The following is a 55670-nucleotide window of genomic DNA, read 5'->3' as shown; positions in this document are numbered from 1 at the left end:
ATCAGGTGTGCGCGCGATGACACCGATGTTGGCGTGGTCACCCTTGTCGCCGGAACGCGCGAGCGCGAGCTTGATCAAGGGCACGTGGACCGGATCGGCAATCTCCACATCCGGATCGATCTGTGGCTCCGGCGGAGGCGGGACGAACCCGCCTTGGCTGGGCACGGAAACGGCAAAGCGCTCAGTCCCGACGACGACTTCGATGGGCACCTGCGCCTTGGGCACCAGCGTCGAAAACAGCTTCGGGATCATATGCGGCTCGGGCCGTCCGCTGCCGAAATAGCCGGTAAATCCCGGCGCCATGCCGGTTGCCGCTTGCGCGATCTCGCGGGCGAACAGCTTGAGCGCCTTGGGATTTGCATGCTGGACCGCGATCTTGACGACGACCTCGCGCGTCGCCGCGGCTCCGGGGCGTGCATGCGGGCCGTAGCTCTCCTCGGCGCCAATGCAATGGATATCGACACCGCTGAAATCGCCGAGCCGCGCAGCGAGCAGCTGCCGACGGACTTTCTCGACAATCGCCGTCGCCGACGCCCGCCCCTTTCTTGCGGCATCGATGCCGCCGATCATGAACAGCGCCGCGCAGCGCATGCCGGCCGGGTAAGTCGCGCTGACTTTGTAACGATCCGTGGGCGCCTGTCCGCGCGCACCACGCACTCGCACGCGGTTTTCACCGACCTGCTCGAGACGTACCTGCGTGAAATCGACGGCGACATCCGGCAGCAGATACGCGCGTGGATCGCCGATCTCGTAGAGCATTTGTTCGAGCACCGTGTGTACGGAAACGAGTCCGCCAGTGCCGTGCGGCTTGGTGATCTCGAACGTACCGTCTGCGAAGACCTCGGCAATCGGAAATCCCATGTCGGCGTAGCCGTCCGCGACCTGCTCCCAGTCGGTGAAATTGCCGCCGGTGCACTGCGCGCCGCATTCGATGATATGGCCGGCGACCGAACCGGCAGCGAGCTTGTCGTATTCGTTCTCTTTCCAGCCAAACGCGTGAATCATCGGCCCGAGCGCGACGGCCGAATCGACACAGCGGCCGGTGATCACCACCTCGGCACCGGCATCGAGCGCACGCGCGATCGGAAACGCCCCCAGGTAAGCATTCATCGACACCAGCGTCGGCGGCATCCGCGCACCGGTATCGATCTCCACACAATCGGAAAATTCTTTCTTGCGCGGCAGCAAATCGTCGCCCAGCACGACACCGACACGCAGGTCGATACCGGCCTTGGCCGCAGCATCTTCGAGCGCCTTCTTGCAAGCCAGCGGATTGACGCCGCCAGCATTGGCGACGACCTTGATGCCGTTTGCCTTGATCTGCGGCAACAGCGGTGCCATCACATGTTCGACGAAATCCGTCGCATAACCCTCGTTGGGATCTTTCATGCGCTTGGCGGCGAGAATCGACATCGTGATCTCGGCCAGATAGTCGAAGACCAGATAGTCGATATTGCCGCGCTCGACCAGTTGCGCGGCGGCGGTGTTGGTATCGCCCCAGAATGCGGAGGCGCAACCGATGCGTATCGTCGTCATCGTGAGTTCCCGTAATCAGGATGACCGGGCAGTCATGGAAACGCGCCCTTAGCGCTTGAGAATGGCGCAGCAGAAAGGCTGATTCAAGGGAAAGATGTATTACCCAAACAGCCTCAACACGGCCCACAGCAGGACAGCGGCGAAGAGGCCGGCGAGGGCATCGTCGAGCATGATGCCCAACCCGCCACGGACGGCGCGATCGAGGATGCGGATCGGCCAGGGTTTGAGAATGTCAAGCAGGCGAAACAGCGCGAACGCACCGATCAGTGCAACCGCCCAGACCGCTGCCGTCAGCGCCGGGAAAAACAGCAGCGGCGCCGCGGCGATCAGATATCCCACGATTTCGTCGAAAACGATACCGCCGTAATCGTGCACACCGAGCAGGCGCGCACTTTCTCCGCAGATCCAGCAGCCCAGCATGAACAGCCCGACGACCGTTGCGGCATAGGCCGGTGGCGGCAGCCACGACAGCGGCAAAAACAGCAGCACACCGACCAGCGTCCCGACCGTCCCTGGTGCAAACGGGGCTAGACCTGCACCGAACCCGAACGCGAGCAAATGTTCGGGAGTCGTCAGAATCAGTTGGGTCGGGGGACGCGGAACGATGGGGGTGCTCATTCGAAATGCCGGAAACCGGGATGGTTGAATACGATGGTAGCGCCAGAAGCATCGACATAGCGCAGGCCGCGCACCGCCGTGATCCGGCCCACGACGTGGAGCGGAACGTCGAGCCGGGCGCGCGCGTGATCCAGACGATCCGGAGGGATACACAGACACAGCTCGTAGTCGTCCCCGCCCGCGAGCTGGTAGCGCATGCGCGCATCGCGCAGCGGATAGCGCCTGCGCAGGGCAACGGAAGCAGGCAAGGCATCGACATCGATCTCAGCGCCGACCCCACTGGCCTCGAGAATGTGCGGCAAATCGCCGGAGAGCCCGTCCGACAGATCGATCGCGGCATGTGCGAGCGTGCGCAACGCAAGTCCCGCACCGACGCGAGGTTCCGGGCGGTTCAGGCGCATCAGCAGCTCGGCATCGCGCGTTCCCTGATCCAGCAGCGCTAAAGCCGCGGCGGCATCGCCAAGGGTTCCGGTGACGCACACGCAATCGCCCACCTGTGCGCCGCTGCGCCGCAATGCCATCCCCGCCGGCGATTCGCCCAGCGCCGTGATCGTGATGCTCAGGCTGCCACGGGTGGTATCGCCGCCGACGAGTGCGACGCTGTGACGGTCGGCGAGCGCGCGCAGCCCTGCACTGAACTCGGCGAGCCAGCCCGGGTCGGCCTGCGGCAGGCTGAGCGCCAGCGTAAACCAGCGCGGCTGCGCGCCCATCGCCGCCAGATCGGAGAGATTCACCGCCAGCGCTTTCCAACCGATGTCGTAGGCAGACGTACCGACCGGGAAATGCCGCCCCTCGATCAGGGTGTCACAGGTGACGGCGAGCTGCTGATCTGGCGTGGGCGTCAACAGCGCGGCATCGTCGCCGATGCCGACGACGACGCCACTGCTGGCCGCCGTCAGGCCGGCAAAATAGCGGCGGATCAGCGCAAATTCATCCATGCGCGGATCATCGCCCTGGACCGTCGGAATGGCCGACTAGATCTCATGCGCGCGCAGCTGGCGGGCCAGCTTGTCGAGTACGCCATTGACGAATTTGTAGCCCTCCTCTGCACCGAAGATCTTCGCCAGATTCACCGCCTCGTTGACGACAACCTTCCACGGCACTTCCGGTTTGTGGCGCAGCTCGTAGGCGCCGAGCAGGAGGATGGCGTGTTCGACCGGGTCGAGCTGCTCCAGCGGACGATCCAGATGCGGCACCAGATCGACGGTCAGCGCCGAGGCGTGTGTGACGACACCGGTGAGCAGCTCTTCGAAATACAGTGGATCGGCGCGGCCGAGCCCCTCTTCCTGCTCGCGGAACTGCCGCAGCAAGGCAGCCGGTGTGCTCTCATTGATCAGCCACTGGTACAAGGCCTGCACGGTCAGGCGGCGGGCCAGACCCCGGCGGCTGAGCGCCTGCATCTCGCTCACGATAGCCTCCGGGACAGGCAGATCATCTCCAGCATCGCCGCCGCGGCCTCGTAACCCTTGTTGTCCCGCCCCTGCCCGGCACGTGCCCACGCCTGCTCGACGGTGTTGACGGTGAGCACGCCAAACCCCACCGGCTTGCGAGTCTTGATCTGTACCTGCATCAAACCGCGTGCGCACTCGCCGGCGACATAGTCGAAATGCGGGGTTTCGCCGCGGATCACCGCGGCCAACGCCACCACGCCGTCATACCGGCCTTTCTTGAGCAGGTGCAGGGCCGCAAGGGGTATCTCGTAAGCACCCGGGGCACGAAACTCGGCGACGTCTTCATCGGATACACCCCAGTCGCGCAGACAAGCCCTCGCGCCGGCGCGCAGCGCATCGACGATGCCAACGTTCCAGCGTGTCGCCAGTACGGCGATTCTCACACCGGCAAGTTCGGTCCGATCCGGAATCTGCGGCGCGGCATAGCCCGTCTTGGCATCGGCCGGCACCGCAGCGGGATTCGCAGTCTTGGACTTCTTCATCAATCGCAGGGAACGTAATCGACGACCTCCAGCCCAAAGCCGGAGATACCTTGCATACGCTTGGGTGCGGACAGTACCCGCATCTTGCGCACGCCCAGATCGGAGAGGATTTGCGCACCGATGCCATAGGTGCGCAGCACTTGCCGGGCGTCGTGGGGGTGTTCTTCGAGCGCTTCCTTGTTCAGCGAGACGATCTGCTGCAGCAACTCGCGGGAGCTCTCCGGTTTGCGCAGCAACACGACGACGCCGGCACCCTCTTCGGAAACGCGCTGCAGGGCACGCCGCAACGGCCAGGCAAAATCCGCATGACACACGCCGAGCACGTCCTGCAAGGTATTGCGGATATGCACGCGCACCAACGTCGGCTGCTGGGGATCGATCGTCCCCTTGACCATCGCCAGATGGATGGTGTTGTCGATGCTGTCCTGGTAAGTGACCAGGCGAAACTCGCCGAACTCGGTATTAACGTGCGTCTCGGCCACGCGTTCCACGGTGTGTTCGTTGGCGAGCCGGTAGCGGATCAGATCGGCGATCGTACCGAGCTTGAGCCCATGCTGTCGGGCGAATTTCTCGAGATCCGGGCGTCGCGCCATCGTTCCGTCCTCGTTGAGGATTTCGACGATGACCGCCGCCGGTGTGAGCCCGGCGAGGCGGGCAAGGTCGCAGCCGGCCTCCGTATGCCCAGCGCGGGTGAGCACGCCACCGGGCTGCGCCATCAGCGGAAAGATGTGTCCCGGCTGGACCAGATCCTCCGGGCGGGCATCCGGCCTGACAGCCACGCGCACCGTATGCGCGCGGTCGTGCGCGGAGATGCCGGTGGTGACACCGCTTGCGGCTTCGATCGATACCGTGAATGCCGTGCGGTGACTCTCCTCGTTGTGCGACACCATTTGCGGCAGCCGCAGCTGGCGGCAGCGCTCGGCTGTCAGTGTCAGGCAGATCAGCCCGCGGCCATAACGGGCCATGAAGTTGATATCTTCCGGCCGCACCAGCTCGGCAGCCATGACCAGATCGCCCTCGTTCTCGCGATCTTCGTCATCCATCAGGATCACCATCTTGCCGGCCTTGATGTCGGCGATGATGTCTTCGATCGAATCGAGCCGCGCTGGCGATTCGGGCGCCGGGTCGCTGTTTTCGGGTTTCATGGCAGGATCTCCCGCTGCGCCAGCAGGCGCTCCAGGTAACGCGCCACCAAATCGACTTCGAGATTCACGCGATCTCCGGGTTGCAACACAGCGAGCGTCGTATGGCTCAAGGTGTGGGGAATGATGTTAACGCCAAAGCGATGGCCGTCTACTTCGTTGACCGTCAGGCTGACACCGTCGATACAGATCGACCCCTTGCGTGCAATGTAACGCGCAAGCATGGCCGGGGCCTCAAAGGTGAACCGCCAGGAGCGCGCATCCTGATGCCGCTCAAGGACGATGCCCACACCATCGACATGCCCGCTGACGAGATGCCCGCCCAGCGGCTTGCCTGCGGTCAGCGCACGTTCGAGATTCACGCTGTGGCCGGGACACCAACTCCCCGCAGTGGTCTGCTGCAAGGTCTCCACGGACAAATCGGCGCTGAAGTGATCGGCGCTGCATTCAATCGCCGTCAGGCAGATACCGTTGACGGCGATGCTGTCGCCCGGCTGCGTGCCGGCGAAATAACCCACCGCCTCGAACCGCATGCGCCGATCTCCCCCGACATCGGCGCTCGCCGCAATGCGCCCCACCGCTTCGATGATGCCCGTGAACATTCCAATGATTCCTCAAATGCACGTGCGCGGCTGCAAGATTAGCCGCACATCGTCACCGATCTGACGCACATCGACCCAGCGCCAGACCAGTGCCTGCGTGAGTCGTTCGATGCCCGGCAAATGGGCAAGCGGGCGCGCCTGATCGCCCAACAGCTTGGGTGCTACATAGGCGATGATCTCATCGACCAGACCCTGCTCCAGCAGGCTGCCGGCGAGTCGCGGCCCGCACTCGGCGAGGATCTCGTTGACTTCGTGGCGGGCGAGCGCCTGCAGTGCGTCCTTGAGATCGATCCGGCCTTGAGCGTCCGCCCCGGCGAGAACCACCGTCACGCCCTCCGGCACGATTGGGGGAAGCTGCCGGGTGATCCACAACCGACGTGCGCCCGGCTGCCAGACCCGGGCATGAACCGGCGCACGGGCTTGCGTGTCGAGCACGATGCGATCGGGCTGGCGCACGCCCTCGCCCAGACCGCGCGCGCTCAGTCGGGGATCGTCGGCGACAACGGTACCGACGCCCGTGAGCACGGCGCCGGCCTCGGCACGCAGACGGTGCGCATCAGCGCGTGCGGCCTCGCCGGTGATCCACTGGCTTTCACCGCTCGCCATCGCCGTGCGGGCATCCAGACTCATCGCGAGCTTGAGCACAAGCCAGGGACGTCCACGCATCATGCGCGCGAAAAACCCCCGGTTGATCCGCTGCGCCTCGGCTGCCAGCAGGCCGACATGCACCTCGATGCCGGCAGCGCGCAGGCGTTGGATGCCTTGTCCTGCGACTTTGGGATTGGGATCGGCCGTGGCCACGAACACCCGGGCGACACCAGCAGCGATCAGCGCATCGGTGCACGGCGGAGTACGGCCGTGATGGCAGCAGGGCTCCAGACTCACATACACGTCGGCACCGCGCGCCCGGTCGCCGGCACTGCGCAGGGCATGCACTTCGGCGTGGGGTTCGCCGGCGCGCTCGTGGGCCCCTTCGCCGACGATGATGCCGTCGCGCACGATGACGCAGCCGACACGTGGATTGGGATGCGTGGTCATCATGCCGCGCTCGGCCAGGCGCAGCGCGCGCGCCATCAGTGCTTCCGGTGCCCCAAAAGCAGGATCGGACATCGACACGCGCCTTTAGCCCTTGCGCCCACCCGCCGGGGTGTCGCGGGCGATGTCCAGCTCCTCGATCAGCGGCAACTGCAAGCGACGTTCCTCTGGCGTCGGCAGCGTCTGCAAACGCTCGATTTCTTCGCGAAAGGCGTTGACGTCGGAGAATGCGCGATAAATCGACGCAAAGCGCACATAAGCGACGTGATCGAGATCGCGCAATTCCTCCATCACCCATTCGCCGAGCTGGCGCGAAGGCACCTCGCGTTCGGCCAGACCGCGCAGCTTGCGCTTGATGTTCTCGATCGCATGATCGAGCTGCTCGGCGGTCACCGGTCGCTTGTACAGTGCGCTCTCCATGCCACGACGCAGCTTGTCCTCCGAGAACGGCTCGGGATTACCGCTGCGCTTGATGACGTTGGGCATCGCCAGGTGCGCACGCTCGAATGTCGTGAACCGCCCGCCGCACTGCTCGCATTCGCGACGGCGGCGGACCTGCGTACCGTCCTCGGCCAGGCGGGAATCGACGACGCGGGTATCCGGCGCCTTGCAGAACGGGCATTGCATCGAACGAATCCCGTGCTTACCCGATCTCAGGCCGCGCGCTTGAGCGGTCCGTAGACCGGGAACCGCGCACAGAGCCGCTCGACCTCGCCGCGCACCCGGTTGACGACACTCTCGACATCGGCACCGACGGCCATCGCATCGAGAATGTCGGCGATCCAGCCGGCGACCTGGATCATCTCGGCTTCCTTGAACCCTCGTGTGGTCGCAGCCGGAGAGCCCAGGCGCAGACCCGAGGTCACGAATGGCGACTTCGGATCGTTGGGTACGGAATTCTTGTTGACCGTGATGTGCGCGCGGCCGAGCGCCGCCTCGGCATCCTTGCCGGTGATGTTCTTGGCGATCAGATCGAGCAGGAACAGATGATTGTCGGTCCCGCCGGAAACGACCTTGTAACCGCGTTCGAGAAAAACCTTGGCCATCGCACGCGCGTTGGCAATGACCTGCCGCTGATAAATCTTGAAGCCCGGATCCAAGGCTTCCTTGAACGCCACCGCCTTGGCCGCGATCACATGCATCAGCGGCCCGCCCTGGATGCCCGGGAACACGGCCGAGTTCAGTTTCTTGTTGAAATCCTCGGGTTGATTCTTGGTGAGGATGATGCCGCCACGCGGACCGCGCAGGGTCTTGTGAGTCGTCGAGGTCACGACGTGCGCATACGGCAAGGGGCTCGGGTATTCCCCGGCGGCGACGAGCCCGGCGACATGGGCCATGTCCACCCAGAACCAGGCACCGACCTTGTCGGCGATCTCGCGCATGCGTTTCCAGTCCTTCACGCGCGAATATGCAGAAAACCCACCGATGATCATCTTCGGCCGGGTCTGGAGCGCGATGCGTTCCATCTCGTCATAGTCGATCAGTCCGGTCGCCGGATCGAGGCCGTACGGCACGATCTTGTATTGCTTGCCGGAAAAATTGGCTGGATTGCCATGGGTCAGATGCCCGCCCTGGGCGAGGTTCATGCCCATCACCGTGTCGCCAGGATTGACGAGCGCGAGAAATACCGCGGCGTTGGCCTGGGCGCCCGAATGCGGCTGGACGTTGGCGTAATCGCAGTCGAACAGCTTCTTCACCCGTTCGATCGCCAGGCTCTCGGCGACGTCCACGTGCTCGCAGCCGCCGTAGTAGCGCCTGCCTGGATACCCCTCGGCATATTTGTTGGTCAGGGCACTGCCTTGCGCGGCCATGACCGCGGGGCTGGCATAGTTTTCGGAGGCGATGAGCTCGATGTGCGCTTCCTGGCGCACACGCTCGGCCTCGATGGCCGCAGCAAGCTCAGGATCGAATTGGGCAAGACTCGGGGCGTGGGTCCACATAGGCGTTGACTCGTGAGGCGTGATGGGTGAGACGTCAGAGCCGGCCGGGAACCGCACTGCGGCTCTTGCGCCTCACGGGGTTAATCGACGACTTCCAGCATCAAATCGAGCGCCGCGCGGGCTGGTTCGGCAACCTCGTGCGGCACGCGGATCTGGTTGACGACCTTGCCGGCGACGAGATTGTCGAGCGTCCAGGCCAGATGCTGCGGGTCGATGCGAAACATCGTCGAGCACATGCATACGGTCGGCGACATGAACTCGACCGTCACTCCCCGCGGCCTCATTTCTTCGGCGAGGCGGTTGACCAGGTTGAGCTCGGTGCCGACCAGCCAGTGTTCACCCGGCTGCGAGGCACGCACCGTACGCAGGATGTACTCGGTGCTGCCCACGTAGTCCGATTTCTGGCAGACCTCGAAAGCATTTTCCGGATGGCTGATGACCTTGCCGTGCGGCACGCGGCGACGGAAATGGTCGATGTGCTGCGGCTGGAACATCTGATGCACCGAGCAGAATCCCTTCCAGAGGATCATCCGGGCCTTGCGGATCGCCTCCGGCGACAGCCCACCCATCGGCTTGCTGAAGTCCCAGACCACCATTTCATCGAGCGGGATCCCCATGCCATAAGCCGTGTTGCGCCCCAGATGCTGGTCGGGGAAGAACAACACTTTCTCACGGCGCGCAAAGGCCCATTCCAGCACGGCACGCGCATTGCTCGAGGTGCAGACGATGCCGCCATGGCGGCCGCAGAATGCTTTCAGATCCGCCGCGGAATTGATGTAGGTCACCGGCGTGACCATCTGGTCGGGGTCGAGCACGGTGGACAACTCGTCCCAGCACTTGCGCACCTTGGCCAGGTTGGCCATGTCCGCCATCGAACATCCGGCAGCGAGATCGGGCAGGATCACGGTGCGCTCGCCGCCGGTGACGATATCGGCGACCTCGGCCATGAAATGCACCCCGCAGAAGACGATGAAATCAGCCTTGGTCTTGGCGGCAAGCTGCGACAGCTTCAGGGAATCGCCCGAGAAATGGGCGTGTCTGAACACCTCGTTGCGCTGGTAGTGATGGCCGAGGATGCACAGGCGATCCCCGAGCATACGCTTGGCGGCCACGATGCGCGCCTCGCATTCGCCATCGTCCAGCAGGTTGAAATCTTCGATTTTCAGTACCGCAGCCATGGTCGGGGCCTCCACGAAACTAGGCCTGCCTCCGGGCCGGATATTGTATCTCCGCGCACCCTGCCCTACTACCGCTTGGGTCGGCGCAGCAGCGCCACTGACGGTCAAGGCATGTCGTCAGGCGGACAACTGCCGGCAGCATCGTCAGGTTTTGCGATGCACAGCACGGTCTCCTCAACGAGATCTTCCGTCGTGTTGGGTAGATCGAAGGTCGCGCGCACCTTGACGGCATCGGTTCTGGGCTGCAGGGACACTGCAAGGCCCTTGCTCGCGAGCAGGTTCGAGATCGAAACGGCCGAAGTGGCCGCATCGTCCAATGCACGGACCGCCCAGATCACGTGCCGCGTGATCGGCTGTTCGATCAACGCATCACCGGACATGAAACGCCCCAAGGCCGTGAACTGTTGCCGCCCCAGCGCGGTGATCGTTTCGTTCAGCGGCGCGATCGTGAAGCCCTGCAGCACTCCCTCGACGGCATCGAGGCTGATGACATTACTCTCAACCCTTGGCGGGAAGGCCTCGTCGCCCTCCGCCGACGGACCGCCATATACCGCCTTGAGCATCACGCTGCTGCCGGCCTTGAGGGCGGAGACGATCGAAAACACGGTCGGCGCGATCGTCGCGCTGTCGCTACTCTCGAGCTTAGCCTGCCCAGTCAAATCCTGGGTTTCTCCGCCACTGAAGTTGGCCGTGACCTTGTATGCCTCGCTGGTATTGACGATCAGCGGCGCGCCGTCGGCAAATTCGCGCTCCAGGGTCAGACTCTCCGGGTTGTCGATGACCACGTCCGCCTCATACCGGCGCGGTGCCGTATGCGTCTCGTCCTGGCACTCGGGGAACTCGGCGCGCGCGCGCAGGGTAACCGGCAGTGTCGGCGGCAGCCGTGCGACGACTGTCCCCGTCGTGGCATTGATCGTGGCGATGTCGTCCGTCTGATCATTGGCATCCACGAATGACCACGTCGCCGCCTGGGTGACATCCAGCTCGTACCCATCGACATGGGCGGTGAGGCTCAGCCCGCGCACGGTCTCCGGCGCGAGCACGATGCGCTCGGCGCTGATCTCGATCGCGCTGGGCTCGATGGTCTTGACCGTGACCTCGTAGCTCGCCGAGAGGCCGACGAATTCCGCAGTGATGGTCGCAGTACCCTGGGCCTTGGGGATGATCGTGCCCGGTGCATACGCCAGTGTCTGGCTTCCCGGGATCAAGATGTCGCCGTTGCTGACCGCCACGATGCTCGGATCGGAGGACGCCCAGCGGGCGCGGCTGCTGTAATCCCCGCGCCCGCCGTTGGTGAATGTGCCGATCAGCTGGAGCTTGTCGGTGAAGCATACGTACGAGTCGTTGCGGTCACGATCGATCAGCGCGGTTAAGCGCGCGATCTGCAAAGACTCCAGCCGGTTGCCATCGCCGATGCCCCCGATATCGCAGGCGGAGAGGACGGCAGCCGTCGCGAACAACACGGCGATGCGCAGCGATGGGATCAGACGAAACATGCGGAATATCTCCTTTTGCTTCACGCCGGCGCACCAGGCTCTGTCTTCGGCTGGACCATGGAACGGATGTGCAGTTCCCGTAGCTGGCGCGGATCGACGCTGCTGGGCGCATCCGTCAACGGACAATGCGCGGTCTGCGTCTTCGGGAATGCGATGACATCACGGATGCTCGGACGACCGGCCATCAGCATCACCAGACGGTCGAGTCCGAGCGCGATGCCGCCGTGTGGCGGCGCGCCATAGGACAAGGCTTGAAGCAGAAAACCGAATTTCTGCTCCTGCTCCTGCGGGCCGATGCCGAGCAACTCGAACACTGCTTGCTGGACGGCCGCCGTGTGGATGCGGACCGAGCCGCCGCCGAGCTCGATTCCATTGAGGACGATGTCGTAGCCCTGTGACAGCGTCGCGCCGGGATTGGCCCGCAAAGCCTCGGCATCGAAAGGTTTCGGCGCAGTGAACGGATGATGCAGGGAAACCCAGCGCTGTTCGGTCTCGTCCCATTCGAACATCGGCCAGTCGATGACCCACAGCGCACGCCAGCCGTCCGCGGTCAGACCCAGATCGTGGCCCAGCTTGAGACGCAGTGCGCCCAGCGCATCGCAAACGATCTTCCACTTGTCGGCACCAAAGAAGATCACATCGCCATCACGCGCCCCGGTGCGCTGCAGAATCCCGCTGAGCGCCGTGTCGTGCAGATTCTTGACGATCGGTGACTGCAGCCCCTCGCGTCCTTTGGTGATGTCGTTGACCACGATATAGGCCAGTCCCTTGGCGCCGTAGTGTTTGACGAATTCGGTGCATTTGTCGATCTCGCCACGGGAGAGTTTCTCGCGTCCGCCAGGCACACGCAGCGCCGCCACGCGGCACTTGGGATCGTTGGCCGGTCCGGCGAACACCTTGAAGTCCACATCCCTGACCAGATCGGCGATCTCGACGAGCTCGAGCGGATTGCGCAGATCGGGCTTGTCGGACCCATAGCGGCGCATCGCTTCGGCATAGCTCAGGTGCGGCAGGCTGCCCAGATCGACCCCGAGCACGGCCTGAAAGACATCCTTCACCAGAGCCTCGATCAGCGCCATGATCTCGCTCTGTGTCATGAACGAGGTCTCGACGTCGAGCTGGGTGAATTCTGGCTGACGATCGGCACGCAAATCCTCGTCGCGGAAGCAGCGCGCGATCTGGTAGTAACGATCCAGCCCCGACATCATCAGAAGCTGCTTGAACAGCTGCGGCGACTGCGGCAGCGCGAAGAACTGCCCGGGATGCGTCCGCGAGGGTACCAGATAATCGCGCGCGCCCTCCGGCGTGGCCTTGGTCAGGATCGGCGTCTCGACTTCGACGAATCCATGGCCATCCATGAAATCGCGGATGCGCTTGATCACGGCATGGCGCAGACGCAGGTTTTTCTGCATCTCCGGCCGGCGCAAATCGATGTAGCGGTATTTGAGCCGGATGTCCTCGCCGACGGTCTCGTCGTCGGGGTGGAACGGCGGGGTTTCGGACCGGTTGAGCAGCACCACCGACTGCCCGAGCAGTTCGACCTTGCCGGTGTTCAGGTTGGGATTCTCGGTGCCGGGCGGACGCAGGCGCACCCGACCGACGATCTGCACCACATACTCGGAGCGCAGCCGGTCGGCCGCGGCGAACGCCTCATGGGCGTCGGGATCGAACACGCACTGCAGCACGCCTTCGCGATCGCGCAGGTCGATGAAGATGACACCACCATGATCGCGGCGGCGATGCACCCAGCCGCAGACGGTCACCGTCTCGCCGACTTGCCGCTCGGTGACTTGGCCACAGTAATGAGTACGCATGTTCGATGCTAAGTAAATGCAAGCGCGCGGACACGCGCCGCTGGGATGGGATCGATCAGGCCGGCGACCGTACGTCGGCGGCCGAAGCGCTGTAGTTTACTCGGGTACGCGCAGCGCCGTCTTCAGAATCAAGATCGGTCGTCACCGTTTTTGCGCGGCATGTCATCCGGGGTTACCACGCCCAGCGAGATGACCAAGCGCATCGCATCCTCAACCGACATGTCCAGACGGATGATGTCTTTCTCCGGCACCAGCACGATGAACCCGGACGTCGGATTGGGCGTCGTCGGCACGAAACAGGTCAGCACGTAATCGGCGGTCTTGTCCTGCACTTCCCCGATCGGCGCACCGGTGATGAAGGCGATCGACCAGATCCCTTTACGCGGATACTCGATCAGGATTGGCTGGCGGAACGACACCGATTGGTCCGAGAAAATCGTCTCCGCGAGCTTTTTGATGCCGCCGTAAACCGTGCGTACCAGCGGGATGCGCGACAACAACGCCTCCGTCCAGACGACGAGGCGGCTGCCGAGATAGTTCGCCGCGACCGCGCCGGTGCCCAGGACGAGCACGATGGACAGCAGCACGCCGATCCCCGGAATGTCCGGACGGTAGGCGGCCGGAATCAGGAGCAAACTGGTGTCGAGTAAGCCGACGACGAAACGGATCACCAGCAGCGTGGCGCCCAGCGGCAACCAGATCAGCATGCCGGCGATCAGCCAGCGGCGCAGTAGATGGGTCAAGTTCGGGCTCCGAGCCGGCCGCTGGCCGGATCTTCCGGATCAGGCAGTCGCTTCGGCTTTGGCGGCACAGCCGGGTTTGTCGCAGCCCGTAGGCGTGCAGCTCGACGATTCACCGCCAGAGTCGCCGGCGAGATTGCGCTTGTTCCCGGACTTGAAGTCGGTTTCGTACCAGCCACCGCCGGCTAGCCGAAAGCCAGCCGCCGAGATCAGCTTGGTCAATGCCGGCTTGGCGCAGACCGGGCAGTCACCAGGCGATTCGGAGACTTTATGCATCAGCTCGGTTTCGGCGCCACAAGCCGCGCATACATACTCGTAGATTGGCATCGCAACCTCTTATCGAACAAACAAAAGCGCACCTCGCCCTATGGGGACGATGCGGCCTATTTTCAAGGGTGCGCGCGCCACGGTCCAGTCAGGCCGGTCGCGGCAACTGGGCCATCCCGAACCAGAAATCACGGATCAGCTCGGCCAGATGCGCGAATTCGGCGATGTCCACCGGCTTGGTCAGATAGGCGTTGGCGTGGGCATCGTAGCAGTCATTGACATCGGCGCTGGATTTGGAGGTACTCAGCACCAGCACGGGAATACGCCGCAGCCGGGGATCCTGTTTGATTTCGCGCAGCACCTCGCGACCATCGCGGCGCGGCAAATTCAGATCGAGCAAAATCAATGCCGGCAGCGGTGTAGCCTCATAGCCGGGGGCGCGGCGCAGCATGCGCAGTACCTGTTCGCCGTCGCGGGCGATGACGAGTTCGTGGGCAAAAGCGGCAAGACGCAGCACTTCCTGTGCGAGCCGCACGTCCGCGAGATTGTCCTCCACGAGCATCAGCACGGGTTTGTTGCGCCCGTTTGCGCTTTCGTTTGGCTGCATTTGCCCTTCCGTCCCGATCGGCCGCTGGCCGCTACAATCTAACGCGTCTGCATTCTGGCCGCGCTTTCCCCTCTCTCGCCGCTCAGCCCCCTATGTCCCACGATCTGCGCCGTGGCGCTCTTCATGCCGTACTTGCGGCCAGCGCGTTCTCGGTGATGGGCGTTTGCATCAAGCTCGCCGCCGCAACGACGCCCAATACCGTGATCGTGTTCGTCCGCTGTGCGGTCAGTCTATTCATCCTGCTGCCGCTGCTGCTGCGGCGCGGCGGAGCGGGCATCCGCACGCGCCGTCTCGGGGGTCATCTGTGGCGCGCCGGCTTTGGAATCCTGGCGATGTATGCGTTTTTCTACGCCATCGCACGGCTCCCGCTTGCCGAGGCCATTCTGCTGACCTATTCCACGCCACTGTGGATTCCTTTCATCGCCTGGGCATGGATCGGTGAGAAACCCGCAGCCATCGCCTTTCCCGCCGCGGTCCTGGGGCTTGCCGGAATCGCGCTGATCGTCAAGCCGGGGTTGCATCCGATCGATCCGCTCGCGGGACTCATCGGCGCCGCCTCGGGCATACTCGCCGGCTGCGCGATGGTGAGCATCCGCCGCATCGCCGACACCGAGCCACCTGCACGGATCGTCTTTTACTTCGCGCTGATGGGCACGGCGATCGCGAGCCTGCCCCTGCCGTGGTCGTGGACCACGCCATCGTCGGATGCGCTCGCCCTGCTGGTCGGCGCCGGGCTGCTGGCGACCCTGGGGCAAATCCATCTCACCCGCGCCTATGGCTGCGCGCCGGCCGCATTGATCAGTCCGTTCACCTACGCGGCCGTGCCGATCTCGGCGGTGCTGGGATGGTGGCTATGGGATGAGCGCATCGACCTGTGGTCGGCCGTGGGCGCCCTGCTCGTCATCGGCACTTGTGTGCTGATCTCGCTGTGGCCCCATACCCTGTCGCACGAATCACACCGGGCCTAGGGTTACCCGATCACGGCGCAGCCAACTCCTCGACTTGCACCTGCGGGAATCCACCCAGTTGCGCACGAAAATGGCGGTAGGCCGCGGCGGCAGCGGATGCCTCACCCTTGAATCCAAACTCGATGTGGCGTGGCCGTATGCCATCGCCGCGGGATGGCAGGCTGGACAGCTTGACCTGCGGATGGCAGGCCAGCGTCGCTTCCATCAGCGGCAGCAGATCGGCTTCGCCGCAGGTGCCGAGCACACGCAGCCGGTACTCTGCCGGCGGCTGCGTACGGTGCAGCCGTGCATAGCGCGTATCGAGCACCCACTCGAGCATCGGCCAGGCCATTTCCGGAAAGCCGGGCACGAAATTGCAATCCTCGATGAAAAATCCGGCGACGCGATTGACCGGATTGGGAATCAACCCTGCGCCGCGCGGAAAATCCGCCATCAGCACACGATGCGGATGCGCCGCCGCTCCGTACTGCGCAACGATCAGGGCCTCGGCCTCGGTGTGCCGCGCAAGTGGCACACCGAAGGCGCGTGCGGCGGCCTGGCGCGTCCGGTCATCCGGCGTCGCGCCAATACCGCCGCAGGACAACACGATGTCGCCTCGAGCGCGGGCTTGCACCAAGGCATCCGCGATCTCGGGTTCGTCATCGCCGACGAAGCGCGCCCAGGCAAGCTCCAAGCCGCGGGCACGGAGCAGCTCGATGACTTTCGCGAAATGCCGATCCTGGCGCTTGCCGGAGAGGATTTCGTCCCCGACAACGAGAAGCCCGATGCGCGGGTCACGACTCATGTCCCGCCTCTGTGGTCACTCCTGGGCCCAGGCGAACTTCTCCACCGCGTTGAAGATATCGGTCTCGGTGACGATGCCGATGATCTTGCCACCCTGCTCGACCGTGAAACGGCTGAAGTTGGAGCTGGAGATCTTGGCGGCCGCCTCGCGGATGCTCATCTCCGCCGGGACCGACACCACCGGCCGCGTGCAAATCTCCTTGACCCGTGTCGTCGCCGGATTTTTGCCGGGATGCACGATCTTGGCGACGATGTCGCGACGCGTGACGATGCCCCACTCGCCCTGCTCATTGGGCTCGACGACGACCGAGCTGATGTCATTGTCGGCCATCACATGCATCGCGCTTTCGACGGTCTCGTTATCGCTCACCGTGATCAGCGATCGCGTCATCAGATCGGCGACGGTCGTCGGCACACGTCCGGTCTCGATCATTTCCTCGAACGGTTGCAGCAGGCGACGGATCTCGCGCTGCTTGCGCTCCTTGGCGAGCCGCGCCTGCTGCGCCTTGCGCTTGGCTTCGAGATCGACGCCGCCCTCGATGCGCTCGATCAGCGCGTCGGCGAACTGCGATGTACCGACTTCGGTCGCGCCTTCGATCTGGCGCGCGAAATCGTAGGTCACGATGCCGTCCGATACGACTTCCGGATAGACCAGCGTGATCAGGTCCGCAGCCTCCTTCCAGCCCATGTACTCGAGCATCATCACGCCGGAGAACAGCAAAGAACCCGGATTGACCTTGTTCAAGTTGGCGTACTTGGGCGCAGTGCCGTGTGTGGCCTCGAACACGGCGATGTGATCGGCGATGTTCGCGCCGGGCGCGATGCCCACCCCGCCGACTTCCGCAGCGATCGCATCGGAGAGGTAATCGCCATTGAGGTTCATCGTCGCGATCACGTCGAACTCCTCGGGACGCAGCAGCATCATCTGGAACATGATGTCGGCGATGCGGTCCTTGATGACGATCTTGCCCTCGGGTTGCTTGCCCTTGTATTCGGCGTATAACTGCTCCTCGGTGATGGTGACGCTGCCGAATTCCTCGCGCGCGACCTCGTAGCCCCAGTTCCGGAAAGCGCCTTCCGTGAACTTCATGATGTTGCCTTTGTGCACCAGGGTCACCGATTCACGCCCGTTGTCGATCGCGTACTGGATCGCCTTGCGGATGAGGCGCTTGGAGCCGAATTCGGAAATCGGTTTCACTCCCAGTCCAGCGCCTTCGAAGAACTTGGCCCCCATTTCCTCGCGCAGGAAGCGGGCGAGTTTTTCGTTCTCCGGCGTCCCGGCCTTGTATTCGATGCCCGCGTACACGTCTTCTGTATTCTCGCGGAAGATCACCACATCGACCTTGTCCGGCCGCTTGAGCGGGCTGGGGACACCGGCGTAATGGCGCACGGGGCGCACACAGGCATAAAGGTCGAGCTCCTGGCGCAGCGCCACGTTGAGGCTGCGAAAACCGCCGCCGACCGGCGTCGTCAGTGGTCCCTTGATCGAGACCACCAGATCCTTGAGCACCTCCAGCGTCTCATCCGGGCAGTAGTTGCCGTCGTAGAGACTCGCCGCTTTCTCGCCGAGGAAGGTTTCGCACCAGTGAATCTTGCGTCTGCCGCCGTAGGCCTTGGCAACGGCCGCATCCCAGACGCGCAGGCAGGCCTTGGTGATGTCTGGCCCGATGCCATCGCCCTCCACGTAGCCGATGATCGGGTTGTCGGGCACATGCAGCTTGCCGTTGCGGATGGTGATCTTCTCGCCGGTCGAGGGAATCTTGATATGGCGGTAGGCGGACATGCGAAAGAGTCTCCGGTTCTTCTACTCTGGGATTCGGCACGAATTCTACGCCCGTTTGCCTGGGCGTAGTGACGCCATTGCCGCAATGGCATAACGTGTATCCAAACCTGCGGGGGAATTCCCATGAATGCGTTGATCCCGGTTGCCGATGGATCGGAGTCGCTGGAAACGGTCACCATCGTCAATTTACTGCGCCGTGCAGACGTCGCAGTGACAGTGGCGAGCATCGGGTCAGACCGCACGATCAATGCGACCCGCGGCCTCGTCCTAGTCGCCGATGCCCGGCTTGAGGCGGTGCTGGATCAGAGCTTCGATCTGATCGCCTTGCCTGGCGGCGAGGCGGGAGCGCGTGCGCTCGGCGCCTGCATGCCGTTGATCGAGAAGCTCAAGGCCCAGCGTCGCGCCCATCGCTGGTACGCCGGAATTTGCGCAGCACCGGCGCTGGCGCTCTCGCCACACGGGCTGCTCGATGGCAAGCAGGCCACCTGCTACCCGGCGTTTCGCGACGCGCTGCTGCACTATGTGAACCGGCCGGTCGTCGTCGACGGTCACTGCATCACGAGCCAAGGGCCGGCAACGGCCGTGGCCTTCGGTTTGCAGCTGATCGAGGCACTGTGCGGTACGGCTCGCCGCCGCCAGGTAGCCGAAGCCCTGCTCTACCCCGGCCCGTAGCGCCCAAGGCAGCGCCAAGCAAAAGCGCCCGCTGTGCGGGCGCTGGATCTGCAGATCGGAAGATCAGGCGGCTTTCTTTTCGCCAACTGCCTCCTTGAGCATCTTCTGAAGCTCACCGGACTGGTACAGGTCGAGCGTGATGTCGCATCCACCGATCAGCTCGCCCTTTACATACAGCTGCGGGAACGTCGGCCAGTTGGCGAACTTGGGCAAGGCGCGGTAGATCTCCTCGTCCTCATAGACGTTGACGTAGGCGAACGGCACGTCACAGGCCTTGATCGCCTGTACGGCGCGCGCAGAAAACCCGCATTGCGGGAAGTCCGGCGTTCCTTTCATGTAGATAATGATCGGGTTTTCAGTGACTTGTTTCTTGATGCGCTCGAGTGCATCCATCGAGGTCTCCACCAGCGGAGTGTGAACGGCGGCGGATTATACGCGTCATGACGGCGTAAGGGTGAACGATCCGGTGAGAACGGCACGAGACCGCGGACCGGTGCTATTGAAATCTGCCGCCGCCCTAGCCTATTTTGTTTCCCCCTTTGCACCCCGCAGCAAGCGCAAGCTGCAAGCCAGACGAGGACAATCACAATGGCACTGACGCTCCCCGAACTTCCGTACCCCCGCGACGCGCTCGCCCCGCACATGTCGGCCGAGACGCTCGATTATCACTACGGCAAGCATCACAAGGCCTATGTCGACAACGGCAACAAGCTGATTGCCGGCACCGAATTCGAGAACATGCGCCTTGAGGACATCGTCATGAAGTCCTCCGGCAAGATCTTCAACAACGCCGCCCAGGTGTGGAACCACACGTTCTTCTGGAACTGCCTGACGCCCAAGCAGACGCCGCCGGGCAAGAAACTCAGCGACGCACTGGTCAAAGCCTTCGGCGGGATCGACGATTTCAAGAAGCACTTCACCGAACAGGCGATCGGGAATTTCGGCTCCGGCTGGACCTGGCTGGTCAAGAACACCGATGGCACCCTTGCCGTGGTCAACACCTCGAATGCCGGCACACCCCTGACCGAGGGCAAGAAACCGCTGCTGACCTGCGACGTCTGGGAGCACGCCTATTACATCGATTACCGCAACGCACGTCCGAGCTATCTCGAGCACTTCTGGGCGTTGGTAAACTGGGAATTCGTCGAGAAGAATCTCGGCTAGTTCGATTGCCGGTTCTCGCCAGCCGGAGTACATCCGGGCCGCGCACCGCGCGGCCCTTTTCGTTTGGGAGCCACGTACATGGTGCGGCATTTCCTGCGACTCTCCGATCTCTCGGCCACCGAAGCGCGCGCCGTGGTCGAACGCGCGATGGCGCTGCGAGCGCATCGCGATCCGGCCTATCGACCATTCGTCGGCAAGACGCTGGCGATGATTTTCACGAAGAACTCAACCCGGACCCGGGTCAGCTTCGAGGCCGGCATGGCCAGATTCGGTGGACATGCCATGTTCCTGCACGCCGGCACCACCCAGCTCGGCCGCGACGAGCCCATCGCCGACACCGCGCGTGTGCTCTCACGCATGTGCGATGCGATCATGATCCGCAACGACTCGCAGGCCGACCAGGAAACCCTGGCGGCACATTCCCGCGTACCCGTGATCAATGGTTTGTCCGACCGGCACCATCCCTGCCAGCTGCTCGCCGATCTGCAGTGCTGGTTCGAACACCGCGGTGATCCGCGCGGCAAGATTGCGGCCTGGATCGGTGACGGCAACAACGTTTGTCACTCCTGGATCGAGGCCGCTGCCCTGTTCGGCTTTTCCCTGCGCATCGCCACCCCCAAAGGTTACGAACCCGACCCGGCAGTGGTGGCATCGGCAGGACGCTGCATCGAGCTGTGTACCGATCCTGTGGCCGCGGCCAGCGGCGCCGATCTCATCGTCACCGACACCTGGACCAGCATGGGGCAGGAGGCGGAAACCCACAAACGCCTGGCCGCGTTTGCCGGTTATCAGGTTGATCGCGCGCTGATGGCGCATGCCAAACCGGATGCGATCTTCATGCACTGCTTGCCGGCGCATCGCGGCGAAGAAGTTTCCGCCGAGGTCATCGACGGACCGCAATCCGTCGTCTGGGACGAAGCGGAAAACCGTCTCTGGGCGCAGATGGCGCTGCTCGAATTCCTGTGGGCATGAAGGAATCAACCCCATGCAGCTCCCGGCATACGTCAACGACATCACCGAAACCGTGGCGCGAGCGCTCGCCGAGGACATCGGCAGCGGCGACGTGACGGCAAGGCTCGTCGCCGCAGACCAGCAGGCACGGGCCCACATCATCGCGCGCGAAAGCGCGGTGATCTGCGGCCGGCCATGGGTCGAGGAGGTGTTCCGCCAGATCGACCCGACGGTGGCGCTTAAGTGGCGGGTCGCCGAAGGTGGCCGCGTGCATGCCGGCCAATCGGTGCTGTCGATGAGCGGACCGGCCCGCGCACTGCTCACCGGCGAGCGGACAGCGCTCAACTTCCTGCAGACACTCTCCGGCACGGCGACAGCGGTGGCGCGTTATGTCGATGCCGTCGCCGGCACCGCCTGCCGCATCGCCGACACGCGCAAGACCCTGCCCGGATTGCGCAACGCGCAGAAATACGCAGTGCTCTGCGGCGGCGGCGTCAACCACCGCATCGGCCTTTATGACGGCATCCTGATCAAGGAGAACCACATCGCCGCAGCTGGCGGCATCACGCAGGCGATCGCGCAGGCGCGTGCGCTGAATGCCGGCGTGCCACTGATGACCGAGGCCGAGAACCTCGACGAAGTCCGCGCCGCGCTCGCGGCGGACGTCGATCTGCTGCTCGTGGATGATTTTTCCATCGACGATCTGCGGGCCGCGGTACGCCTGACTCAAGCGCACCGCGCTGTCGGCGGCCGCACGCTGATCGAGTATTCCGGAGGAGCGACGCTGGAGCGCATCCGCGAACTGGCCGAAACCGGGGTCGATCGCATCTCGGTCGGTGCCATCACCAAGCATCTGCGCGCCATCGATCTGTCGATGCGCTTCTACTAGCGAATCCCGCCTAGCCCCCGCATCCATCGTCCTCGGGCAGCAGCAGCCGGCGCAGACGCGCGAAAGCCGCGGCATCGCCGCTCGTGTGCCATGCGATGGTACCCAGGCGCTGCGCACCGACGAGCACGCCTTGGCGTTCGAGCAGGCGCTGCGTCTGCCGGGCGACGGCCTCACCGGTATCGAGCAGGGTGACCGCGGGTCCGACGACATCCTGGATCAGCGGACGCAGGAACGGATAATGCGTGCACCCGAGGACGAGCACATCCGCCCGCTGCGCCAGCAATGGTCTGGTATAGCGCTCCACCAGTGCGCGGGTCTGCGGACCGTCGAGGTCTCCGTATTCGACCTGCTCGACGAGCCCAGGGCACGGTTGCGTGATCACACGCACGCCTCCGGCATGCTGGGCGAGCAGGCGATGGAATTTCTCGCCGGCGAGTGCGGCGCCGGTGGCCAGCACCCCGACCACCCCGGTGCGCGTCAAGGCCACAGCCGGTTTGACCGCCGGCTCCATGCCGACGAAAGACAGCGGATAGGTCGCGCGCAAGTGCTCGACGGCCGCAATCGTCGCGGTATTGCAGGCGACGACGATCAATCGCGCACCCTGGGCGATGAGAAATTCGGTGATCGCCGTGCTCCGCGCAAGGATTTGCTCGCGCGGCTTGCCACCATAGGGGCAATGCGCACTGTCGGCGTAGTAGATCAAATCCTCCGCTGGCAGCAGACGGCGAATCTCGCGCAGGACCGAAATCCCACCGACACCGGAATCGAAAATCCCGATGCTCACGCCGCGACCCCGGGGCGGGATTGCAGCGCAGAGCCGCGCAGGAATCGCTCGAGAACGGCGTTGAACGCTTCGGGTTGCTCCATGGGCAAGCCGTGATGCGCACCCTTGAACAGATGGAGCCGGCCACGCGGCAAGGCATGGGCGAATTTCACCGTCTCATCGTGCCCGAAATAATCATGCTCGGATGCGGCGACGAGCACCGGCAGGGTCAACTCCGGCAGGCGCTCGATCACCGACCAGCGTCCCAGCGCGAGCAGCGCTCCCAGATATGCGCGGCGCGTGTTGCGCGCACCGCGCTCGATGTGCCGGGCACGCCGTGCGGCCAGCGCATCACCAGGAAACATGCGCGCCGCACTGATGCGCGCAAGCCGCGCCGGACCCAGCAATCCCATCGCCAGCAGGCGGTACGCAAATTCAAAATGGTGGCGCAGGGATTGCGGCCGAAAACTCGGCGCGCTGTTGGCGATGACCAGACGCTCGATGCGCTGCGGCTGGGCCAGCGTCAGCGTCAGAGCCACCGCACCGCCCATCGAATGGCCGACGAGACAGCAGGAGCCGACACCGACCGCATCGAGAAAAGCGCGCACATCCGCGGCAAACCGCATAACGTCGAACCGCCGGTGGCCGGCGCCGCTTAATCCAAAGCCGCGCAAATCCGGAGCAAGTACGCGCCAGGCGCCTGCGAAATGCGGAATCTGGTATTCCCAATCTTCGGCGCTACCCCCCAATCCGTGCAGAAAAACCAGAGGGGGACCGCAACCGGCCTCCACGTAGTGCATCTCGAAATCATCGACACGGACCCGCGGCATCAACGTCCCCGGCCGCTGGACACGGTGCAGAAACAGTGCGCATAGACGCCACGCGGGTCGTTGAAGACGGCCAACACACGCTCAAGATCGGTACGCGCGCGCAGCCGATCGAGCCACTGCGCGACGCCTGGCACCAGTTCGACACGGATACGACCCGAAAACTGCGACAGCAGCACGGAGACAAAATCGTGTTGTGGCCGACGTTCGTCGAGCTGGTACTGCCCCGGCTCGAGCCCGGCGAGCTGCGCGGCGGCGTCGGCGGCCTCGCGCAGTCCTCCGATGTGATCGATTAGCCCGAGCCGGTAGGCATCGGCACCACTCCAGACACGGCCGCGGGCGAGCGCATCGACCTTCTCCACCGGCAGTTTGCGCGCATTGGCGACGCCGGAAATGAAATCGCGGTATATTTTTTCGATGCTCGCCTGGACGATCGCCGCCACATCGGGGGTCAGCGGACGGTCGATCCGGAACGCACCGGCCAGCGGCGTCGTGCCCACACCGTCGGTGTGTATGCCGATCTTCGCCAGCGTCCGATCCAGGGTCGGGATCAGGCCGAAAACGCCGATCGAGCCGGTGATCGTCGTGTCATGGCCCCAGATCTGGTCGGCATCCATCGCCACCCAGTATCCACCGCTTGCCGCGACGGTGGACATCGACGCGACGACCGGCTTGCCTTCGGCGCGCAGGTTTTGCACACCCCGGCGGATCTGTTCGGCAGCCCAAACACTGCCCCCCGGCGAATCGATGCGCAGCACGACGGCGGCGACCTGCGGATCGCGGCGCACCTCGTCGAGCAGGTCGAAGATCGTGTCGCCACCGGCCTGGCCGATCTGGCCAGGCCCATCGACGATCTCGCCCTGAACGACCACCAACGCCACTTTGCGCTGGTCACGATCGGCCTTGTGCACGCGCTTTTCGCGCTCCACCGCCGCGAGGTAATCCAGATAATGGATCTGGCGGAAACTGCCATGCTCCTCGCTCATGCCGACGATCTCGCCGATGCGCTTGCGAAATGCGGTAAGCGTCTCAAGATGCGTCACCAGACCGCGGTCGCGCGCATAGGCGGCGGCGTCGCCACCGGCGGCCACCATGCCCTCGCGCAGGCCGTTGACGTAATCATCCGCGATGGTGGCCGGCAGGCCGCGTCCTTGCGCCACCGCCTTGCCGTAGGCCGTCCATAAATCCCCGAGCCAGTCCAGATTGGCGGCGCGGGCCTCCGCCGACATGTCATTGCGGGTGAATGGCTCGACCGCCGACTTGTACTCGCCGACACGGAATACGTGCATGTCCACACCGAGCTTGTCCAGGGCCTCCCGGTAATAGTTGTTGTAGAGGCTGAAGCCTTCGACATAGACGATGCCATAGGGGTCGAGCACCACTTCGTCGGCCTGTGCGGCTGCGTAGTAGTGCATCTGCTCGTACCACGGCCCCCACGCCACGATTTTCTTGCCGGCGGCCTGGAACCGCGCCATCGCCGCGCGGAGCTCGTCGAGCTGGGCCAGGCCGGCGTCCCACAATCCATCGAGCCTGAGCACGGCAAGCGCGATACGGTCATCCTCGCGCGCGGTATCGAGCGCATCGATCAACTCTCGCAGGCTCGACTGCGAGGGCGGCTCGCCGCTCAAATCCTCCAGAAAACGCTGTCCGGGATCTTCGTTGATCTGCTCGACCAGAACGCCGGTCGGCGCCAGCACCAGGGCGATGTTGTCCTCGACGGCCACCGGCTTGCCGCCACGCCAGGCCATCCAGACCAGCGCCAGCGACACGAGGATGACGATGACGACCATGATCCGGTAGATCGCGACGATGGCGCTCCACACCCATGCGAAGGCGCGACGCAGCGGGGATTTCGACTCACTCATGTTTGGAACGTTGATTCAAGGATGGGTCGATTCAAAGGTTAGATGCGCTTCATGACCACCGAACCGGCCGAATAGCCCGCGCCGAAGGCGCAGAGCACCGCAACCTCACCGGACTGAAGATCCTCGTGGTACTTGTGAAAAGCGATCACCGATCCGGCAGAGCTGGTATTCGCATACTCGTCGAGAATCACCGGCGCCTCGTCGGCGTTTGGTTCGCGCCCCAGGACTTTCTTGGCGATCAATTGATTCATCCCCAGATTGGCCTGGTGCAGCCAGAAGCGGCGCACCGCCTTCGGATCGATCCGCAGGTCGGCAAGGTGACCGAGAATCAGCTCCGCGACCAAAGGCACGACTTCCTTGAACACCTTGCGTCCTTCCTGCCGGAACAAGACGTCATCCCAGCTGCGCTGGGGCTGCTCGCAGGCATTGAGGAAACCGAAGTTGTTGCGGATATTGTTCGAGAACTGCGTGCGCAGCCGGGTTCCCAGCACCTCGAAGCACACACGCCCACGCGCCTGTGCGGTCGGCTCGACGACCACCGCCGTGGCCGCATCACCGAAAATGAAATGGCAGTCGCGATTGCGCCAGTTCAAGTGCCCGCTGCAGATCTCCGGACTGATGACCAGCGCGGCGCGGGCATTGCCCATGCGCACGGCATCGACCGCGGCCTGGATCCCGAATGCCGCCGATGCGCAGGCAACGTTCATGTCATAGGCATAGCCGGCGCACCCGAGATGATGCTGGATCTCTACCGCGATCGCCGGATAAGGCCGCTGCAGGTTCGAACAGGCAACGACGGTGAAATCGATGTCGGCAGCCGTGCGTCCGGCGCGCTCCAGCGCCTGACGTGCCGCAATCATGCCCATCTCGCACATCAGCGAGGGTTGGTCATCGCCGCGCAAGGGGATGCGCGGGCGCATGACATCGACATCGAGAATCCCCTCGCGATCGACAACGTAGCGCGCGCGGATACCCGAGGCCTTGACGATGAATTCCGAACTCGAAGCCTGCAGCGGGGCCACATGCCCGGCGGCGATGGCGGCGGCGTTGTCGGCATTGAAGCGCTCGACGTACGCGTTGTAGCAGGCGACCAGCTCGTCGTTGGAGATGGAGTGCGGCGGCGTGTACAGGCCGCTGCCGGTGATGGCGACTGCAGTCATGGGCTTGGCGGAAAACTCAAAATAAGCGGAATCGATCCGCGAGAAGTAAAGTCTACTCCACCATCCAGCCCGCGCCGGCAACGGCCTGACGCAGGACGGCGTGCGGCACCCGCTCATGGCGCACACTCAGGTGCGAACCCTGGTACCAGCTCACACCCACCTGCCAGTGCCGGGCGAGCGCCAGCGCGTGGCTCGGCGGGACCAGCCGGTCACCGGTGGCCGCGAAAATGTGCAGTCGCGACGATCCAATGAGGGGCGGCCGCGCCAGCGGCGACACCGCCGACAGCAGACGGCTGTAGCGGTCCTGGTCGAGTCCGCGGGAGGTGAAATAGCGCAGATGCGTCGGCGGCAGGAAGCGCCACAGCGCCGCTGCGAAATCGGTGACAGGAATACCCGCGACGACGAAATCCAGCCCCTGCTCGTAACCGGCGAGCAAGGCAGCGTTATATCCGCCGAGGGAAACGCCGAACACACCGATCCGTGGCGAGGCTTCCTGGGTCCGCAGCCAGGCCAGGGTGCGCCGCACATCCCAGAGCGTTTGCATCTCTGCAAAAAGCAGGTCGAGCAGATCGCCATCGAGGAACTGGTCGCCGGAGCGCAGCCCCTCGCGCCGCGGCCCGTGCAGGGGCAAGACTGGCTGGATCAGATTGAGTCCCAGACGGTGATGCAGCCAACCCGGCGAAAACAGACTCAGATCCAGCCACGGCACCCCCATGCGATAGCCGTGCAGGCATAGCAACCATGGACGCGGCGGACCTGGATGGCGCAGCAGACGGACATGACAACTGCGGTTGGCCTCATAGCCGAGCCAGCGGTCCGCACCCGGCAGGATCATCGGCGGCACAAATCCGCTGTCGAAACGCAGCACCTCGTAATCGATACCGAAGGTGCGCGCGCGTTCGACGTAGGTTTCATCCGGAGGCGGTGGCGCGGGATGCAGGGACGCCGGATCCGTAACCCAGCCGCGCTCGCGCATCAGCGCCTCGAGACGAATCGATTCCTCGCACATCCGCTCCGCATGCGCACCGCTAGGCACCGTCGCCGTACAGACGAAATAGCCGAGCAAGGCCTCGTCGAGCCCGGCCTTGAAATCCATGGCCACCGACATGTCGGGTGGGGGCACACCGGCATGGCGGGGTTGCCGCTGCAGGCCGATGCGGCCGGCGACGAGCAGGCTCGCCGCGGACATCACCATGCCATAGAAGGCAGCCTCCAGATCGGCGACGATCCATGCCAACGGTGTGGCCAGAATACCGAGCACGGCGCCGCCCCCCATCACACCGAGGACGCGGTCATCCCCGGGCATCAACAACAAGGCGACACCTGAGGCCAGCAACAACGCCCCCGGCCACACCGCCCAGATCCACCAGTCTCCGCCGCCGTGCGCAAGCAGCCAGTACAGGCCCGCCGCGATCGGCATCAGGCCGAGCCATTCCCATTGCCGCGGTGGTGAGAGTTCCATGGTGTCAGGCACGCAAAACGCGCAAAAGCACGAGTGTACCGATCACGAGCGCAAGCAGGCTCGCAGCCTGTGCCGGCCAGCGCCAGCGATGGCGGCGATGCTGGGCCCATAGCGCGGCACCGGCGAACACCGCCAGCACCCAGAACACGCCCGTGACGGTCGCAACCGTCGGCCATTCCGCGCGCATGCGGGGGGAAAGATCGAGGTGCACCGCATACATCAGGCACACGACACCCAGCGTCACCGCCAACGTCGCCGTCAGTGCAAGCACCACGGCATTGAGAATCTGCAGCAGCTTCATCGCCGAGCCCGCCCGCGCCGCGGACCCAGCGGCATCATCTGCCCCACCACTTTCGGACTTCTCAATCCGGTCTTCACCAGCAGTTTCACGAAGGCACGCAAGATACGATCGCGGTTCTTGAACACCGAATCGACCATCGGCACGCGGCGTTCACGGATGGGCGTCACCGTATCGCCCGGTTCGTCTCCGAACTTGAAACTGACCGTGAGCTCGACCTCGAGCGGCTCGCCTTTGCGCAGACGCCGTGACCGCGCAGAATCCGATTCCGCTGGTTTTTTTATCATGCGGCGCACTCAAGCTCCCGAGTCATCTCATGATCGACAGCCTCGTCTGCTTCGCCCACGGCAAGGAAAGCGGCCCCTGGGGGCGCAAAATCCAGCGACTCGCCGACGTCGCCCGCTCGCGCGGCTTCGAGGTCATGAGCCCGGATTATAGTCACACGCACGACCCCAACGCGCGCGTGGCGCAGCTCCTGGCTTTGCGTCCGCAGGCGCGGCGGCTTGTGCTCGCCGGCTCCAGCATGGGGGGCTATGTGTCGGCGATGGCCTGTGCCGATCTTGCGCCGCACGGCCTGTTTTTGATGGCGCCGGCACTCTACTTTCCGGGCTGGGACGCCGAGCCCGAAGGCATTCCCGCGCTCTGCTGCGTGATCCACGGCTGGCACGATGAGATCGTCCCGGTCGAGCGCGCCTTGCGTTTCGCAAAGCGGCACAAGGCGGATTTGCACCTGCTCGATGCCGAGCACACGCTCAATGCGCGTATCGACACCATCGCGCAGATCTTCGACGATTTTCTCGCACGCATGCCGTCGTGATGTGGACATCACTGGAGACGGCTTTTCGCACCGCGCGCTATTACATCGACTGCGGCGAGCGCGCCGTCGAACGTCGCATCGGCATCGTCGATCCGAAAGCCGATGCCGCGCTGCGCCGGGCTGGCTGCCGCCGGTCCTGGGCGGTCATCACGCCCTGCAACCCGGGCTGCCGACGGTTGCGCGACGCCGAGAACGCCCAGCGCCTGCGCCGGCTGTACAGCGAACTCGCGCGCCGCGGCTACTGCCATCGCCCGGCATTCAACTGTGCTGCCGATGGCAGCTGGCCAGAACCGGGGGTTTGTCTGTTCGATATCGAGCACCGGACCGTTGTGCAACTGGCCCGGCGCTTCCGGCAGCTCGCCTATGTCGCCGGCCGGCTGGGCAGCGCACCGGCGCTATATTGGACGCAGGCCTGGTGGATCGCCCGACCATCGTCGGCTCACCAGGACGCCGCGCTCATAAACACTTAAAAAGCCGCGTACCGGATCAGACTCATTTCGGCCAGGGCGCGTAGGCGCGGAATTCCGGTGGCATACGCCGCGGCCGGCCGGTTTTCATGTCGATGCAGACCCATTGCGTCGCCGCGCGCAGTACGGTCTTGCGATCGGAGGCGCGCAGGATCTGGTAACGCCGCCACATCGACAGCCTAAAATCGTTCTCGTGTACCCAGGTGGCCACCCACAGGCGATCGCCGGCAAAGGTCGGCGCAAGATAGTCAAGCTCGTGGCGGCGCGCGACACAGCCGGCACCGAGCCGCTCGTAGGCGGCGAAATCCAGCCCCAGGCTCACCGAATGGCCCCAGGCCACGCGCTCCAGCCACGACAGATAAACCACGTTGTTGGTATGTCCGAAACGGTCCAGATGCTCGGGCCCGACATCCACCACCTCGACGTAAGGACGCTCGACGTCCCACTCCGGTGCCGACGCCAGATCTGTATCGTCCATGCCGATATGGCTCCTTTCTTGGTTCCTCAAATGGATCCCTGATCGCTGATATGCCGCCGTCGATTGCGGCACACGCGCGCGGCGCGTACAATCATTGTGTACCATTTCGGTCCTATTATGCTGAAGCTCAGCAAACTCGCCGACTACGCCACCGTGCTGATGACGCTGATCGCGCGTGATGCCGCGCGCGTACACAGCGGGCTCGAGCTGGCCGAGCGTAGCGGTCTGCCGTCTCCCACTGTCGCCAAACTGCTCAAGGCGTTGGCACGCGGGGGACTGCTGCAGTCACTGCGCGGCGCACACGGCGGGTATCGTCTGGCACGCCCGGCCGAACGTATCAGTGTCGCCGACATCATCGCGGCGCTCGAAGGCCCGATCGGCGTCACCGAGTGTGCCACACACCCGGGCGGCTGCACGCTGGAGTCGGCCTGCAGCACGCGCGCGAACTGGCGTCTGATCAACATCGCCATCCGTCAAGCCCTCGAAGCCGTCACGCTCGCCCAAATGGCTGCACCGCCACCCGCTCGTGCGCGCGCGGAATTCGTGCTGACCTTCCATCGTCCGCCCGCTGACTCTCCATAAATCATGTCCGCCAACGCCCAAGATGTTCGCGAGCTGGTCAAGAACCGCAGCTATGGTGCCGGCTTCGTCACCGATATCGCTGCGGATACGCTCCCGCCCGGCCTCGACGAGAACGTGATCCGCGCCTTGTCGGCGCGCAAGAAAGAACCCGACTGGCTGCTCGAGTTCCGCCTCAAGGCCTATCGCCGCTGGCTGACGATGCGCGAGCCACGCTGGGCGCATCTGCGCTACCCAGCGATCGACTATCAGTCGATTTCCTATTACTCGGCTCCCAAGTCGATGGCCAAGCGGCCGAAATCCCTTGACGAGGTCGATCCCAAGCTGCTCGAGACCTACACCAAGCTCGGCATTCCGCTCAAAGAACAGGAAATGCTTGCCGGCGTGGCCGTCGATGTCGTGTTCGACTCGGTCTCGGTCGCCACGACGTTCAAGAAAAAACTCGCCGAAGCCGGCGTGATCTTCTGCCCGATCAGCGAAGCGGTGCAGGAGTATCCGGAGCTGGTGCGACGGTATCTGGGTTCGGTCGTGCCCTTTGGCGACAACTTCTTCGCCGCGCTCAATTCGGCGGTATTCACCGACGGATCGTTCGTGTACATCCCCAAGGGGGTGCGCTGCCCGATGGAGCTGTCCACCTATTTCCGCATCAATGAGCGCAATACCGGGCAGTTCGAACGCACACTGATCATCGCGGAAGCCGGCAGCCATGTTTCCTACCTCGAAGGCTGCACCGCGCCGCAACGCGATGAAAACCAGCTGCATGCCGCCGTCGTCGAACTGGTCGCGCTCGATGAGGCCGAGATCAAGTACTCGACGGTGCAAAACTGGTATCCAGGGGACGAAAACGGCGTCGGCGGCATCTACAACTTCGTCACCAAACGCGGCGACTGCCGCGGCAGGCGCAGCAAGATCGCATGGACCCAAGTCGAGACCGGCTCGGCGATCACCTGGAAATATCCAAGCTGCATCCTGCGCGGCGACGAGTCGGTGGGCGAGTTCTACTCGGTGGCACTGACCCACCATCACCAGCAGGCCGACACCGGGACCAAGATGATCCATGTCGGCAAGAACACGCGCTCGACGATCGTCTCCAAGGGCATCGCGGCCGGATTTGGCCAGCAGTCCTATCGCGGCCTGGTGCGGGTGCTGGAATCTGCGGACAACGCACGCAACTACACCCAGTGCGATTCGCTGTTGATCGGTGATCGCTGCGGCGCGCACACGTTTCCATACACCGAGATCCGCAATCCGACGGCAATCGTCGAACACGAAGCAACGACATCCAGAATCAGCGACGAACAGCTGTTCTATGCGCGCACACGCGGTATCGGCGAGGAAGATGCAGTTTCGATGATCGTCAACGGCTTCTGCAAACAGGTATTCAAGGAATTGCCGATGGAGTTCGCCGTCGAGGCGCAAAAGCTGCTGCAGGTTTCTCTGGAGGGCGCCGTGGGTTGACGGCGGCCACGAACCTGCCTGTGCACCAGCACGCCAAAGACGGGTGAACCGCCGCATCGCTTCACCCTGCCCTGCCTCTTTCGGCGGTTTGATGAATCACGCATTCGCCAGAACAAACGTTCCAGCTTCCATGCTCGAAATCGAAAATCTCCACGCCCGTGCCGGCGATACCGCCATCCTCAAAGGGCTGAACCTGACGGTAAACGCCGGCGAGGTCCATGCCGTCATGGGCCCGAACGGCTCCGGCAAATCGACGCTGTCGAAAATCATCGCCGGGAGCGAGGACTACATCGTCACCGATGGCCGCATCCGGTTCGAAGGGCGTGACCTGCTCACGTTGCCGCCGGAGGAGCGCGCCGCTGCCGGCATTTTTCTGGGCTTCCAGTATCCGGTCGAAATCCCCGGCGTCAGCAACATGGTGTTCCTCAGGGCCGCGGTCAATGCCCAGCGCAAGCACCGCGGTGAACCCGAGCTCGAAGCGGCGGATTTCCTCGCCTGGGTGCGCCACCGTGTCAAGCAGATGAAGATGGATCCCGCGATGCTGTCGCGTGGCGTCAACGAGGGATTCTCCGGCGGCGAGAAGAAGCGCAACGAGATTCTGCAGATGCTCGTGCTCGAACCCAAGCTGATGGTGCTCGACGAAACCGACTCCGGACTCGACATCGACGCACTCAAAATCGTTGCCGAAGGCATCAATGCCCTGCGTTCGCCAGCGCGCGCAACTTTGCTGGTCACCCATTACCAGCGCCTGCTCGACCATGTGCAGCCGGATCACGTGCACGTGCTCTCCGGTGGCCGCATCGTCAAATCGGGCGGGCCCGATCTTGCGCGCGAGCTGGAGGAAAAAGGTTACGGCTGGCTGGATGCGGCATGATGCTGGACAACATCGTCACCGCGATCGAGGCACTCCCGGATGTTAGCGCCGCACGCCGTGCGGCACTCGATGCGCTGCTACGCCTCGGACTGCCAGGACCGCACGAAGAGCAATGGAAGTACACCGATCTTTCGGTGCTGCAGACACTCGCTGCGGAAGACATCGCCCCCAACCCCGACACCCACGAATTTCCCGCCGACTATGCCGACGGTCTCGATGCGCTCAATGCCGCTCTCGCCGGCGGGCAGCAGCATCGTCCGATCGACGGCCAGGTCAGGCTCGATACAGGGCGTCATGGGCGGTATCACCTGACCGTCGACGGCAACGCCGAGCTGCGACTCGAAGATGCCGGCGACACGCGCTTTGCCACCTGCTTCATCACGCTTGCCTTGGCGCCGGGCGCGCGTCTGCGCTTGACCCGCGTGCTCACCGCCAGCGAAGCGGCCCACCGCATCACACGTATCGCGATCAGCGTGGCCGAAAACGCGCGCGTCGACATCGTCACGATCGACCTCGACGCGCGTTTTGCCCGCCACGACCTGGCGGTTGCTCTCGATGCCCCCGGTGCCACGGCGCACCTGTATGGGCTATATGCTCCTGCTGGAGCAACCCATCTCGACCATCACGTGCGCGTCGATCACCGCGCCGCGCACTGCATCAGCCGCGGGTATTTCCGCGGCCTTGCCTTCGATCGAGCCTGCGCCGTCTTCAACGGCAGAATCATGGTCCATCCGCACGCCCAGAAAACCGACTCGGAACTGCGTATCGCCAATCTGCTGCTCTCGCGCAAGGCCCAGATCAATGCCAAACCCGAGCTGGAGATCTACGCGGATGACGTCAAATGCGCGCATGGTGCAACCTTCGGTCGCCTCGACCCCACGGCCCTGTTTTATCTGCGCACGCGTGGCGTACCCGAAGCGGCAGCCCGTGCACTTCTGACCTACAGCTTCGCCAACGAAATCTTCCAGCACATCCATCCTCCCGAATTGCGCAGCGAGATCACCGCAAAATTCCTCACCCGCATGGACGGGGGTGCCGGGATCACGGAACTGACATGAACACGTTCGATCTTGCGCGCGTGCGTGCCGACTTTCCGATCCTCTCCGAGCGCATCCACGGCAAGCGCCTGGCCTATCTGGACAATGCAGCGACGACGCACAAGCCCGCCGCGGTACTCGCCGCGATGGATGACTACTACCGCCACGCCAATGCCAATGTGCATCGCGCCGTGCACGAGCTGGCTGCGCGCGCGACTGCCGCCTACGAGCGCGCGCGCGACCGCATCGCCGCCTGGCTGAACGCGGCGCGCGAAGAAATCGTCTTCACACGCGGCGCGACCGACGCAATCAACCTGGTCGCACGGGGCTTTCTCGCTCCACGCCTGCAGGCTGGCGACGAGGTCTTGCTGACGGCGATGGAGCACCATTCCAACATCGTGCCGTGGCAGCTCGTCGGTGCAAAAACCGTTGCCGCTCCCCTCGATGAACACGGTGCGCTCGATTTCGACGCCTGGCGTGCGATGCTCAATCCGCGCACCCGGCTGGTCGCCGTCTGCCACGTCTCCAACACCCTGGGCACGGTCAACCCCATCGCGCAGATGATCGAACATGCGCATGCGCGCAACATCCCGGTGCTCGTGGATGGAGCGCAGGCGCTTGCCCACACCCGCATCGACGTGCGTGCACTCGGCGCCGATTTCTACGTCGCCTCCGCACACAAATGCTATGGCCCGACCGGATTCGGGTTCCTCTACGCCCGCCGCGAACATCTCGAAACCATGCAGCCGCGCGACGGCGGCGGCGACATGATCCGCAGCGTCGCTTTCGAAGGCAGCACCTGGAACGATGTTCCGTACAAGTTCGAGGCCGGCACCCCGAACATGGCCGGCGCCATCGGCACTGCAGCCGCACTCGATTACCTCGATAGCCTTGGCATCGACAATGTCGCCGCACACGAACACGCGCTGCTCGACTACGCCACCGAGCGCATGAGAACCGTGCCCGGTTTGCATCTCGTCGGTACCGCGCCGCAAAAAAGCGGCATCCTGTCTTTCGTCATGGACAGGGCGCATCCGCAGGACATCGGCAGCATCCTGGATATGGCCGGCGTTGCGATTCGCACTGGGCATCACTGCACGATGCCGCTCATGCAGCGCCTGGGTCTTGTGGCCACCGCCCGCGCCTCGCTCGCCCTCTACAACGGGCGCGATGACATCGACCAACTGGTCGATGCGCTGCACACGGTGAATCGCCTGCTTGCGTGAAATTTCAGGGCGCGAACTGGATCGGTTGCGCCAGAATCCACAGACCCGCGGTCGTGAATGCAACCATCAGCAGCAGCATCGGGAGCTGGCTCAGCAGCGCGCGGATACGCCCGGCGAACAAACGCAGCGCCTCGAGGTGCGCGATCCAGACGCTGACGACATGACCGAACAGGATCAATCCGACCTGGGTATGCCAGACCGTCCCCGGATCCGGCAGGATCGGTGCGCGGAAAAGACCGGCGGTGCCAAACAAGTTCCAGCCGTAACCGAATGGATCGGACAGCAGGCTGATGATCTTCACCCCCTGCGTCAACAGCAGCGTGTAGTAATGGGTGATGTGATAGACGAGCGCGATCGGCAGCAAGGAAAACGCAAATGCAAAGGCCAGTTCGCGCACGCTTGCGTGGCTACGCCCCAGCCACTTCGCCAACGCGATGAACAACAAGTAAACCGCGAGGTACAAAAATGGCGAGAGCAGCAGGCTCAGCGTCTCGTAAGCCAGATACCAGGGGCGCAGCTCGACCCACAACCGTATCGGCGGCTCGCCGAGCCATGCGGTTAAAAGGCCGGTGGCATCTCCCCAGAACAGGCGGTACCACGGCACCGTCGCACGCAGGCCGTCGAACGCCGTCGACGACAACATGAACAGCACGAACACGACCAGGCTCCAGCTCTCGGCGCGGGTCTGCAGCAAGCCGGAGAACGGCATACGCAGGCGTAACCCTCCACCGGCACGCCACTGCAGGGGCGCCATCAGGCCGAGCAGGCGCAGAAAGACCGCGAAGAACTCGCCATAGCGAAACCATGCACGGGCGCCGAACAACCCTACCGCACACAGATTCAGCCCCGTGTAGATCACCAGCCACTGCGCCAGCGACACCGGACGCGTGAAACCGAACAGTTCGATCCAGATAAAACCCATGTAGAGCACGAGCGCCGGCCAGTACGACAGCCACGACGGGTAAGCCACGCGCCCCTGCAGATACCCGTGCCAGATGCGCCCGACGAGTGCGGCGAGCGTGCGCCAGGGGTTGATATAGGCGTAAAGATCGCCGAGCAGTGCGGTCGCGTAGGAAAACCCCAGCACGAACACGACCCAGAAAAAGGTCATGTTGAAATTGCGGTAGGGATCGCGCGTGCCGAAATAGCCGGTCAGCACGCAGAGCAGCAGGCACAGCAACGCCAGCCAACGCAGCAGCCGCGGCAGATGCCAGCGGCGCAGCAGGCGCAGCCAGGCTGCCTGCGACAGATCGCGCCCGGTCGGATCGACGGATACCGCCGGCGCGCTGCCAAACCAGGCGACGACCAGAAACGACAGCACCAGCGCCGCTGCGGCACCGTAGGCGTAGAGCCAGAACGGCACCGGCAGGTTGTAGATGCGGCCGAAAGAATGGGCGGCGGCAAGGGTCGGCGCCGCGCCCAGGGCGAGCGCAGCGACCCACCGCAAGACGCGCTCAGTCGGGAATGACCTCGAGCACAGCGAGCGCGACATGGCCGCGATGCAGCTCGATTTCGAAGCGGCCAGCATGCGCCGCGGTAAAGGCCAGCGTCCCCGTCTCGCCCGGACGCAGATCCAGGGTCAGGTCATAGCCGTGCAGGTGCAGCTCGTCGGCACGGTCGCTGCTGACGGTGATGACGACCGCTTCTCCTTTGCGTACCCGCAGTACGCCATCGGCACCGGTGTCGGCGGGCACGCGCAAATGAAACCGCCGCGGCGTGGGCGCAGCCGGCGCCTCCTGCGCCGGTGCCGGCACGGCGGCGGCCGGCGGTGGCACCGGCGCCGGACGGTGGGCGGGCTTGAGCCACCACCACAATCCGGCGAGCACCGCCGCCGTCAGCACCCCGAAGATCGCAAGTCTCATCACCCGCCTCAGCGATTGACCGTCTGCTCCCACATGCGCAGATAGGCTTCGGCGGAGTGGTAGAGCGCTTCGAGCGCTTCGCGGCCACCTTCGAGCCGGATTTCTTCGACGTAGTCGGCGACCATCCCATAATGAGCCGTGCCGACCTCATCGATGTTCCAGGTCTTGCCGCTCTCCGGGATAGTCTGCAGATTGAACGTCACCGGCGCGATGCCTGCGAACATTGGCCCCCAGTCCTCGCCGCGGAACAGCGTGAACGGATAGCGCACCGGCTCGGCGCCGGCACCGCGCGGACGCGCCCGGTTGGCGATGCCATTGGCGTCCATGCCATAACCGACCGCGATCGGATCGGTGCGGCCGGCAGCCTGCCAGACTGGCTTGAGCTTTTCGATGAACTCGACATGGCCCCGACCATTGGGCTTCATCGGATAGATGAGGCCTCCGAGCGCGAGGATATCCCGGGCCTGCTCCATCGAAATCCCGCCGTGGCCGCCATGCGCCGAGATCAGCGGATACGGCGGGTTCTGCGCCTTGGCCATCGCGATCATTTCGCTCTTGATCGACAGCTCGGCGTGGTCGATGTCGATGATGAAACCTTTTTCCATCAGCTTCTGTATCGCATAGCGCCCGAGCTCGGTCATGCCGCGCGCGTTGCACTGCCGCCGATCCGGCGGATAAATCGGTGCCGGCCCTTGCAGCAGCCCGATCACCGCCTGCGTCAGCGGATCGTTGCCGGTACCCGGAAGCGCGGTCGTCATGTACGCGCCAGCGTCATAAAAATAGGTCTCCCCCTCTCCGCCGTTGGGACAGTCATACGTCTCCCAGAACCGGCCGGTGCCGTAGAAACCGACCAGATTCAGCGCCAACCCGTCGAAGATCCCGGTGCCGCCGAGCGCGCTGTTGACATCGTGGTAGGGGAAGATCTCGCGCACGCCCAATTCCCAGATTTCATCGATCTGGCGGTCGATGTCCTCCCGCGTGCAGCCGGACGTCTCGCCGCCGAGCGGGTCGAAGCGCACGTTGCAGCGGAACACATTGGAAAATTCCAGACCCGGCACGACGGCGAGCTTGCCCTCGTTGATCACACGGCGCGCCTCGGCCGGATCCTTGACGATGCGGAACCACCCTTTGCCGGGGCCGCCCTCCTGCGCATCGACATAATCCTGCAGCTGATACAGATACTTGATCTGCGCGATGCCAAGATCCATGTCGCGGCACTCAAAGCCGACGGCATCCGGGCGCACGGTGCTCATATACAGCCGGGCGACATCGCACAATGCCTCGATGTTGGTGCCTTCCGACACCATGATGCGCAGACCCGCCTTCCACGCCCGCTCGACCCACTTGTAGTACATCGCCTGATGCAGCTGGGAATCGTGCGCGGGCCAATCGACGAAGGTTGGCCATCCCTGGGTGTCATGCAGCTTGAGCGGCTCCTGATCGAGAATCAGCGCCTCGGGATCGCGGATGCCATTGGGTCCGTGCCACTGCTCGCAGTCCTCGAGCGCATGCGGCACACCGTAGCGGTGGAACATCTGTCCGTAGAGAGCGCCGCCGGCGGAGGGACCAACGCGGGTCTTGCCGTCGGACATTTCATGACCCATCGCCATGTGGGTGTGTACCTCGGCAAAGCCGACGACCGGCTGGTCCACGCCGCGGCCCTTGTAGGTTTCACCGATCACATCGGTGGGAATTTCCGGGTAGGCCGTGCACTCCGTGGCCGGAACGAAGGCCAGCTCGACGGGCGTATCGGCGAGCACGAGCTGACCCTGCGCATCGGTCGCCAGCGCTTTGCCCAGCGCATCCAGACGCGCGGTGTAACGGCCCGGCGCGGTGGTTTCGAGCCGCCAGTCTGACAGCGCCGACGCCGCCGTCGCGGCCTCGACCGCAGCACCGTTGCCGGCGAGCAGCACGCGGTCCCGGGCATAGAACAGATATTCGCCCAGGGCCGTGGGCTTCATGTAGAAGCGCTCGGCACCATCGAGCGTAGAACCGCTCGCCGCATAGCCCGAACCCTGTCGTACGACAAAACGGTCCGCATCCAGGGACTTGAGCGCAAAGCAGCGGTTGGCGAGATCAAAGCGCGTCTGCGGCGCAGCCTGCGGGCCCGGTGCGATCACCTGCGCCCGTTCCGAACTGCCACAGGCCGACAGCCACACCGCCATCCAGCCGGCGCACAAAACCGATCTGACACTCCCCACGGCGCACCTCTTGCAGACAGGATGAAACGAATGATCGTGATCCTAGGTGCTCTGGCCGGGACCTGCGACAGTAGATTTTGCCTACGCCATCGTCCTACAACGGGCGCAGATGGACGATGCGCAGATTCAGCGCCTCGCTGCCCTGATGGCGGTCGACGGACAAGGCATAGACCGCAGCGACCCGTCCGTTCGCGCACAGACGCGATGCGCCGCCAAAATCGATCGCCGTGACGGTGAGCCCGCCGTCGTGGCGCAGGCGGTAGCGGACATGCGCGCCCTCGCTGCCGACGCCGCGCGCCTCGACGACCTCGAACGTACCTTCGAACAAGGGCTCGGCAAACCCCTGACCCCAGGGGCCGCCCTGCTCCAGGGCACGCGCCGTGTCGAGATTAAGCTCGTGCGCATCGAGCGGACCATCGGTCTCGATCAGGCGTTCGAGCGCGACCTCATCGAGCTGCGCGGCGCATGTGGCATCGAAAGCGGCCGCGAATTCAGCCAGGTGCGCTGCTTTCAGCGTCAATCCGGCCGCCATGGCATGACCGCCGAAGCGGAGAATCAGGCCGGGATGCCGCGCATCGATCGCGGCGAGCACGTCGCGCAGGTGCAGGCCCGGGATCGAGCGCCCGGAGCCCTTGAGCTCGCCCTCCTGCTGCGCGCGCGCGAATGCGATCGTCGGCCGGTGATGGAGCTCCTTGATACGGGAGGCAACGAGTCCGACGACGCCTTCGTGCCAGTCGGGATGGAACAGGCACAGTCCGGTGCGGCCGGCGTCCTCGATCAGGGCCTGGGCATCGAGCTGCATCTGCTCCTGGATGTCGCGGCGCTCGCGATTGAACCGGTCCAGTGTCTCCGCCAGGGGTTGTGCGGCAGCCAGGTCCGGCGCAAGCAGGCAGGCGATGCCGATGCGCATGTCGTCGAGCCGGCCCGCGGCATTGATCCGCGGAGCCAGCGCAAAGCCGAGATCCTGCGCGTCCAGGCGCGTGGCCTGGCGCCCGGCACAGCGCAGCAATGCTTCGATCCCCGGGCGCATACGCCCGGCGCGGATACGCCGCAAGCCCTGCTCGACGAGAATGCGATTGTTGTGATCCAGGCGCACGACGTCCGCAACCGTGCCGATCGCAACCAGATCCAGCAACTCCGCGAGATGGGGTTGCGGACGCACCGCGAATGCCCCGCGCCGGCGCAGCTCGGCGCGCACGGCGAGCAGCACATAGAACATCGTCCCCACGCCGGACAGCGCTTTGGATGCGAACCGGCAGCCCGGCTGGTTGGGATTGACGATGGCATCTGCTGCCGGCAGCTCGGGCCCCGGCAAATGATGATCGGTGACGATGACGGCCAGACCGAGCGCGCGTGCGGTCTCGACACCGGCGAGGCTGGCGATGCCATTGTCGACGGTCACGAGCACGCGCGCACCGGTCGCAGCCGCCATCTGTGCCAGCGCGGGCGACAGACCGTAGCCCATGCGGAAGCGGTCCGGCACGACATAGTGCACATCCGCGGCCCCGAGTGCGCGCAGACCGAGCACCGCAACGGCCGTGGCGGTGGCTCCGTCGGCGTCGTAATCCCCGGCGACGACGATCCCTTCACCCCGTTCGATCGCATCGGCCAGTCGCGCGGCCGCGGCATCGATTCCCAGCAGACCGGAGGGCGGCAGCAGATCGGAGAGCGTCAGCGACAGCTCGTGCGCCTGCACGCCGCGCGCGGCGTACACACGGCGCAATACCGGATGCAACGAGGACGGCAGACGCTCCGGATCGCCGGCGGCGCGGCGGCGGATGACGGGATCGGCGCCGGCCACGGTCCTCAGGACAGCCGGTCGAGCAGCGCCTTCTCGACGGCGCCACGCTCGGCTGGCACGCGAATCAGGCCCTGCAAACCGTTCTTCATCACGATGTCCGGATCCTTCAGGCCGTTACCGGTCAAGGTGCAGACCACGGTCGCACCCTGCGGGATACGCCCAGACTGGATGTCGCGCAGCGCGCCGCACAGCGAAACCGCCGATGCGGGTTCGCAAAACACCCCTTCACGCTCGGCGAGCCGCCGCTGGGTTGCGAGAATCTCGGCGTCGGTGCATTCGTCGAACCAGCCGCCGGATTCTTTCTGTGCAATCCACGCCCGGTCCCAGGACTGCGGATGACCGATGCGGATCGCGGTTGCCACCGTCTCCGGATGCTCAACCGGCCCTCCGCGCAGAAACGGTGCGCTGCCGGCAGCCTGATAGCCGACCATCTTCGGCCGCGTGCCGACGACGGCATGGGTGTCATACCGGCGCAAGGCCTCGGGCAGGCTGTTCGCCGCCGTCTCCCAGCCCGACATCTCCGCATAGCCGATCCAGTACGCCGTGATGTTGCCGGCATTGCCGACCGGCAGGCAGTGGTAATCCGGCGCCCGCCCGAGCGCCTCGACGATCTCGAAGGCCGCGGTCTTCTGGCCTTGCAGGCGATACGGATTGATGGAATTGACGATCGCCACCGGTGCACTCTCGGCCACTTCCTTGACCAGGCGCATGCCATCGTCGAAGTTGCCGGCGATCTGCACGACGACGGCGCCGTGAGCAATGGCCTGGGCCAGTTTACCGAGCGCGATCTTGCCCTCGGGAATCAGCACGAAGGCGGTGATGCCGGCGCGCGCGGCATAAGCCGCCGCGGCGGCGGAGGTATTGCCGGTGGATGCGCAGATGATCGCACGTGCGCCCTCGTGCACCGCCTGCGTCACCGCCGCGGTCATGCCCCGGTCCTTGAACGAACCGGTCGGATTCAACCCCTCGAACTTCACATACAACTCGCCTTCGAACCCGATGTCGCGTGGCAGGTTATGCAGGCGAATCAGCGGTGTGCGCCCCTCGCCCAGGGCAATCGCGCGCACTTGCGGACCAAATGGCAGGCGGCTGCGGTAATGCTCGATGATGCCGGTGTAAGAACTCACGGACGGTCTCTAAATCAGAAAAACTTTTCCTGCGACAGCTTCTGTATCCATCCGCGTCGGCGGTGATCAGTCGAACTTCTCGACGCGGAAGCGTGCGCTGCCCGCGCGCACGAAGGGCAGCCGCTGCATCTCGGCCAGCGCATCGTCGAAGCGATGCTCCGGAATCACCGAAGTGATCAAGGCCACGGTCGCATCGTCGCCGCCGCGCGGCTCGCGTTGCAGAATGGCCTCGATGCTGATGTCGTGCGCCGCGAGGATCGCGGTCAGTTGGGACAGTACGCCTGGCTCGTCGGCGACACGCAGGCGCAGATAAAACGCGCTTTCGACCGCGCGGATCGGCAGCACGGGCAAGGGCCGCAGCGCATCGGGCTGGAACGCCAGAGCGGGCACCACGTGCCGGGAATCCGTAACGAGCGCACGCGCGACATCGATCACATCGGCAACCACTGCGGAAGCGGTGGCATCGCCGCCGGCGCCGCGCCCATAAAACCCCACCTGGCCGACCGCGTTGCCGTGCACGACGACGGCGTTGAGCACGCCATCGACCTTGGCGAGCACGGTGTCATCGGGGATCAGCGTCGGATGCACGCGCAGCTCGACCGCAGCGCCGTGACGCTTGGCGATGGCAAGCAGCTTGATGCGGTAGCCGAACACCTGGGCGATTTTGATGTCCTCGGGCGTGACGTGGGTAATGCCCTCGACGGCGACCTCGCCATAGGCCAGCGGCATGCCAAAGGCGATCGCGGCGAGAATCGCCAGCTTGTGCGCCGCATCGATGCCGCCGACGTCGAAATGCGGATCGGCCTCGGCATAGCCCAGGCGCTGCGCCGTCGCGAGCGCATCCTCGAAAGATTCGCCCTTCTCGGCCATCTGCGTGAGGATGTAATTGCAGGTGCCGTTGATGATCCCGGCCACGCTGGCGATGACGTTCCCCGCCAAGCCCTCGCGGATCGCCTTGATGATCGGGATACCGCCAGCGACCGCCGCCTCGAATGCGACGACCACGCCGGCCATGCGTGCGGCCTCGAAGATGGCATTGCCATCCTCGGCGAGCAGGGCCTTGTTCGCGGTGACCACCGGCTTGCCGCGCGCGATCGCGGCGAGGATCACCTCACGGGCCACAGTTTTGCCGCCGATCAGCTCGACGACGACATCGACATCGGCCTCGCGCACGAGGCGCACGGCATCGTCCCACACCCTGATCCCGGACAGATCGCAGTCGCGCGCACGCGCCGGATCGCGCACCGCGACATCGGTGACGACGACGGATGTGCCGACACGACGGGTGATTTCCTCCGCGTTGTGCCCGAGCAGGCGCAGCACGCCCTGCCCGACCGTACCCAAGCCCACGACTCCGAGTCTTACTGGTGCGCTCATCCCGAATCAGATCGCTGTCGCCGTTTCCGCCCGTGCAGACCGCCGCAACTGGCCTGGGGTGCATCCGCTGCCGCGGCCCCCTGCCGGCGCTGCTTCCTATGCGTTCCTGAGCATGCGCTTGATCCCGCGGATCGCCTGACGGGTGCGGTGCTCGTTCTCGATCAAGGCAAAGCGCACATGCCCGTCGCCGTATTCACCGAAGCCGATGCCCGGCGAGACCGCAACCTTGGCCTCCTCGAGCAGCCGCTTGGAGAACTCGATCGACCCCAGATGCCGGAAAGGTTCCGGAATCTCGGCCCAGACGAACATCGTCGCTTTGGGTTTTTCGACCTTCCAGCCGGCTGCGTTGAGGCCGTCACAGAGCACGTCCCGACGCGAACGGTACATGTCGGCGATCTGGCGCACGCAGTCCTGGGGTCCTTCGAGCGCAGTGATCGCGGCGATCTGGATCGGCGTGAACATGCCGTAATCGAGGTAGGACTTGATCCGCGCCAGCGCCGCGACCAGCGTGGGATTGCCGGCCATGAAACCGACGCGCCAGCCCGGCATGTTGTACGACTTCGACAGCGTGAAGAACTCCACGGCCACCTCTTTTGCGCCGGGAACCTGCAGCACGCTGGGCGCGACATAGCCGTCGAAGACGATGTCGGCATAGGCCAGATCGTGGATCAGCCAGATCTGATGCTCCCGGCACAAAGCCACCGCCTTCTCGAAAAACGCAAGATCGACACACTGCGTCGTCGGATTGCCCGGGAAATTGAGGATCAACATCTTGGGCGCCGGCCAGGTTTCCTTGATCGCGCGCTGGAGCTCCTCGAAGAAATCCACTTCCGGGGTCAGTCGCACGTGCCGAACGTCGGCACCGGCGAGCACGACTCCGTATGGGTGGATCGGATAGGCCGGATTGGGCACCAGGACGACGTCGCCGGCGGAGAGCGTTGCAAACGCAAGATGCGCAAGCCCTTCCTTGGAGCCGATCGTCGCGATGACCTCGGTCTCGGGATCGAGATCCACGTCGTAGCGGGTCTTGTACCAGCGGCTCATCGCCCGGCGCAGCCGCGGCACACCCTTGGACAGCGAATAGCGGTGCGTGTGTACGCCGTCTTCGTCGCGATGCTCGGGCTTGACGTACTCGGACTCGGTGCCACGCACGGCGGCCTCGACCAGTTTGTCAACGATGTGCCGCGGCGTCGGCTGATCCGGATTGCCCATGCCGAAATCGATGATGTCCTCGCCACGGGCTCGGGCCGCCTTCTTCAAATCTCCGACGATATTGAAGACGTAGGGCGGCAGGCGCTGGATGCGCGGGAAGACGGTGTTCACGGACGTCCCGGAAAGTGGAAAACGGCGGGTTGAAAAGGGGCGGTATTATCGAATCGCAGTGTGCAAGATGCAAAGCCGATATCCGCCGGCGGCACCGTGCGCAAACGCGCACGGTTTACGCATGCTCGATCGGCGGATCAGCTGGGATGGCGCGGTAATTTCTCGGCCGGATCGATCGGCTTGCCGCTGCGCCGGATCTCGAAATGCAGCAGGGGTCTGTTCTCCGGTCCACGCCCCATCTCGGCGATCGGCTGTCCGGCGGTGACGACGTCGCCCTCCTTGACATACCGGACCCGGTTGTATCCGTAGGCCGACAGGTACACGTCATCATGCTTGATGATGATCAGCTCGCCATATCCCTTGAGCGCGTTGCCGCTGTACACCACGCGGCCCGGCGCGGCGGCGAGGACCGGTTGCCCCTCCCGGCCACCGAAATCGATCCCGCGGTTGCCATCTATCCCATAGGCCCGCACGATGGGTGCGGTGGTGGGCCAGACCCAGGTATAACGGCCCTCAGATGTATCTGGATCGAGGGTCGGCGCTGCCGGTGCCGCAGGCTTGCCTGCCGGTGGCCGGGAAAAAATACTGCCCGGGGCAGAGGCCGGACGCGATGGCGGATCGGTCGCAGCGGCGACACCCGATGGCGGTTTTAAGCGCAGGACCTGACCCGGGTAGATCCGATAATCGGATCCGATGCCGTTCCAGCGTGCCAACTCGCGGTAGTCGAGGTTGTGCCGGAACGCGATCGAATACACGGTATCGCCACGGCGCACGACATAGTCATCCGGCCCGACCGCACGCCACGGCGGCGGATCGCGCTGCCGCTGGTCTTCCCAGGTGGACCAGCCGGCACAGCCGGCACCCAATCCCGCCGCCAGGCATAACAGTCCCGTCGCGAGGATTCTCACCGCTGCCACAGCCACACGCCGATGACCACGGCGGCAAGCGTCACCCAGCCGATCGCATCGACAAACTGGCGCAGACGCGGCTCGATGCGCGGACCGAGCACACCGAGCAAGCCGGCGACCAGGAAGAAACGACCGCCGCGGCCGATGAGGGACCCGAGGATGAAGGGCAGCAAGGCCATGTGCGCGGCACCGGCCGAGACCGTGAAGATCTTGTACGGAATCGGCGTGAAGCCGGCGACGAAAATGGCCCAAAAACCATGGCGCTCGAACCACAGCACGGCCGTGTCATACGCCGGACGGTACCCCCACTGCTCGATCAGGGGCATCGCGGCATCGAGCGCGAAATGACCGATCGCATAACCGATCAGCCCGCCGATCACCGAGGTCAGGGTCGTCAGCGTTGCCAGGAAGACCCACTCGCGCGGCCGCGCCAGCGCCATCGGCGCCAGCATCACGTCCGGTGGAATCGGAAAGAACGAGGATTCGGCGACGCTGACCGCACCCAGGTACCAGTCCGCGTGCGGGTGGCGCGCGGCATCGAGCATCCGGTCGTACAGACGGCCAAAAATGCGCATATCAGCACTTCCCCGGCAACAGGGGCACGAAGCTGACCGCACCCAGGTCTTGTTCGTGAAAACCCGCGATCCGGCGCTCGATCAGCTTCAGGCGCTGCGCCCCCTGTGGGCCGACCGGCATGACCAGCCGTCCGGTCGGCGCGAGCTGTTGCATCAGCGCTGGCGGCACCGCCTCCGCACCGGCCGTGACCAGAATGCCGTCATACGGCGCATACGGCAGCCAGCCCTGACTGCCATCGGCATAGCCGAAGTGGATGTTGCGGTAATGCAGCGCACCGAGCCGCTTGCGCGCCTGTTCCGACAGGGGCTTGATGCGTTCGACCGTGAATACGACGGGCACCAGCTCGGCGAGGATCGCAGTCTGGTAGCCGCAGCCGGTGCCGATTTCGAGCACACGCTGTGGCGGCTTGCGTCCACCGAGCACGGCCTGGGTCATCAGGGCCACGACATAGGGTTGCGAGATCGTCTGCGCATGCCCGATCGGCAAGGCCGTGTTCTCGTAAGCGCGGCTCTGCAAGGCATCATCGACGAACAGATGGCGCGGCACCTTGGCGATCGCGCCCAGCACGCGCTCGTCGGCGATACCCTGACGGCGCAACTCATCGACGAGACGCTGCTGCGCCGGGTGGGCTGCCGAGGTCGTCGCCATGTGTGAGGACCGGCGTGCACTCATAACGCCTCGGCCCACCTGCCCAGTTGCTCGAGCGCGCTGTAGCGCGTCAGATCGACGAGCAAGGGCGTGATCGCGACCCGGTTGTGGGCAATGGCGTGAAAGTCGGTGCCCGGACCGCAATCCGCCTCGGCGCCGGCAGCCCCGATCCAGTAGATCGTGCGTCCCCGCGGATCCTGCGACTTGAACACCTGATCGGAACGGTGGCGGTTGCCCAGACGCGTCACCTCGAAACCGGCGAGCTGCTCCCACGGCACGTCCGGCACATTGACGTTGAGGATGGTGTCGCCGGGCAACGGGGCCGCCTCCAGACGTTCGATCAGCCGCAAGGCGACACGCGCGGCGGTGTCGTAATGCTTGGGGGCGATCGAGACATTGGAGATCGCGATCGCGGAATAGCCCAGATGCCGGCCTTCCATCGCCGCGGCCACGGTCCCCGAGTAGAGGGTGTCGTCCCCAAGGTTGGCGCCGGCATTGATGCCGGAGACGACCATGTCCGGCTGGCTGTCGAGCAGTCCGGTGAGCGCCAGGTGCACACAATCGGTCGGCGTCCCATCGACGCACAGCGTGCCGTCGGCGTGCTGCTGCACGCGCAGCGGGTTGAGCAGGGTCAGCGAGTTGCTGGCGCCGCTGCGATTGCGGTCCGGCGCAACGACGGTCACCTGGTGGCGGCTGCGCAGGTAATCGCGCAGGCACACCAGACCCGGCGCCATGCAGCCATCGTCGTTCGAGAGCAGGATTTTCATGCGGACAAAGCGGTTTTCATCAGTTTAACCGGCCGTCCCCTATCATGCGCACAGACGCTGCCGGAACCCGCCGGCGGTTGCGCCCATCCAACCTGCCATGACCGCCATCGACGACGAAGACGCCCGGCTGTTCCGCCTGGCGATGCGCGACGTGCGCCCGCGCCCACCCTCGCCGCGGGTGGCAGACCCAGGCCGCAGACCCGAACCGCGTGCCCATCAGCGGGAAGCCGACGATCTCGAAGTCCTGCGCGAGATGCTGCTCGATCCCGATCCGGGTCTGCTCGAACACGGAGAGACGCTGCACTACCGCGCCCCCGGCGTGCAGGAGGCGGTGCTGCGACGTCTGCGCCGGGGTCACTACCACATCGAACGCGTCCTCGACCTGCACGGCCACAACCGCGACCAGGCGCGCCACGCGATCGTGCGGTTTCTCGCCGAATGCCGGCAGCGCGACATCCGCTGCGTACGGATCATTCACGGCAAGGGCCACGGCTCGCCCAACAGCGGCCCCGTGCTCAAACGGCTGCTCGACGGCTGGCTGCGCCAGCGTCGCGACGTGCTCGCCTTCTGCAGCGCGCGGCCGGTGGATGGCGGCAGCGGCGCGCTCTACGTGCTGCTGCGATCCGGCTGAAGATCCGGCGGATCCTGCGGCGAGATACCCATCGGACAAATCCATGCCGGCGGCGTGTGGTGTCGGCAGACCGCTATCCGCCGTCACGGAGAATCGGCCAGGCGGCGCGCAGGTAAGCGACCATGCTCCAGAGCGTCAATGCCGCGGCCACGAACAGCAATGCGTAACCGATGTCGTAAATCGGAATGCCCAGCAGTGGCATTTGCCAGATCATCATGCCGATTGCGGTCATCTGAAATCCGGTCTTCCATTTGCCGATGCGGCTGACGGCGACGCTGGTGCGCTGGCCCAGCTCCGCCATCCATTCGCGCAAGGCCGAAATCGTGATTTCGCGGCCGATGATGATCGCGGCGATCACCGCCAGCACGCCACTCGGGGCATCTTGCAGCAGCATCACCAGGCAGACGGTGACCAGAAGCTTGTCGGCAACCGGATCGAGAAAAGCCCCGAATTTGCTGGTCTGGTTCCAGCGCCGCGCCAGATGGCCGTCCAGCCAGTCGGTGAAACCGGCCAGCGTGTACAGCACCGTCGCAATCTGCCGTGCATAAGGCCAATCCACGAAAAACAGGGCCAGCACGACCGGAATGACCGCGACGCGCATCAGCGTCAGCAGCAGGGGCAGTGTGATCGGCACGTGAGTCGGGTTGGCATGAAGAGGTCTGGGCGCTCAGGATAGCCCAGCTCAGTGGAAATGCGCGTAGATACGCTCGGCGAGCGTGCGCGACACTCCTTGTACCTGCGCCAGCTCGTCGATGCTAGCGCGGCGGATTTGCGCCAACCCGCCAAAGGCACGCAGCAAGGCGCGCCGGCGCGCAGGTCCGAGCCCCTCGATCTCGTCGAGCGCCGAACCGAGCCGCGCCTTGTCGCGGCGCGCACGATGCCCGGCAACCGCAAAGCGATGCGCCTCGTCGCGGATGTGCTGGATCAGGTGTAGCGCGGGCGAATCCGCAGGCAGACGCAGCGGCTGTTCCTGTTCCGGGACGATCAGCGCCTCGAGACCCGGCTTGCGCGTCGGTCCCTTGGCGATGGCGACGACCCGCAGGTCCATGATTCCGTGCTCGTCCACAGCCGCCAGCGCCGCCTCGAGCTGTCCCTGCCCGCCGTCGATCAACAGCACGTCGGGCAAAGGCCCCTGCCCGGCCTTGGCCTTGGCGAAACGCCGGCTCACCGCCTGGTGGATCGCCGCATAGTCGTCACCGGGGGTGATGCCCTCGATGTTGAATTTGCGATATGCCGCTTTCAGCGGTCCATTGGCATCGAACACGACGCAGGAGGCAACCGCACGCTCGCCCTGGGTGTGGGAAATGTCGAAGCACTCCAGACGCTGGGGCGGACGGTCCAGATCGAGCACGCGCTGCAGCTCGAGCAGGCGCTCGTCCATGCTGGCCGTCTCCAGCAGCCGTGTGGACAAGGCCTGGTGTGCCGTCTGCTGGGCCATATCCAGCAACCGCAGCTTGAGTCCGCGCAGGGGCCTGCGCAGCCTGATCCGCCGCTTGGCGCGCTGGCTCAGTGCCTCTTCCAGTAAACCGGCGTCACCGAGCGCATGGCTGAGCAGAATCTCCGGTGGCGGCGTCTGCGCGAGGTAGTGCTGGCTGATGAAGCTCTCGAGCAACTCCTCCGGCGACGTATCCAGCGGATGGCTGGGGAAGTGACTGCTGTGCCCCAGATTCACCCCACCGCGCACGCTCAGGACCACTACGCAGCTCATCGCTGCATGCGGCGCGACGGCGATCACGTCCAGATCCTCGGCGCCGCCGGTCATTGCCTCGTTCTGGCGCACGCGTTTGAGCGCAGCGATCTGATCGCGCAGCCGCGCCGCCAGCTCGAAGTCGAGACGCTCGGCGGCACGCTCCATCTCGTCGGTGAGTTCGCGCGCGAGCTCATCGGCCCTGCCCTCGAGCAAACGCACGGCCTTGCGTACGTCCTGTGCGTATTCCTCTTCGGAAATCCGTCCGACGCACGGCGCGGAGCAGCGTTTGATCTGATACTGCAGGCAGGGGCGGTCGCGGTGGGCAAAAAAACTGTCGCGGCATGGCCGCAGGCGAAACAGCTTCTGCAGGGTCGCGAGCGTTTCGCGCACCGCCGATGCACTGGGGAACGGGCCGAAATACTGCTCGCCCGGGACGCGGGCGCCGCGGTGGTAGGCGATACGCGGGTAGCGGTGCGCGGTCAGGCGCACGTAAGGGTAGCTCTTGTCGTCGCGGTAATAGACGTTGTAACGCGGCTTGAACTCCTTGATCAGCGCCGCCTCCAGCAGCAAGGCTTCGTCCTCGGTGTGCGTCAGCGTCACCTCGATGCGGTGGATTTGCGCAACCATGCGCTCGATGCGGGGATTGCCGCTGTCGCGCAGAAAGTAGCTGGAGACCCGCTTGCGCAGATTGCGCGCCTTGCCGACGTACAGCAGCTCGCCGCCGGCCCCATACATGCGGTAGACGCCGGGGCGCGTACTCAGTTGCGACAGGAACGCCCGATGATCGAAAGGCGTATCCGCTTGCGCCATCAAATCTCGGACCGGTTCTCGGCGCGTTCGTCGAGCAAACCGTAGCGCATCGCCATGCGCGTGAGTTCGACGTCGTTGCTCACGCCCAGTTTCTCGAACAGGCGATAGCGATAGGTGCTCACCGTCTTCGGCGACAGGTGCAGGCGGTCGGAGATCTCCTGCGTCGAATAACCCTTGGTGACCATCAGCATCACCTGGGTCTCACGCTGCGACAGTTGGTCGAAGGGAGAAGCGCCGCTCGGGCCCTTGACGAGGCTCGCCGCCAGATTGCCGGCGACGTCCGCGGCCACGTAATGTCCGCCGCCGTGTACCCGGCGGATCGCGGTCACGACCTCGTCGGCGGCCGAATCCTTGCTGATGTAACCCGCCGCACCGGCGGCGAGCATGCGGCTGGGATAGGGCTCTTCGAGATGCATCGACACGACGATGACCTTGGTCGTTGGGCAGCGCTGGAGCAGACGCCGCGTCGCCTCCAGGCCGCCGATGCCCGGCATGTTGATGTCCATCAGCACGACGTCGGGCACGACGGTGCGGACCAACTCCAGCGCCTCTTCGCCACTGCTGGCTTCGGCGACGACTTCCATGTCCGCCACCTCGGTCAACACGCGCTTGAGGCCGGCGCGGACCAGTCGGTGGTCGTCGACCAACATGATGCGAATCATCGTGAATCTCCTGTAGCACGCTGATCTTAACAACGATTGCGCCATGCCGGATCACACCGCCAACGGCGGATCGGGTCTGTCATCGAAACATCGCGGAACCGTCATCGAGCCCGCTTAGGCTCCGGGCGACTGTGCCAGCTCCACCACGCAAGCAAGGAGTCTCGTATGAGCCATCATCCCGTCGAAGACAGCAATCCCTCCACGAACCCGAGCTTTGCATCCATCCTGCTCCGCCGGCTCGACCGGCGCCAGCTCCTGAAAGGAAGCGTGGCTGCCGCCAGTGCCGGACTGCTCGGCCCGTTCATGCTCACCGGCTGCGGCGACGACGGCAGCCCCTCCGTGCCCACGCGGCCCCAGACCCTGGGCTTTGACGCTGTACCCAAAAGTCTGGAGGATCGCGTCATCGTGCCGCAGGGCTATTCGGCGCGCGTGTTGTACGCCTTGGGCGATCCGATTGCACCGGATTTGTCCGACTACGCTAATGATGGCTCCGACGACGGCCACTGGGACCGCCGCGCCGGCGACCACCACGATGCGATGGCCTACTACCCTTTGCCGAGGGGCAGCACGCGCTCGGACCGCGGGCTGCTCGCAATCAACCACGAGGAGATCACCGAGGCTTATTTGCACGCCAACGGCCCCACGGTCTTTGCCGACGGTTCGCGCCCACTCGCCGAGGTCGTAAAGGAGCAGTATGCGATCGGGGTATCGGTGATCGAAGTGGCCCGATCGGGCGGGCAGTGGCAGGTTGTGCGCAACTCCCCCTTCAACAAGCGCTGGCACGTCAACAGCCCGATGGAGATCCGCGGCCCGGCGCGCGGCTCTGCGCTGTTGATCACCCCGCTCTCTCCCACCGGCGAAACCACCTACGGCACGATCAACAACTGCGGCCATGGCGTGACCCCCTGGGGGACTTATCTGACCAACGAGGAAAATTTCTTTGCCTATTTCACGCTGGATGATGCCGCCAGCGACACGCCTGAACTCGCCCGCTACGGCATCCGCTCGGGCACGCGCCTGTTCAACTACAAGGACTGGGACCGCGCCCAGAACACGGGGCCTCTGCAACGACGTTTCAATGCCTCGCGCCGCGGCGCAAGCGCCGCCGAGGACTTCCGCAACGAGCCTCATCACTTCGGCTACGTCGTCGAAATCGATCCGTACAACCCCAACGCCACGCCGCGAAAGCGCTCGGCCTTGGGCCGCTTTTCACACGAAGGCGCGTGGTTTGCCCCTGCAGTGGCCGGACAGCCGCTGGTCTGCTATAGCGGCGACGACGCCCGCAACGAGTACATCTACAAGTTCGTCTCCGCCGCGAACTGGGACCCGGCGGACGCCACCCGGGGTGGCCTCGACGTCGGCGACAAATATCTGGATGCCGGCACGCTCTATGCCGCCAAGTTCAACGAGGACGGCACCGGCGAATGGCTGCCCCTGACGCCGGACAATCCGGCGCTCGCCGGCATGACTGCGGCCGAGATCGCGGTCTTTACACGCATTGCCGCCGACCGCGCCGGCGCCACGCGCATGGATCGCCCGGAATGGGGCGCGGTCAACCCCGCCAACGGCGAGGTCTACTTCACACTCACGAACAGCAGCTCGTCGAGCAATGGCCGTGGCCAGGGCGGCAGCGGCTCACAGCCGCGCAACGCCGCCAATCCGCGCAGCTACGCGCCGGATGGCTCGCTCAGCCAGGCGCGCGGCAACCTCAACGGGCACATCATCCGCTGGCGAGAAACCGGCGCGAACCGCTTCGTCTGGGATATCTATCTCTTCGGCGCCCGGGCGTCCTACACCAATCCCCAGGTCAACGTCTCGGCACTCGACGACAGCAACGATTTCTCCTCGCCCGACGGTCTGTGGTTCGACCGCCGCGGCCTGCTGTGGATCCAGACCGACGATGGCGCCTACACCGACACGACCAACTGCATGATGCTCGCCGCACTGCCGGGTACGGTCGGCGACGGGGGGCCTGTGGTGATCGGTGGTGCCGACGGCCGGTCGGTGACGACTTATGCCGGCGCCGTCCCCGGCGACCGGCTGCGCCGCTTCCTCGTCGGTGTACCCGGCTGCGAAATCACCGGTGTCGAGCTCACGCCCGATGCCAAGACGATGTTCGTCAACATCCAGCATCCAGGAGAAGACGGCAATCTCGAAAACTTCCAGAGCAACTGGCCGCATCCGAGTGGGGACGCAACCCAGCCCGCACTTTCCGGACAGCGGCCGCGCACGGCGACCATCGTCATCACCCGCGACGACGGCGGGGAAATCGGCCTCTGAACGGCTTGGCCGCCCACGTTTCCCCCGTGGGACTTGGGCCCGCACCAGCGGGTCTTTTTTATTTTTTATTGGTCTTTGCCTGCTCCATTGCGGAGCGTCGGTCGTACTACCGCACAGGCCAATAGATATGGGTGATCCGCTGCGCCGCCGGCGTCGTCGCCGGATCGGACACATATTGCTCCCAGACATCGCCGTTGTCTTCGAATCCGGCGACCGTGCGCCAGGCGGCGAGCTGGTCGTACGTCGATTCGATCGTCGCAGCCGGACCGGTATGCACTGCGCGCAGGACGAGCCCGGCATACGTCGTGCCGGCCTGGATGCCCTGCTCGGGCGCAGGTGGAATATCGTCGGGGGGATCGAGAATCACTGCGGCATCGAAGCGCCAGTGCTTCGTTTCCACGTCGTAGCCGCGGGTGATCGCAATCGGAGCCGCCACTGCCTGACGGCCGTACGCGGCAAGGTATGCGCGCAGTCTGGCATAAGCGCCGTCGAGCACTGCTTCTGCGTCATCGGGTCCGGCCACGGCCGCGACATAGAGCATCGGCCGGGGCTCGACCATCAGCGTTTCGACGTCGAGCGTGGCAATGTCGGTCTGCGGCAGCCCCTCGACCAGGGTCTTGAGCCTGGCCAACCCACGCTCGTAGTCGGGGCCGATCATGCCATCGAGCATCAGCCCGAAATAGCGGCCGAGGATGTTGCCGTGAAACACCGTGTCATACGACCAGACCAGGCGCGTCCCCTCGCCTTCCGCGGCCAGCGTGTAGGTGGCCAGATTGTCGCTGTCGGATCCTTCGAAAACGAGCTTGACCGCGATGCGCTCGTAGGGCACCGCCTCGAGGATTTCCTGGCTGCCGGAACCGACCCCCGGGTCGTCGCTGCGCCAGCGAAACTTAGCCCCGACACCCGTGGCTGGTCCTTCGAACGCATAATGCGTCCCCGGGTCGAGAGACGCCCACGGTGACCACTTGTTGAACTGGCGGAAACCATTGAGCGCGGTATAGACCGTCGCCGGCCTGGCCTGGATGACGATCGCACGCTCGACATGCGCAGTATCCGGCAGCAGCAGGCCAACGCCCAGCACGCCGGCGACCAGCACGGTGACCGCGATCAACAGCCCCTTGAGCAGTTTCATGACGTTCCCCCGGTGACTTCGGACCGCCGGCGTGGACGCATCGTCTCAACGTTCCAGACTCGCGGCATCGATGACGAAACGGTACTTCACATCGCCTTTCTGCATCCGGTCATAAGCCTCGTCGATGCGCTGCGCCGGAATCAACTCGATGTCTGCGACGATGCCGTTCTCGGCGCAGAAGTCGAGCATTTCCTGGGTTTCGGCGATGCCTCCGATCAACGAACCCGCCAGCGCCCTGCGGCCAAAGATGAGCGTGCCGATGTTCGGTTCCGGATGGGGGTGTTCCGGAACTCCGACCAGGCACAGCGTCCCGTCACGCTTGAGCAAACGGGCGAAGGCATCGAGATCGTGACTGGCCGCCACCGTGTCGAGGATGAAATCAAAGCTGCGGGCATGCGGTTTCATCTCCTTTGCGTTTTTCGTGACGACGACCGCATCCGCGCCCA

General features: G+C 64.6%; 57 protein-coding genes (2 of these 57 running past the window's edge). 14 read left to right on the top strand and 43 right to left on the bottom strand.

The features are described from left to right. The 16 genes from BMZ48_RS06000 to BMZ48_RS05925 all read right to left on the bottom strand — a co-directional run. Window positions 1-1536, bottom strand: partial view of an acyclic terpene utilization AtuA family protein gene (locus tag BMZ48_RS06000; protein WP_091532898.1) — the 5' portion only. It extends 258 nt beyond the left edge of the window; 1536 of the gene's 1794 nt are visible here — the first part of the coding sequence; its start codon is at window positions 1534-1536; its stop codon lies beyond the left edge, outside the window. A 99-nt stretch (window positions 1537-1635) separates the two neighbouring features. Continuing rightward, window positions 1636-2154: a phosphatidylglycerophosphatase A family protein gene (locus BMZ48_RS05995; RefSeq protein ID WP_091532896.1), complete on the bottom strand. Its 519-nt coding sequence runs from the start codon at window positions 2152-2154 to the stop codon at window positions 1636-1638. Continuing rightward, window positions 2151-3092, bottom strand: coding sequence for a thiamine-phosphate kinase (thiL, locus tag BMZ48_RS05990; RefSeq protein WP_091532894.1), 942 nt, complete (start codon window positions 3090-3092; stop codon window positions 2151-2153). Before thiL ends, BMZ48_RS05995 begins: the two co-directional genes overlap by 4 nt. A 36-nt stretch (window positions 3093-3128) precedes the next feature. Beyond that, entirely contained in the window at window positions 3129-3554 is a 426-nt protein-coding gene (gene nusB, locus BMZ48_RS05985; RefSeq protein WP_091533005.1) for a transcription antitermination factor NusB, read from the bottom strand. 5 nt (window positions 3555-3559) lie between these two features. Beyond that, window positions 3560-4087, bottom strand: a complete 528-nt coding sequence (gene ribH, locus BMZ48_RS05980; RefSeq protein ID WP_091532893.1) for a 6,7-dimethyl-8-ribityllumazine synthase — start codon at window positions 4085-4087, stop codon at window positions 3560-3562. Further along, window positions 4087-5232, bottom strand: a complete 1146-nt coding sequence (gene ribBA, locus BMZ48_RS05975) for a bifunctional 3,4-dihydroxy-2-butanone-4-phosphate synthase/GTP cyclohydrolase II (RefSeq protein WP_091532891.1) — start codon at window positions 5230-5232, stop codon at window positions 4087-4089. Before ribBA ends, ribH begins: the two co-directional genes overlap by 1 nt. Further along, window positions 5229-5831: a riboflavin synthase gene (locus BMZ48_RS05970; RefSeq protein WP_091532889.1), complete on the bottom strand. Its 603-nt coding sequence runs from the start codon at window positions 5829-5831 to the stop codon at window positions 5229-5231. Before BMZ48_RS05970 ends, ribBA begins: the two co-directional genes overlap by 4 nt. Before the next feature lie 12 nt (window positions 5832-5843). Then, on the bottom strand, window positions 5844-6941 hold the full coding sequence (ribD, locus tag BMZ48_RS05965) for a bifunctional diaminohydroxyphosphoribosylaminopyrimidine deaminase/5-amino-6-(5-phosphoribosylamino)uracil reductase RibD (protein ID WP_234981540.1): 1098 nt from the start codon (window positions 6939-6941) through the stop codon (window positions 5844-5846). Between the two features lie 12 nt (window positions 6942-6953). Next, complete coding sequence (gene nrdR / locus BMZ48_RS05960; protein WP_091532885.1) at window positions 6954-7493, bottom strand: transcriptional regulator NrdR; 540 nt, start codon at window positions 7491-7493, stop codon at window positions 6954-6956. A gap of 26 nt (window positions 7494-7519) precedes the next feature. Further along, complete coding sequence (gene glyA, locus BMZ48_RS05955) at window positions 7520-8806, bottom strand: serine hydroxymethyltransferase (RefSeq protein WP_091532883.1); 1287 nt, start codon at window positions 8804-8806, stop codon at window positions 7520-7522. Window positions 8807-8886: 80 nt separating this feature from the next. After that, a complete protein-coding gene (gene nadA, locus BMZ48_RS05950; RefSeq protein WP_091532881.1) occupies window positions 8887-9984 on the bottom strand; it encodes a quinolinate synthase NadA in 1098 nt (365 codons plus the stop codon). Window positions 9985-10088: 104 nt separating this feature from the next. Next, window positions 10089-11480, bottom strand: a complete 1392-nt coding sequence (locus BMZ48_RS05945) for a hypothetical protein (RefSeq protein WP_143383637.1) — start codon at window positions 11478-11480, stop codon at window positions 10089-10091. Between the two features lie 20 nt (window positions 11481-11500). Next, on the bottom strand, window positions 11501-13294 hold the full coding sequence (gene aspS, locus BMZ48_RS05940; protein ID WP_091532877.1) for an aspartate--tRNA ligase: 1794 nt from the start codon (window positions 13292-13294) through the stop codon (window positions 11501-11503). Window positions 13295-13422: 128 nt separating this feature from the next. Continuing rightward, a complete protein-coding gene (locus BMZ48_RS05935) occupies window positions 13423-14001 on the bottom strand; it encodes a DUF502 domain-containing protein (protein ID WP_436198142.1) in 579 nt (192 codons plus the stop codon). Between the two features lie 75 nt (window positions 14002-14076). Next, window positions 14077-14361 carry an FmdB family zinc ribbon protein gene (locus BMZ48_RS05930; protein ID WP_091532874.1) on the bottom strand — a complete coding sequence of 95 codons (285 nt, stop codon included), beginning with the start codon at window positions 14359-14361 and terminating at the stop codon, window positions 14077-14079. A gap of 88 nt (window positions 14362-14449) precedes the next feature. Continuing rightward, window positions 14450-14908 carry a response regulator gene (locus BMZ48_RS05925; protein WP_091532872.1) on the bottom strand — a complete coding sequence of 153 codons (459 nt, stop codon included), beginning with the start codon at window positions 14906-14908 and terminating at the stop codon, window positions 14450-14452. A 92-nt stretch (window positions 14909-15000) separates the two neighbouring features. Here BMZ48_RS05925 and BMZ48_RS05920 point away from each other — a divergent pair, with 92 nt between their 5' ends. After that, window positions 15001-15876: a DMT family transporter gene (locus BMZ48_RS05920; protein WP_091532870.1), complete on the top strand. Its 876-nt coding sequence runs from the start codon at window positions 15001-15003 to the stop codon at window positions 15874-15876. Between the two features lie 10 nt (window positions 15877-15886). On the opposite strand, the gene BMZ48_RS05915 is transcribed toward BMZ48_RS05920, so the two are convergent. Next, complete coding sequence (locus BMZ48_RS05915) at window positions 15887-16660, bottom strand: competence/damage-inducible protein A (RefSeq protein WP_091532868.1); 774 nt, start codon at window positions 16658-16660, stop codon at window positions 15887-15889. 15 nt (window positions 16661-16675) lie between these two features. Next, window positions 16676-18442, bottom strand: coding sequence for an isocitrate dehydrogenase (NADP(+)) (gene icd / locus BMZ48_RS05910; protein WP_091532867.1), 1767 nt, complete (start codon window positions 18440-18442; stop codon window positions 16676-16678). A 117-nt stretch (window positions 18443-18559) separates the two neighbouring features. Here icd and BMZ48_RS05905 point away from each other — a divergent pair, with 117 nt between their 5' ends. After that, entirely contained in the window at window positions 18560-19114 is a 555-nt protein-coding gene (locus BMZ48_RS05905) for a DJ-1 family glyoxalase III (protein ID WP_436198141.1), read from the top strand. Window positions 19115-19177: 63 nt separating this feature from the next. Here BMZ48_RS05905 and grxD read toward each other — a convergent pair whose 3' ends face one another. Then, window positions 19178-19507 carry a Grx4 family monothiol glutaredoxin gene (grxD, locus tag BMZ48_RS05900; RefSeq protein ID WP_091532865.1) on the bottom strand — a complete coding sequence of 110 codons (330 nt, stop codon included), beginning with the start codon at window positions 19505-19507 and terminating at the stop codon, window positions 19178-19180. 195 nt (window positions 19508-19702) lie between these two features. Between grxD and BMZ48_RS05895 the strand changes: the two genes are divergently transcribed. The 3 genes from BMZ48_RS05895 to nadC all read left to right on the top strand — a co-directional run bounded on the left by BMZ48_RS05895 (window position 19703) and on the right by nadC (window position 22118). After that, on the top strand, window positions 19703-20278 hold the full coding sequence (locus tag BMZ48_RS05895; RefSeq protein ID WP_091532864.1) for a superoxide dismutase: 576 nt from the start codon (window positions 19703-19705) through the stop codon (window positions 20276-20278). Window positions 20279-20356: 78 nt separating this feature from the next. Next, a complete protein-coding gene (gene argF / locus BMZ48_RS05890) occupies window positions 20357-21250 on the top strand; it encodes an ornithine carbamoyltransferase (RefSeq protein WP_091532863.1) in 894 nt (297 codons plus the stop codon). 13 nt (window positions 21251-21263) lie between these two features. Beyond that, the gene (nadC, locus tag BMZ48_RS05885; protein ID WP_091532862.1) at window positions 21264-22118 is read left to right on the top strand and encodes a carboxylating nicotinate-nucleotide diphosphorylase; all 855 of its coding nucleotides are present in this window, start codon (window positions 21264-21266) and stop codon (window positions 22116-22118) included. 10 nt (window positions 22119-22128) lie between these two features. Here the strand turns inward: nadC and murI are convergent, their stop codons facing one another. From murI to BMZ48_RS05850, 7 genes are read right to left on the bottom strand one after another with little or no spacing between them, the layout of a single operon-like run. Beyond that, window positions 22129-22902, bottom strand: a complete 774-nt coding sequence (murI, locus tag BMZ48_RS05880) for a glutamate racemase (protein WP_091532861.1) — start codon at window positions 22900-22902, stop codon at window positions 22129-22131. Continuing rightward, window positions 22899-23711: an alpha/beta fold hydrolase gene (locus BMZ48_RS05875; protein WP_091532860.1), complete on the bottom strand. Its 813-nt coding sequence runs from the start codon at window positions 23709-23711 to the stop codon at window positions 22899-22901. The genes murI and BMZ48_RS05875 overlap by 4 nt, the downstream gene beginning before the upstream one ends. After that, complete coding sequence (gene sppA, locus BMZ48_RS05870) at window positions 23711-25573, bottom strand: signal peptide peptidase SppA (RefSeq protein WP_091532859.1); 1863 nt, start codon at window positions 25571-25573, stop codon at window positions 23711-23713. The genes BMZ48_RS05875 and sppA overlap by 1 nt, the downstream gene beginning before the upstream one ends. A 38-nt stretch (window positions 25574-25611) precedes the next feature. Next, window positions 25612-26733 (bottom strand): beta-ketoacyl-ACP synthase III, encoded by a 1122-nt coding sequence (locus tag BMZ48_RS05865; protein WP_091532858.1) that lies wholly within the window; start codon window positions 26731-26733, stop codon window positions 25612-25614. A gap of 52 nt (window positions 26734-26785) precedes the next feature. Next, window positions 26786-28195: a prolyl oligopeptidase family serine peptidase gene (locus BMZ48_RS05860; protein WP_091532857.1), complete on the bottom strand. Its 1410-nt coding sequence runs from the start codon at window positions 28193-28195 to the stop codon at window positions 26786-26788. 4 nt (window positions 28196-28199) lie between these two features. After that, complete coding sequence (locus BMZ48_RS05855; RefSeq protein ID WP_091532856.1) at window positions 28200-28496, bottom strand: hypothetical protein; 297 nt, start codon at window positions 28494-28496, stop codon at window positions 28200-28202. Continuing rightward, entirely contained in the window at window positions 28493-28780 is a 288-nt protein-coding gene (locus BMZ48_RS05850) for a hypothetical protein (protein ID WP_091532855.1), read from the bottom strand. The genes BMZ48_RS05855 and BMZ48_RS05850 overlap by 4 nt, the downstream gene beginning before the upstream one ends. A 29-nt stretch (window positions 28781-28809) precedes the next feature. Between BMZ48_RS05850 and BMZ48_RS05845 the strand changes: the two genes are divergently transcribed. Both BMZ48_RS05845 and BMZ48_RS05840 read left to right on the top strand, forming a co-directional pair. After that, complete coding sequence (locus tag BMZ48_RS05845; protein WP_091532854.1) at window positions 28810-29310, top strand: alpha/beta fold hydrolase; 501 nt, start codon at window positions 28810-28812, stop codon at window positions 29308-29310. Next, a complete protein-coding gene (locus BMZ48_RS05840) occupies window positions 29310-29780 on the top strand; it encodes a DUF3293 domain-containing protein (RefSeq protein ID WP_091532853.1) in 471 nt (156 codons plus the stop codon). The genes BMZ48_RS05845 and BMZ48_RS05840 overlap by 1 nt, the downstream gene beginning before the upstream one ends. Window positions 29781-29802: 22 nt before the next feature. Here BMZ48_RS05840 and BMZ48_RS05835 read toward each other — a convergent pair whose 3' ends face one another. Continuing rightward, window positions 29803-30255: an acyl-CoA thioesterase gene (locus BMZ48_RS05835; protein WP_091532851.1), complete on the bottom strand. Its 453-nt coding sequence runs from the start codon at window positions 30253-30255 to the stop codon at window positions 29803-29805. A 117-nt stretch (window positions 30256-30372) separates the two neighbouring features. Between BMZ48_RS05835 and BMZ48_RS05830 the strand changes: the two genes are divergently transcribed. The 5 genes from BMZ48_RS05830 (at window position 30373) to BMZ48_RS05810 (ending at window position 35429) form a co-directional block, all read left to right on the top strand. Then, window positions 30373-30837: an SUF system Fe-S cluster assembly regulator gene (locus tag BMZ48_RS05830; protein ID WP_091532849.1), complete on the top strand. Its 465-nt coding sequence runs from the start codon at window positions 30373-30375 to the stop codon at window positions 30835-30837. Between the two features lie 3 nt (window positions 30838-30840). Next, complete coding sequence (gene sufB, locus BMZ48_RS05825; RefSeq protein WP_091532847.1) at window positions 30841-32292, top strand: Fe-S cluster assembly protein SufB; 1452 nt, start codon at window positions 30841-30843, stop codon at window positions 32290-32292. Between the two features lie 130 nt (window positions 32293-32422). Beyond that, window positions 32423-33166 (top strand): Fe-S cluster assembly ATPase SufC, encoded by a 744-nt coding sequence (sufC, locus tag BMZ48_RS05820; RefSeq protein WP_091532845.1) that lies wholly within the window; start codon window positions 32423-32425, stop codon window positions 33164-33166. After that, the gene (locus BMZ48_RS05815) at window positions 33163-34224 is read left to right on the top strand and encodes a SufB/SufD family protein (RefSeq protein ID WP_091532843.1); all 1062 of its coding nucleotides are present in this window, start codon (window positions 33163-33165) and stop codon (window positions 34222-34224) included. Before sufC ends, BMZ48_RS05815 begins: the two co-directional genes overlap by 4 nt. Further along, entirely contained in the window at window positions 34221-35429 is a 1209-nt protein-coding gene (locus BMZ48_RS05810; protein ID WP_091532841.1) for an aminotransferase class V-fold PLP-dependent enzyme, read from the top strand. The genes BMZ48_RS05815 and BMZ48_RS05810 overlap by 4 nt, the downstream gene beginning before the upstream one ends. 4 nt (window positions 35430-35433) lie before the next feature. Here BMZ48_RS05810 and BMZ48_RS05805 read toward each other — a convergent pair whose 3' ends face one another. From BMZ48_RS05805 to surE, 11 genes are all read right to left on the bottom strand, one after another. Continuing rightward, the gene (locus tag BMZ48_RS05805) at window positions 35434-36876 is read right to left on the bottom strand and encodes a hypothetical protein (protein WP_091532839.1); all 1443 of its coding nucleotides are present in this window, start codon (window positions 36874-36876) and stop codon (window positions 35434-35436) included. A gap of 7 nt (window positions 36877-36883) precedes the next feature. Beyond that, complete coding sequence (locus BMZ48_RS05800) at window positions 36884-37291, bottom strand: cupredoxin domain-containing protein (protein ID WP_091532837.1); 408 nt, start codon at window positions 37289-37291, stop codon at window positions 36884-36886. Window positions 37292-37299: 8 nt separating this feature from the next. Next, on the bottom strand, window positions 37300-39492 hold the full coding sequence (locus tag BMZ48_RS05795; protein WP_200769535.1) for a hypothetical protein: 2193 nt from the start codon (window positions 39490-39492) through the stop codon (window positions 37300-37302). Between the two features lie 94 nt (window positions 39493-39586). Further along, entirely contained in the window at window positions 39587-41293 is a 1707-nt protein-coding gene (gene recJ, locus BMZ48_RS05790; protein WP_234981538.1) for a single-stranded-DNA-specific exonuclease RecJ, read from the bottom strand. A 5-nt stretch (window positions 41294-41298) separates the two neighbouring features. After that, entirely contained in the window at window positions 41299-42420 is a 1122-nt protein-coding gene (thrC, locus tag BMZ48_RS05785; RefSeq protein ID WP_091532833.1) for a threonine synthase, read from the bottom strand. A 66-nt stretch (window positions 42421-42486) separates the two neighbouring features. Next, window positions 42487-43797: a homoserine dehydrogenase gene (locus BMZ48_RS05780; protein WP_091532831.1), complete on the bottom strand. Its 1311-nt coding sequence runs from the start codon at window positions 43795-43797 to the stop codon at window positions 42487-42489. Window positions 43798-43893: 96 nt separating this feature from the next. Beyond that, window positions 43894-45120: an alanine transaminase gene (gene alaC, locus BMZ48_RS05775; protein WP_091532829.1), complete on the bottom strand. Its 1227-nt coding sequence runs from the start codon at window positions 45118-45120 to the stop codon at window positions 43894-43896. Window positions 45121-45257: 137 nt separating this feature from the next. Further along, entirely contained in the window at window positions 45258-46028 is a 771-nt protein-coding gene (locus BMZ48_RS05770) for a peptidoglycan DD-metalloendopeptidase family protein (RefSeq protein ID WP_091533001.1), read from the bottom strand. Further along, entirely contained in the window at window positions 46025-46603 is a 579-nt protein-coding gene (locus tag BMZ48_RS05765) for a YqaA family protein (protein ID WP_091532827.1), read from the bottom strand. The genes BMZ48_RS05770 and BMZ48_RS05765 overlap by 4 nt, the downstream gene beginning before the upstream one ends. Window position 46604: 1 nt before the next feature. After that, window positions 46605-47252 carry a protein-L-isoaspartate(D-aspartate) O-methyltransferase gene (locus tag BMZ48_RS05760; RefSeq protein ID WP_200769534.1) on the bottom strand — a complete coding sequence of 216 codons (648 nt, stop codon included), beginning with the start codon at window positions 47250-47252 and terminating at the stop codon, window positions 46605-46607. A 20-nt stretch (window positions 47253-47272) separates the two neighbouring features. After that, window positions 47273-48019 (bottom strand): 5'/3'-nucleotidase SurE, encoded by a 747-nt coding sequence (surE, locus tag BMZ48_RS05755; RefSeq protein ID WP_091532824.1) that lies wholly within the window; start codon window positions 48017-48019, stop codon window positions 47273-47275. 97 nt (window positions 48020-48116) lie between these two features. Here surE and BMZ48_RS05750 point away from each other — a divergent pair, with 97 nt between their 5' ends. Further along, window positions 48117-48650: a Smr/MutS family protein gene (locus tag BMZ48_RS05750; RefSeq protein WP_091532822.1), complete on the top strand. Its 534-nt coding sequence runs from the start codon at window positions 48117-48119 to the stop codon at window positions 48648-48650. Window positions 48651-48723: 73 nt separating this feature from the next. Here BMZ48_RS05750 and pgsA read toward each other — a convergent pair whose 3' ends face one another. Genes pgsA through uvrY form a run of 3 tightly spaced genes read right to left on the bottom strand, consistent with a single transcriptional unit; the run spans window position 48724 to window position 51812 of the window. Continuing rightward, window positions 48724-49284, bottom strand: coding sequence for a CDP-diacylglycerol--glycerol-3-phosphate 3-phosphatidyltransferase (gene pgsA, locus BMZ48_RS05745; protein WP_091532820.1), 561 nt, complete (start codon window positions 49282-49284; stop codon window positions 48724-48726). 48 nt (window positions 49285-49332) lie between these two features. Continuing rightward, the gene (gene uvrC, locus BMZ48_RS05740; RefSeq protein WP_091532819.1) at window positions 49333-51150 is read right to left on the bottom strand and encodes an excinuclease ABC subunit UvrC; all 1818 of its coding nucleotides are present in this window, start codon (window positions 51148-51150) and stop codon (window positions 49333-49335) included. Then, entirely contained in the window at window positions 51150-51812 is a 663-nt protein-coding gene (uvrY, locus tag BMZ48_RS05735) for a UvrY/SirA/GacA family response regulator transcription factor (RefSeq protein WP_091532817.1), read from the bottom strand. The genes uvrC and uvrY overlap by 1 nt, the downstream gene beginning before the upstream one ends. A gap of 165 nt (window positions 51813-51977) precedes the next feature. On the opposite strand from uvrY, the gene BMZ48_RS05730 reads away from it, so the two are divergent. Beyond that, the gene (locus tag BMZ48_RS05730) at window positions 51978-54092 is read left to right on the top strand and encodes a PhoX family protein (RefSeq protein WP_091532815.1); all 2115 of its coding nucleotides are present in this window, start codon (window positions 51978-51980) and stop codon (window positions 54090-54092) included. Window positions 54093-54198: 106 nt separating this feature from the next. Here the strand turns inward: BMZ48_RS05730 and BMZ48_RS05725 are convergent, their stop codons facing one another. Continuing rightward, window positions 54199-55224, bottom strand: a complete 1026-nt coding sequence (locus BMZ48_RS05725) for an SRPBCC family protein (RefSeq protein ID WP_091532813.1) — start codon at window positions 55222-55224, stop codon at window positions 54199-54201. A 45-nt stretch (window positions 55225-55269) separates the two neighbouring features. After that, window positions 55270-55670, bottom strand: the final stretch of a protein-coding gene (locus BMZ48_RS05720) for an NAD(P)-dependent alcohol dehydrogenase (protein ID WP_091532811.1). 652 nt of this gene lie beyond the right edge of the window; only the last 401 of its 1053 coding nucleotides appear in the window; its start codon lies off the right edge, out of view; the stop codon is at window positions 55270-55272.

Origin of the sequence: Fontimonas thermophila, from assembly GCF_900113085.1 — a bacterium.
Taxonomy (GTDB): domain Bacteria; phylum Pseudomonadota; class Gammaproteobacteria; order Nevskiales; family Nevskiaceae; genus Solimonas; species Solimonas thermophila.
This window is presented reverse-complemented; position numbering and strand designations above follow the sequence as displayed.

Excerpts from the sequence above, each read along its gene's own strand:
- BMZ48_RS05995 (WP_091532896.1), bottom strand. The coding sequence starts at position 2,154 with ATGAGCACCCCCATCGTTCCGCGTCCCCCGACCCAACTGATTCTGACG.
- thiL (WP_091532894.1), bottom strand. The coding sequence starts at position 3,092 with ATGGATGAATTTGCGCTGATCCGCCGCTATTTTGCCGGCCTGACGGCG.
- nusB (WP_091533005.1), bottom strand. The coding sequence starts at position 3,554 with ATGCAGGCGCTCAGCCGCCGGGGTCTGGCCCGCCGCCTGACCGTGCAG.
- ribH (WP_091532893.1), bottom strand. The coding sequence starts at position 4,087 with ATGAAGAAGTCCAAGACTGCGAATCCCGCTGCGGTGCCGGCCGATGCC.
- ribBA (WP_091532891.1), bottom strand. The coding sequence starts at position 5,232 with ATGAAACCCGAAAACAGCGACCCGGCGCCCGAATCGCCAGCGCGGCTC.
- BMZ48_RS05970 (WP_091532889.1), bottom strand. The coding sequence starts at position 5,831 with ATGTTCACGGGCATCATCGAAGCGGTGGGGCGCATTGCGGCGAGCGCC.
- ribD (WP_234981540.1), bottom strand. The coding sequence starts at position 6,941 with ATGTCCGATCCTGCTTTTGGGGCACCGGAAGCACTGATGGCGCGCGCG.
- nrdR (WP_091532885.1), bottom strand. The coding sequence starts at position 7,493 with ATGCAATGCCCGTTCTGCAAGGCGCCGGATACCCGCGTCGTCGATTCC.
- glyA (WP_091532883.1), bottom strand. The coding sequence starts at position 8,806 with ATGTGGACCCACGCCCCGAGTCTTGCCCAATTCGATCCTGAGCTTGCT.
- nadA (WP_091532881.1), bottom strand. The coding sequence starts at position 9,984 with ATGGCTGCGGTACTGAAAATCGAAGATTTCAACCTGCTGGACGATGGC.
- BMZ48_RS05945 (WP_143383637.1), bottom strand. The coding sequence starts at position 11,480 with ATGTTTCGTCTGATCCCATCGCTGCGCATCGCCGTGTTGTTCGCGACG.
- aspS (WP_091532877.1), bottom strand. The coding sequence starts at position 13,294 with ATGCGTACTCATTACTGTGGCCAAGTCACCGAGCGGCAAGTCGGCGAG.
- BMZ48_RS05935 (WP_436198142.1), bottom strand. The coding sequence starts at position 14,001 with ATGCTGATCTGGTTGCCGCTGGGCGCCACGCTGCTGGTGATCCGTTTC.
- BMZ48_RS05930 (WP_091532874.1), bottom strand. The coding sequence starts at position 14,361 with ATGCCAATCTACGAGTATGTATGCGCGGCTTGTGGCGCCGAAACCGAG.
- BMZ48_RS05925 (WP_091532872.1), bottom strand. The coding sequence starts at position 14,908 with ATGCAGCCAAACGAAAGCGCAAACGGGCGCAACAAACCCGTGCTGATG.
- BMZ48_RS05920 (WP_091532870.1), top strand. The coding sequence starts at position 15,001 with ATGTCCCACGATCTGCGCCGTGGCGCTCTTCATGCCGTACTTGCGGCC.
- BMZ48_RS05915 (WP_091532868.1), bottom strand. The coding sequence starts at position 16,660 with ATGAGTCGTGACCCGCGCATCGGGCTTCTCGTTGTCGGGGACGAAATC.
- icd (WP_091532867.1), bottom strand. The coding sequence starts at position 18,442 with ATGTCCGCCTACCGCCATATCAAGATTCCCTCGACCGGCGAGAAGATC.
- grxD (WP_091532865.1), bottom strand. The coding sequence starts at position 19,507 with ATGGATGCACTCGAGCGCATCAAGAAACAAGTCACTGAAAACCCGATC.
- BMZ48_RS05895 (WP_091532864.1), top strand. The coding sequence starts at position 19,703 with ATGGCACTGACGCTCCCCGAACTTCCGTACCCCCGCGACGCGCTCGCC.
- argF (WP_091532863.1), top strand. The coding sequence starts at position 20,357 with ATGGTGCGGCATTTCCTGCGACTCTCCGATCTCTCGGCCACCGAAGCG.
- nadC (WP_091532862.1), top strand. The coding sequence starts at position 21,264 with ATGCAGCTCCCGGCATACGTCAACGACATCACCGAAACCGTGGCGCGA.
- BMZ48_RS05875 (WP_091532860.1), bottom strand. The coding sequence starts at position 23,711 with ATGCCGCGGGTCCGTGTCGATGATTTCGAGATGCACTACGTGGAGGCC.
- sppA (WP_091532859.1), bottom strand. The coding sequence starts at position 25,573 with ATGAGTGAGTCGAAATCCCCGCTGCGTCGCGCCTTCGCATGGGTGTGG.
- BMZ48_RS05865 (WP_091532858.1), bottom strand. The coding sequence starts at position 26,733 with ATGACTGCAGTCGCCATCACCGGCAGCGGCCTGTACACGCCGCCGCAC.
- BMZ48_RS05860 (WP_091532857.1), bottom strand. The coding sequence starts at position 28,195 with ATGGAACTCTCACCACCGCGGCAATGGGAATGGCTCGGCCTGATGCCG.
- BMZ48_RS05855 (WP_091532856.1), bottom strand. The coding sequence starts at position 28,496 with ATGAAGCTGCTGCAGATTCTCAATGCCGTGGTGCTTGCACTGACGGCG.
- BMZ48_RS05850 (WP_091532855.1), bottom strand. The coding sequence starts at position 28,780 with ATGATAAAAAAACCAGCGGAATCGGATTCTGCGCGGTCACGGCGTCTG.
- BMZ48_RS05845 (WP_091532854.1), top strand. The coding sequence starts at position 28,810 with ATGATCGACAGCCTCGTCTGCTTCGCCCACGGCAAGGAAAGCGGCCCC.
- BMZ48_RS05840 (WP_091532853.1), top strand. The coding sequence starts at position 29,310 with ATGTGGACATCACTGGAGACGGCTTTTCGCACCGCGCGCTATTACATC.
- BMZ48_RS05835 (WP_091532851.1), bottom strand. The coding sequence starts at position 30,255 with ATGGACGATACAGATCTGGCGTCGGCACCGGAGTGGGACGTCGAGCGT.
- BMZ48_RS05830 (WP_091532849.1), top strand. The coding sequence starts at position 30,373 with ATGCTGAAGCTCAGCAAACTCGCCGACTACGCCACCGTGCTGATGACG.
- sufB (WP_091532847.1), top strand. The coding sequence starts at position 30,841 with ATGTCCGCCAACGCCCAAGATGTTCGCGAGCTGGTCAAGAACCGCAGC.
- sufC (WP_091532845.1), top strand. The coding sequence starts at position 32,423 with ATGCTCGAAATCGAAAATCTCCACGCCCGTGCCGGCGATACCGCCATC.
- BMZ48_RS05815 (WP_091532843.1), top strand. The coding sequence starts at position 33,163 with ATGATGCTGGACAACATCGTCACCGCGATCGAGGCACTCCCGGATGTT.
- BMZ48_RS05810 (WP_091532841.1), top strand. The coding sequence starts at position 34,221 with ATGAACACGTTCGATCTTGCGCGCGTGCGTGCCGACTTTCCGATCCTC.
- BMZ48_RS05800 (WP_091532837.1), bottom strand. The coding sequence starts at position 37,291 with ATGAGACTTGCGATCTTCGGGGTGCTGACGGCGGCGGTGCTCGCCGGA.
- BMZ48_RS05780 (WP_091532831.1), bottom strand. The coding sequence starts at position 43,797 with ATGAGCGCACCAGTAAGACTCGGAGTCGTGGGCTTGGGTACGGTCGGG.
- BMZ48_RS05765 (WP_091532827.1), bottom strand. The coding sequence starts at position 46,603 with ATGCGCATTTTTGGCCGTCTGTACGACCGGATGCTCGATGCCGCGCGC.
- BMZ48_RS05760 (WP_200769534.1), bottom strand. The coding sequence starts at position 47,252 with ATGGCGACGACCTCGGCAGCCCACCCGGCGCAGCAGCGTCTCGTCGAT.
- surE (WP_091532824.1), bottom strand. The coding sequence starts at position 48,019 with ATGAAAATCCTGCTCTCGAACGACGATGGCTGCATGGCGCCGGGTCTG.
- BMZ48_RS05750 (WP_091532822.1), top strand. The coding sequence starts at position 48,117 with ATGACCGCCATCGACGACGAAGACGCCCGGCTGTTCCGCCTGGCGATG.
- uvrC (WP_091532819.1), bottom strand. The coding sequence starts at position 51,150 with ATGGCGCAAGCGGATACGCCTTTCGATCATCGGGCGTTCCTGTCGCAA.
- uvrY (WP_091532817.1), bottom strand. The coding sequence starts at position 51,812 with ATGATTCGCATCATGTTGGTCGACGACCACCGACTGGTCCGCGCCGGC.
- BMZ48_RS05730 (WP_091532815.1), top strand. The coding sequence starts at position 51,978 with ATGAGCCATCATCCCGTCGAAGACAGCAATCCCTCCACGAACCCGAGC.
- BMZ48_RS05725 (WP_091532813.1), bottom strand. The coding sequence starts at position 55,224 with ATGAAACTGCTCAAGGGGCTGTTGATCGCGGTCACCGTGCTGGTCGCC.